General features: G+C 50.1%; 50 protein-coding genes and 3 tRNA genes (2 of these 53 running past the window's edge). 26 read left to right on the top strand and 27 right to left on the bottom strand.

Annotation, left to right across the window (positions count from 1 at the left end):
- Nucleotides 1-1,011: the 3' portion of a cell division protein FtsZ gene (gene ftsZ, locus T499_RS0109005; RefSeq protein WP_013063184.1), read on the top strand. Its footprint begins 330 nt before the window's first position; the window shows 1,011 of its 1,341 coding nt (coding positions 331-1,341); the start codon falls outside the window, past its left edge; its stop codon occupies nt 1,009-1,011.
- A 10-nt stretch (nt 1,012-1,021) separates the two neighbouring features.
- Here ftsZ and recO read toward each other — a convergent pair whose 3' ends face one another.
- Nucleotides 1,022-1,747 (bottom strand): DNA repair protein RecO, encoded by a 726-nt coding sequence (recO, locus tag T499_RS0109000; RefSeq protein ID WP_033150711.1) that lies wholly within the window; start codon nt 1,745-1,747, stop codon nt 1,022-1,024.
- 104 nt (nt 1,748-1,851) lie between these two features.
- On the opposite strand from recO, the gene T499_RS14685 reads away from it, so the two are divergent.
- The 5 genes from T499_RS14685 (at nt 1,852) to T499_RS0108980 (ending at nt 6,848) form a co-directional block, all read left to right on the top strand.
- Nucleotides 1,852-1,923 (top strand) — tRNA-Glu (locus T499_RS14685).
- A gap of 154 nt (nt 1,924-2,077) precedes the next feature.
- Nucleotides 2,078-2,332, top strand: coding sequence for a 30S ribosomal protein S20 (gene rpsT, locus T499_RS0108995; protein WP_013065333.1), 255 nt, complete (start codon nt 2,078-2,080; stop codon nt 2,330-2,332).
- A gap of 159 nt (nt 2,333-2,491) precedes the next feature.
- Entirely contained in the window at nt 2,492-4,468 is a 1,977-nt protein-coding gene (gene gyrB, locus T499_RS0108990; RefSeq protein WP_013063082.1) for a DNA topoisomerase (ATP-hydrolyzing) subunit B, read from the top strand.
- A gap of 86 nt (nt 4,469-4,554) precedes the next feature.
- Entirely contained in the window at nt 4,555-5,865 is a 1,311-nt protein-coding gene (locus tag T499_RS0108985) for a TlpA family protein disulfide reductase (protein ID WP_033150710.1), read from the top strand.
- Nucleotides 5,862-6,848, top strand: a complete 987-nt coding sequence (locus T499_RS0108980) for a tetratricopeptide repeat protein (protein WP_033150709.1) — start codon at nt 5,862-5,864, stop codon at nt 6,846-6,848. The genes T499_RS0108985 and T499_RS0108980 overlap by 4 nt, the downstream gene beginning before the upstream one ends.
- Nucleotides 6,849-7,323: 475 nt before the next feature.
- On the opposite strand, the gene T499_RS14220 is transcribed toward T499_RS0108980, so the two are convergent.
- From T499_RS14220 to T499_RS0108950, 6 genes are all read right to left on the bottom strand, one after another.
- On the bottom strand, nt 7,324-8,154 hold the full coding sequence (locus T499_RS14220; protein WP_052173584.1) for a GLPGLI family protein: 831 nt from the start codon (nt 8,152-8,154) through the stop codon (nt 7,324-7,326).
- A 94-nt stretch (nt 8,155-8,248) separates the two neighbouring features.
- Nucleotides 8,249-9,841, bottom strand: coding sequence for a hypothetical protein (locus T499_RS0108970; protein WP_157054575.1), 1,593 nt, complete (start codon nt 9,839-9,841; stop codon nt 8,249-8,251).
- Nucleotides 9,842-9,847: 6 nt separating this feature from the next.
- Nucleotides 9,848-11,752, bottom strand: coding sequence for a HAMP domain-containing sensor histidine kinase (locus tag T499_RS0108965; protein WP_033150707.1), 1,905 nt, complete (start codon nt 11,750-11,752; stop codon nt 9,848-9,850).
- Nucleotides 11,745-13,097 carry a PDC sensor domain-containing protein gene (locus T499_RS0108960; RefSeq protein WP_084163044.1) on the bottom strand — a complete coding sequence of 451 codons (1,353 nt, stop codon included), beginning with the start codon at nt 13,095-13,097 and terminating at the stop codon, nt 11,745-11,747. The genes T499_RS0108965 and T499_RS0108960 overlap by 8 nt, the downstream gene beginning before the upstream one ends.
- A gap of 18 nt (nt 13,098-13,115) precedes the next feature.
- The gene (gene buk, locus T499_RS0108955) at nt 13,116-14,186 is read right to left on the bottom strand and encodes a butyrate kinase (protein ID WP_013064720.1); all 1,071 of its coding nucleotides are present in this window, start codon (nt 14,184-14,186) and stop codon (nt 13,116-13,118) included.
- A complete protein-coding gene (locus T499_RS0108950) occupies nt 14,186-15,022 on the bottom strand; it encodes a phosphate acyltransferase (RefSeq protein WP_013063718.1) in 837 nt (278 codons plus the stop codon). The genes buk and T499_RS0108950 overlap by 1 nt, the downstream gene beginning before the upstream one ends.
- Before the next feature lie 88 nt (nt 15,023-15,110).
- Here T499_RS0108950 and T499_RS0108945 point away from each other — a divergent pair, with 88 nt between their 5' ends.
- The gene (locus T499_RS0108945; RefSeq protein ID WP_033150705.1) at nt 15,111-17,486 is read left to right on the top strand and encodes a glycoside hydrolase family 95 protein; all 2,376 of its coding nucleotides are present in this window, start codon (nt 15,111-15,113) and stop codon (nt 17,484-17,486) included.
- Nucleotides 17,480-18,367: an AraC family transcriptional regulator gene (locus tag T499_RS0108940; protein WP_033150704.1), complete on the top strand. Its 888-nt coding sequence runs from the start codon at nt 17,480-17,482 to the stop codon at nt 18,365-18,367. Before T499_RS0108945 ends, T499_RS0108940 begins: the two co-directional genes overlap by 7 nt.
- Here the strand turns inward: T499_RS0108940 and T499_RS0108935 are convergent.
- The 3 genes from T499_RS0108935 to gpmI form a co-directional block, all read right to left on the bottom strand.
- Complete coding sequence (locus tag T499_RS0108935; protein ID WP_084163042.1) at nt 18,362-18,994, bottom strand: DUF3109 family protein; 633 nt, start codon at nt 18,992-18,994, stop codon at nt 18,362-18,364. The two genes, T499_RS0108940 and T499_RS0108935, sit on opposite strands and share 6 nt — an antisense overlap.
- A 34-nt stretch (nt 18,995-19,028) precedes the next feature.
- Nucleotides 19,029-19,694 (bottom strand): uracil-DNA glycosylase, encoded by a 666-nt coding sequence (locus tag T499_RS0108930; RefSeq protein ID WP_033150703.1) that lies wholly within the window; start codon nt 19,692-19,694, stop codon nt 19,029-19,031.
- Between the two features lie 96 nt (nt 19,695-19,790).
- The gene (gpmI, locus tag T499_RS0108925) at nt 19,791-21,311 is read right to left on the bottom strand and encodes a 2,3-bisphosphoglycerate-independent phosphoglycerate mutase (protein WP_033150702.1); all 1,521 of its coding nucleotides are present in this window, start codon (nt 21,309-21,311) and stop codon (nt 19,791-19,793) included.
- A 189-nt stretch (nt 21,312-21,500) separates the two neighbouring features.
- On the opposite strand from gpmI, the gene T499_RS0108920 reads away from it, so the two are divergent.
- On the top strand, nt 21,501-22,670 hold the full coding sequence (locus T499_RS0108920) for an alpha/beta hydrolase-fold protein (protein ID WP_033150701.1): 1,170 nt from the start codon (nt 21,501-21,503) through the stop codon (nt 22,668-22,670).
- A 142-nt stretch (nt 22,671-22,812) separates the two neighbouring features.
- On the opposite strand, the gene T499_RS0108915 is transcribed toward T499_RS0108920, so the two are convergent.
- A complete protein-coding gene (locus tag T499_RS0108915) occupies nt 22,813-23,160 on the bottom strand; it encodes a D-Ala-D-Ala carboxypeptidase family metallohydrolase (RefSeq protein ID WP_143010907.1) in 348 nt (115 codons plus the stop codon).
- Nucleotides 23,161-24,155: 995 nt separating this feature from the next.
- Between T499_RS0108915 and T499_RS0108910 the strand changes: the two genes are divergently transcribed.
- Genes T499_RS0108910 through T499_RS0108895 form a run of 4 tightly spaced genes read left to right on the top strand, consistent with a single transcriptional unit; the run spans nt 24,156 to nt 30,623 of the window.
- Entirely contained in the window at nt 24,156-25,877 is a 1,722-nt protein-coding gene (locus T499_RS0108910; protein WP_033150700.1) for a class I mannose-6-phosphate isomerase, read from the top strand.
- 22 nt (nt 25,878-25,899) lie between these two features.
- On the top strand, nt 25,900-27,003 hold the full coding sequence (locus T499_RS0108905; RefSeq protein WP_033150699.1) for an ROK family protein: 1,104 nt from the start codon (nt 25,900-25,902) through the stop codon (nt 27,001-27,003).
- 20 nt (nt 27,004-27,023) lie between these two features.
- Entirely contained in the window at nt 27,024-29,411 is a 2,388-nt protein-coding gene (locus T499_RS0108900) for a GH92 family glycosyl hydrolase (RefSeq protein ID WP_033150698.1), read from the top strand.
- Between the two features lie 33 nt (nt 29,412-29,444).
- On the top strand, nt 29,445-30,623 hold the full coding sequence (locus tag T499_RS0108895) for an MFS transporter (RefSeq protein WP_033150697.1): 1,179 nt from the start codon (nt 29,445-29,447) through the stop codon (nt 30,621-30,623).
- A 62-nt stretch (nt 30,624-30,685) separates the two neighbouring features.
- On the opposite strand, the gene T499_RS0108890 is transcribed toward T499_RS0108895, so the two are convergent.
- Nucleotides 30,686-30,979 carry a hypothetical protein gene (locus T499_RS0108890; RefSeq protein ID WP_033150696.1) on the bottom strand — a complete coding sequence of 98 codons (294 nt, stop codon included), beginning with the start codon at nt 30,977-30,979 and terminating at the stop codon, nt 30,686-30,688.
- Between the two features lie 126 nt (nt 30,980-31,105).
- Nucleotides 31,106-31,179: transfer RNA gene (locus T499_RS0108885), tRNA-Asn, on the bottom strand.
- Between the two features lie 171 nt (nt 31,180-31,350).
- Here T499_RS0108885 and T499_RS0108880 point away from each other — a divergent pair.
- From T499_RS0108880 to T499_RS0108830, 11 genes are all read left to right on the top strand, one after another.
- A complete protein-coding gene (locus T499_RS0108880; protein WP_052173580.1) occupies nt 31,351-33,111 on the top strand; it encodes a S41 family peptidase in 1,761 nt (586 codons plus the stop codon).
- Nucleotides 33,112-33,221: 110 nt separating this feature from the next.
- Nucleotides 33,222-33,689, top strand: coding sequence for a ribosome assembly cofactor RimP (gene rimP / locus T499_RS0108875; protein WP_013065455.1), 468 nt, complete (start codon nt 33,222-33,224; stop codon nt 33,687-33,689).
- A gap of 77 nt (nt 33,690-33,766) precedes the next feature.
- Nucleotides 33,767-35,026: a transcription termination factor NusA gene (gene nusA, locus T499_RS0108870; protein WP_033150694.1), complete on the top strand. Its 1,260-nt coding sequence runs from the start codon at nt 33,767-33,769 to the stop codon at nt 35,024-35,026.
- Between the two features lie 121 nt (nt 35,027-35,147).
- Complete coding sequence (infB, locus tag T499_RS0108865; RefSeq protein ID WP_033150693.1) at nt 35,148-37,997, top strand: translation initiation factor IF-2; 2,850 nt, start codon at nt 35,148-35,150, stop codon at nt 37,995-37,997.
- 2 nt (nt 37,998-37,999) lie between these two features.
- Nucleotides 38,000-39,448, top strand: a complete 1,449-nt coding sequence (gene sufB / locus T499_RS0108860; protein ID WP_033150692.1) for a Fe-S cluster assembly protein SufB — start codon at nt 38,000-38,002, stop codon at nt 39,446-39,448.
- Between the two features lie 11 nt (nt 39,449-39,459).
- Nucleotides 39,460-40,767 (top strand): NCS2 family permease, encoded by a 1,308-nt coding sequence (locus tag T499_RS0108855; RefSeq protein ID WP_033150691.1) that lies wholly within the window; start codon nt 39,460-39,462, stop codon nt 40,765-40,767.
- A gap of 31 nt (nt 40,768-40,798) precedes the next feature.
- On the top strand, nt 40,799-41,554 hold the full coding sequence (gene sufC / locus T499_RS0108850) for a Fe-S cluster assembly ATPase SufC (RefSeq protein WP_013064590.1): 756 nt from the start codon (nt 40,799-40,801) through the stop codon (nt 41,552-41,554).
- Nucleotides 41,554-42,909, top strand: a complete 1,356-nt coding sequence (sufD, locus tag T499_RS0108845; protein ID WP_033150690.1) for a Fe-S cluster assembly protein SufD — start codon at nt 41,554-41,556, stop codon at nt 42,907-42,909. Before sufC ends, sufD begins: the two co-directional genes overlap by 1 nt.
- A gap of 30 nt (nt 42,910-42,939) precedes the next feature.
- Complete coding sequence (locus tag T499_RS0108840; protein ID WP_033150689.1) at nt 42,940-44,160, top strand: aminotransferase class V-fold PLP-dependent enzyme; 1,221 nt, start codon at nt 42,940-42,942, stop codon at nt 44,158-44,160.
- A 3-nt stretch (nt 44,161-44,163) separates the two neighbouring features.
- Nucleotides 44,164-44,793, top strand: coding sequence for a ribonuclease HII (locus T499_RS0108835; protein ID WP_033150688.1), 630 nt, complete (start codon nt 44,164-44,166; stop codon nt 44,791-44,793).
- 45 nt (nt 44,794-44,838) lie between these two features.
- Nucleotides 44,839-45,342: a DUF3237 domain-containing protein gene (locus tag T499_RS0108830; protein WP_028906559.1), complete on the top strand. Its 504-nt coding sequence runs from the start codon at nt 44,839-44,841 to the stop codon at nt 45,340-45,342.
- A 2-nt stretch (nt 45,343-45,344) separates the two neighbouring features.
- On the opposite strand, the gene T499_RS0108825 is transcribed toward T499_RS0108830, so the two are convergent.
- Nucleotides 45,345-46,268 (bottom strand): DMT family transporter, encoded by a 924-nt coding sequence (locus T499_RS0108825; RefSeq protein ID WP_033150687.1) that lies wholly within the window; start codon nt 46,266-46,268, stop codon nt 45,345-45,347.
- 148 nt (nt 46,269-46,416) lie between these two features.
- Here T499_RS0108825 and T499_RS0108820 point away from each other — a divergent pair, with 148 nt between their 5' ends.
- Entirely contained in the window at nt 46,417-46,899 is a 483-nt protein-coding gene (locus T499_RS0108820; protein WP_033150686.1) for a radical SAM-associated putative lipoprotein, read from the top strand.
- Nucleotides 46,899-47,984, top strand: coding sequence for a TIGR04133 family radical SAM/SPASM protein (locus T499_RS0108815; protein WP_033150685.1), 1,086 nt, complete (start codon nt 46,899-46,901; stop codon nt 47,982-47,984). Before T499_RS0108820 ends, T499_RS0108815 begins: the two co-directional genes overlap by 1 nt.
- On the opposite strand, the gene T499_RS14680 is transcribed toward T499_RS0108815, so the two are convergent.
- The 13 genes from T499_RS14680 to T499_RS0108755 all read right to left on the bottom strand — a co-directional run.
- The gene (locus T499_RS14680) at nt 47,929-48,150 is read right to left on the bottom strand and encodes a hypothetical protein (RefSeq protein WP_157054573.1); all 222 of its coding nucleotides are present in this window, start codon (nt 48,148-48,150) and stop codon (nt 47,929-47,931) included. The two genes, T499_RS0108815 and T499_RS14680, sit on opposite strands and share 56 nt — an antisense overlap.
- An 8-nt stretch (nt 48,151-48,158) precedes the next feature.
- The gene (gene murQ / locus T499_RS0108810) at nt 48,159-48,971 is read right to left on the bottom strand and encodes an N-acetylmuramic acid 6-phosphate etherase (RefSeq protein WP_033150684.1); all 813 of its coding nucleotides are present in this window, start codon (nt 48,969-48,971) and stop codon (nt 48,159-48,161) included.
- Between the two features lie 7 nt (nt 48,972-48,978).
- Nucleotides 48,979-49,773: a glycoside hydrolase family 16 protein gene (locus tag T499_RS0108805; RefSeq protein WP_033150683.1), complete on the bottom strand. Its 795-nt coding sequence runs from the start codon at nt 49,771-49,773 to the stop codon at nt 48,979-48,981.
- A gap of 4 nt (nt 49,774-49,777) precedes the next feature.
- Nucleotides 49,778-50,176 carry an acyl-CoA thioesterase gene (locus T499_RS0108800; protein WP_033150682.1) on the bottom strand — a complete coding sequence of 133 codons (399 nt, stop codon included), beginning with the start codon at nt 50,174-50,176 and terminating at the stop codon, nt 49,778-49,780.
- On the bottom strand, nt 50,173-50,865 hold the full coding sequence (locus T499_RS0108795; RefSeq protein WP_033150681.1) for an HAD family hydrolase: 693 nt from the start codon (nt 50,863-50,865) through the stop codon (nt 50,173-50,175). The genes T499_RS0108800 and T499_RS0108795 overlap by 4 nt, the downstream gene beginning before the upstream one ends.
- The gene (locus T499_RS0108790; protein WP_033150680.1) at nt 50,862-51,278 is read right to left on the bottom strand and encodes a Fur family transcriptional regulator; all 417 of its coding nucleotides are present in this window, start codon (nt 51,276-51,278) and stop codon (nt 50,862-50,864) included. The genes T499_RS0108795 and T499_RS0108790 overlap by 4 nt, the downstream gene beginning before the upstream one ends.
- A gap of 31 nt (nt 51,279-51,309) precedes the next feature.
- On the bottom strand, nt 51,310-52,851 hold the full coding sequence (locus T499_RS0108785; protein WP_033150679.1) for a YifB family Mg chelatase-like AAA ATPase: 1,542 nt from the start codon (nt 52,849-52,851) through the stop codon (nt 51,310-51,312).
- A 2-nt stretch (nt 52,852-52,853) separates the two neighbouring features.
- Nucleotides 52,854-53,855: a TlpA disulfide reductase family protein gene (locus T499_RS0108780; RefSeq protein WP_033150678.1), complete on the bottom strand. Its 1,002-nt coding sequence runs from the start codon at nt 53,853-53,855 to the stop codon at nt 52,854-52,856.
- Nucleotides 53,856-53,858: 3 nt separating this feature from the next.
- Nucleotides 53,859-55,520, bottom strand: a complete 1,662-nt coding sequence (locus T499_RS0108775; protein ID WP_033150677.1) for a tetratricopeptide repeat protein — start codon at nt 55,518-55,520, stop codon at nt 53,859-53,861.
- 25 nt (nt 55,521-55,545) lie between these two features.
- A tRNA-Leu gene (locus T499_RS0108770) sits at nt 55,546-55,631 on the bottom strand.
- A gap of 61 nt (nt 55,632-55,692) precedes the next feature.
- The gene (locus T499_RS14215; protein ID WP_052173578.1) at nt 55,693-56,241 is read right to left on the bottom strand and encodes a hypothetical protein; all 549 of its coding nucleotides are present in this window, start codon (nt 56,239-56,241) and stop codon (nt 55,693-55,695) included.
- Nucleotides 56,238-57,569, bottom strand: coding sequence for an argininosuccinate lyase (gene argH, locus T499_RS0108760; protein WP_013065001.1), 1,332 nt, complete (start codon nt 57,567-57,569; stop codon nt 56,238-56,240). The genes T499_RS14215 and argH overlap by 4 nt, the downstream gene beginning before the upstream one ends.
- Before the next feature lie 22 nt (nt 57,570-57,591).
- Nucleotides 57,592-57,671, bottom strand: the 3' end of a protein-coding gene (locus T499_RS0108755) for an SRPBCC family protein (protein ID WP_033150676.1). Its footprint extends 352 nt past the window's final position; the window shows 80 of its 432 coding nt (coding positions 353-432); its start codon lies off the right edge, out of view; it ends in the stop codon at nt 57,592-57,594.

The raw sequence follows: 57,671 nt of genomic DNA, 5'->3' as shown, positions 1-57,671 counted from the left end.
ATGGGTGGTGGTACCGGTACTGGTGCAGCCCCTGTTATCGCCCGCGTTTCTAAGGAGTTAGGTATCCTTACCGTAGGTATCGTTACTATCCCCTTCCGCTTTGAGGGCGACCGCAAGATCGACCAGGCTCTCGACGGTGTCGAGGAGATGTCGAAGCATGTCGACGCCCTGCTGGTTATCAACAACGAGCGCCTGCGTGAGATTTATCCAGAGCTGTCGGTTCTCGACGCCTTTGGTAAGGCCGACGACACACTGAGCGTTGCCGCCAAGTCAATCGCCGAGATTATCACTGTTCACGGACTCATCAACCTCGACTTCAACGATGTAAAGACCGTACTGAAGGATGGTGGTGTAGCTATCATGAGTACTGGTTATGGCGAGGGCGAAGGTCGTGTAAAGAAGGCTATCGAGGATGCCCTCAACTCACCGCTGCTTAACGATAACGACATCTTCAACTCTAAGAAGATTCTACTCTCTATCTCGTTTGCAGGTTCAAAGGATGGTCAGTCATCACTCATGATGGAGGAGATGAACGATGTTAACGACTTCATGGCTAAGTTCGGCAACGACTTTGAGATTAAGTGGGGATTGGCAACCGACCTTGAGCTGGGTAAGAAGGTTAAGGTAACTATCCTGGCCACCGGTTTCGGCATCGAGAATGTAGATGGTATGAACGGCCACCTGAAGAAGCACTCTCAGGAGGATATCAACCGTATTGCTGCCGAGCAGGAGAAAGCTGCCGAGCGTCAGGACCGTCGTAACCGCTACTATGGCGGTGAGGGTGCCACCAAGCGCTACAAGCGCCGTCCTAACATCTACCTGTTCCGTCCTGAGGATCTGGATAACGACGATGTGATCTCTGCTGTTGAGCAGACACCTACATACAAGCGTACCCGCGAGATTCTGGATAGCATCAACTCGCAGGCCAGCAACGTAGATGAGATTGTGAACATCGACGAGCCCAACCAGGAGCCACAGGAACCTATTCAGGGCACTATTAAGTTTATGTAAATCAGCTGCCTTACTGATATAAGGCTTGCAATACCTCTATCGACTTCATCTCTGGGAAATCCGGCAGATGGAGTCGATAATATTTTAGTGATACCTCCAGTAAGCGGTTGCGCTCCTGGTGTGACATGCGGAACAGATGCATGGTGGGAAAGTCCATACGCATCATCAGCTGTACTTTCTGTGCCTCTTCGGGATGCAGAAAGTCGCGATGCACAGGCGGCATTGGCATAAACACACTCTCACGCAAGTCAAAATAATCGCCATCCTTGTAATCGTCAAGATTCGGATAGAAGCCTAAAAAGCGTGTCAGCCTCAACAAAAACACCAAGTGGAAGTTAGCAAAACTCGACTGCTGACCGTCCAGCCATACAATACTATTCTCCAGATACTCGTACAGCAACTCGTTACGCTGTTCCGATCGCAACGCATAATACAGGAATTCGGCTACGAATAGCGAGATGGCCAACTTGTCGGGCTCGAACGGTATCGATGCAAAGGGGGCAGCCAACCGTACATCATGCAGTTTCTGCAGCTGCTGTCTTGGACGTATATCGGTTTCTATTTCCAAAATAGTCAATGGCTGGAAAAACTGCTTCTTTACCTTACCCTTGGGTGTTTTGGGTATGCTCACAATAAACGCCTGCCTACCAAACACTTTGGTAAACATATCTACTATCAGTCGGGTTTCGCCGTATTTGATAGCATGCAGCACAATAGCCTGAGTTTTCGTCAACATACGGTGCAAAGGTACGAAAATTATTCGTAAAATGTTATTTTTTACTAAAAAAATTTGGTAGAACCGAAAAATAGTAGTACCTTTGCACCCGCATTTTGCGCGATGGTCCCTTCGTCTATCGGTTAGGACGAGAGATTTTCATTCTCTAAAGAGGAGTTCGACTCTCCTAGGGACTACAAAATTTAAATCTGTCATCTGCACAGCCATGTGCTACCAGCCTTCAAGGATGGGATAAGGTGGCGGAGGGTTCGTAAGAACCCGCCCAGGGCAGCCTTAACGACGTAAGACCCATAAGCTTTATATTAACAATTTAAATTTCATTCAAAAAACATGGCAAATCACAAGTCATCAGTGAAGAGAATCCGTCAGGAGAAGAAAAGAGCACTTCACAATCACTACTACGCAAAGACAATGCGTAACGCAGTTCGCAAGCTCCGTGCTACAACAAACAAGGAAGAGGCTGTAGCTCTGTTCCCAAAGGTACAGAAGATGCTGGACAAGCTGGCTAAGACCAACGTAATACACAAGAACAAGGCCGCAAACCTGAAGTCAAGCCTTGCACTGCACGTTAACAAGCTGGGATAATATTTACCCAACAATAAGTACAAGCCGTAGCCCCAAGAGGGTTGCGGCTTTCTTTTTTCAGTTTTTTAGCAGATAAACTACGTTTATCTGAACTTTTTTTTGTACCTTTGCAACCAAAATGGTAAATTTCGAGAATCGAAAAATTGAAGAATTAAAATAATGACAGAAGAACAACTGAACCAAGAACAAAACTACTCCGCGAGTAACATTCAGGTACTCGAGGGTTTGGAAGCTGTACGTAAGCGTCCTGCTATGTACATTGGCGACATCAGTGAGAAGGGTCTCCACCATCTGGTAAACGAAACCGTTGATAACTCTATCGACGAGGCCATGGCTGGCTACTGTACCCACATCGAGGTAACCATCAACGAGGATAACTCAATCACCGTTCAGGACAACGGTCGTGGTATCCCAGTAGATGAGCACGAGAAGATGCACAAGAGCGCCCTCGAGGTGGTTATGACAGTACTCCACGCTGGTGGTAAGTTCGATAAGGGCTCATACAAGGTATCAGGTGGTCTGCATGGTGTAGGTGTAAGCTGTGTAAACGCGCTCTCTACCCACATGATGTCGCAGGTATTCCGTAACGGTCACATCTACCAGCAGGAGTACGAGAAGGGTAAGCCCCTCTACGACGTTAAGATTGTAGGCGACACCGATAAGACCGGTACCCGCCAGCAGTTCTGGCCCGACGGCAGCATTTTCACTACTACCGAATACAAGTACGACATCATCGCTAAGCGTATGCGCGAGCTGGCTTATCTTAATGCCGGTATCACCATCACACTTACCGACCTGCGTCCTGATGAGGAGGGCAATCTCCGTCAGCCCGAGGTATTCCATGCCAAGGAGGGACTCAAGGAGTTCGTTCGCTACGTCGATCGTCACCGCACCTCAATCATCGGCGATCCTATCTGCCTGAAGACTGAGAAGGATGGTGTACCCATCGAGGTAGCCCTGCTGTACAACAGCGATTATTCAGAGAATATCCACTCTTACGTTAACAATATCAACACCATCGAGGGTGGTACCCACCTTACTGGTTTCCGCATCGCCCTGGCCCGTACTCTTAAGAAGTATGCCGACGAGGACGATCAGCTGCGCAAGCAGATTGAGAAGGCCAAGATCGAGGTAGCCCAGGACGACTTCCGCGAGGGTCTTACCGCCATCATCTCTGTTAAGGTTGCCGAGCCTCAGTTCGAGGGTCAGACCAAGACCAAGCTGGGTAACAGCGAGGTGAACGGTGCCGTACAGAAGGCTGTAGGCGAGGCGATGACCAACTACCTGGAGGAGAACCCCAAAGAGGCTCATACCATCTGCGAGAAGGTTATTCTGGCCGCTACAGCACGTATTGCAGCCCGCAAGGCCCGCGAGAGTGTACAGCGTAAGAATCCTATGACTGGTGGTGGTCTGCCTGGTAAGCTGGCCGACTGCTCAAACAAGGATCCTAAGGAGTGTGAGATCTTCCTCGTCGAGGGTGACTCGGCCGGTGGATCTGCTAAGCAGGGTCGCGACCGTCACTTCCAGGCCATCCTGCCTCTGCGTGGTAAGATCCTGAATGTAGAAAAGGTACAGTGGCACCGTGTGTTCGAGGCCGAATCGGTTATGAACATCATCCAGAGTATCGGTGTACGCTTCGGCGTTGACGGCGAGGACTCTAAGGATGCCAATATCGATAAGCTGCGTTACGATAAGATTATCATCATGACCGACGCCGACGTCGATGGTTCTCACATCGACACACTGATCATGACACTCTTCTATCGCTTCATGCCACAGGTTATCCAGGGCGGTCACCTTTACATCGCCACCCCACCACTCTACAAGTGTACTTATAAGAAGACCTCTGAGTACTGCTACACCGAGCAGCAGCGCCAGGCATTCATCGATAAGTATGTAGCTGGTAACGGCGACGACAAGGGCTTGCACACCCAGCGTTACAAAGGTCTTGGTGAGATGAACCCAGAGCAGCTTTGGGAGACTACCATGAACCCAGAGAACCGCTTGCTCAAGCAGGTTACCATCGAGAACGCTGCCGAGGCCGACGAGATCTTCTCAATGCTGATGGGCGACGATGTAGAACCACGCCGCGAGTTCATCGAGAAGAACGCCACCTACGCCAATATCGACGCATAATAAATGCAAACTAATTGCAAACTCCGGTAGCATCAGGCTATCGGAGTTTTTTATACCTTTGCCACCGATAAACAATAATCACAATAATGAAAAAGATTGCATTAGTAACATTGATGGCAATTGAGGCCATAGACGTTTCGGCCCAGAAGTGGGTGGGAGTGCCAGAGAATAGGTTTGCGGTAACGGTGAAGATTGATTCGGCCATTGCCAGCGAACCGCAAAAGATGTATATGTACTCGATGATTGAACGCGAGATGCAACTGCACGACTCTATCAGTTTCGACTCGTTGCATCGCGAAGGCACCATGCATGGCTTTGTGCCTTACGAGTATAACGTTAACCTGCTGCTGCAGCGTCGTGGTCCACAGTGCGTGCCCATCGTAGTAAAGGGTGGCGACAGCTTAACGATTCATATCGGCGATGAAGACGACGGCTTTCGTTTGCGCTATATCGATAAGGTGCAGGGCTCACCATCAACACTCGAAATGGTGCATTATCAATGTAGGTACGATAGTCTTCGTCAGGTATATCTCAATCAGAATAACATGTCGCAGCTCTATAACCTTTCCGACGCCCAGTGTGATTCTATCCGCGCCATAGCCAAACAGGAGAAAGATAAGCTTGAACGCTATATCCTAGATTATGCCTGTACTGGTAAAAGTCCGTATAGTGTGATTGAGGCTGCAGGTGATGTATTCTACTCTTTCCGCAGGAATCCAACGCTTTATCCTTATACCGAGAAGGAGGTTGACGATATGATGAACTCGCTGTTAGTGCGATTCCCTGATTATCCACCTATGAAAGCCTTTGTAAACGATAGCACGATGGGGACATATATGTCGGCACAGAGTTTTGAGATATGGGCTGGTATGCAATTACGAACGTATAGTGAGCGATTCCAGAAAGAAGATAAAGTAAAAGTAAGGCCTTTGAAGGTAGGCGACTACATGAACTTGCGCCTTTATAACGGAGCGAAGCCTAACGTTAATGAATTTCGTGGGAAATACGTTTTGGTAGATTTCTGGGCATCGTGGTGCCAGCCTTGCATGGCTCAGATGCCCAATATCCGCTATGCTGCACAGGAGTTTAGCGATGACTTGGCTGTGTGTCTGATAGGTATAGACGAGAATCGCAAACAGTGGTGGAGCACCGTAAAGGAGAAAGATCTGCGCAACAAAGATGCCACCCAAACCGATCGCCCCTACAAGATTTACAATTATTATGCCTACGATGATAAGAAGAGAGTAATGTATCCCGAGTATCAAGCTCTCGATATCCAAACCATTCCCCATAACTATCTGGTTGACCGTTCTGGTCGTATCATCGCTAAGAATATCAGCATCACGTTAGCTATCGATAAACTTAAAATATTATTAGAAAAAGAGAAACAACAATGAAAAAGATATCACTCGTAATTCTTGCCGTATTCATTGGCCTGTCTGCCTTTGCACAAACGCCAACAACTCTTCGTGCTGATGCCATACGCTTGGCATCGCGTGGGTATTTTAACAAAAGTCTGGATTGTCTGCGACAGATAGCAGTTGATAGTCTTAACGCAGAGGATATGCACCTTTACTACAACAATTTTGCTCAGCTTGGCCAGAACGATTCCTTGGCCTATTGGGCTGATGAGATGTTGAAGAGCAATCCTTACGATGCACAGTTGATTGTAGATTATACGCCTCGACTGAACAACGGTTGGCAGGGTGATATGGGACGTAAGACTTTCCCAATGAAGGTTATCGACATCTGCAAGAAGTACGTTGAGCGCGATTCAACTCATATTCTGATTAACCGTCAACTGGCCGAGGCCTATTATAACATAGGTAATTACGACCTTGCCTTGCAGGAATTTAAGAAACTTGAGGCTGTTGGCGATACCTGTTTTGGTACGCTCTATACCTTAGGCTTAACTTATCAGCGTATGGGCGATAACTCTACTGCCTATGATTATCTGTATCGTGCCTATGATAAGAACGACCATCATCCCTATTGTCTGTTTATGTTGGGCATTGTCAGCAACAGAGTAGGCCTTGGTGCTGAGGCTTTGTCGTATCTCGATGAGGCTAAAAAACTATTAATGCCCGATCGTCAGACCCTATTCCGTTTGCATAAGGAACTGGCCGATGCCTTTAAACTAAAGTCAGAACCTGATTTCCGTTTGGAGGAACTGCAGGAATGTATGCGTTATGCTGAGGAGAAAGATGTAAACGAGTTAACGTTCCTGATGGGACAATGTTACTTCCAGCTAAAGCAACGCGACAAGGCCAAAGACTGTTTCAACCGATTCCTGGAGGCTACCGAGAACAAAGAGTACAACGATAAGATAAAGGGAATGCGTTCCGATGCCCAGCGCACCCTTCGCATGATGATGTGGTAATATGGTTTTTATCTGCATAGATTCCCAGCTTGGGAACGGTTTGTTCCCACGTTGGGGATGAATCGTTCCCACGTTGAGAACAAAATGTTCCACCGAAGGGAATACCCCCTAAGGAATCGGCCGAACACCTTGAAGACATAATTCGAATAACTCATAGACATAACCAGAACAAAATACCCGACTTTTTAGGTTTTTCACAAGAGTTTTTCAAAAAAACTCTCATCCCTCCCTTAGATTTCCTGAAACCCGCATAAACAGGGGATTTTAAAAAATTCAACTTTCCCTAATCCCTCCCTTCATCCCTCCCTAATCTCTCACTAAATCTCTCATACTTCACTATTCGATAATCTATAAAAGTGAGGGGTGAAGGGAGAGATCAGGGAGGGATTAGGGAGGGATAAAAATTATCTCTCACGTCCCGAAACACTTGTGTTTATACGGGTTTTGAAAGATTTTATGAGAGATGAGGGATTTTTTATTTCTTTTTACGTGAGCGGGGGTTAGTTTTATTTTTCTTTTTGTGGTTTTGATGAAATAGTTCGTAGGGGATGGCAGTTTTGGGAATCTGCTTGATGATACGCCCATTTTTATCAGTTACCCAAAAACGTGTCAACCCTGGCGATAATAACTTGTTGTTGCCTTCAATGTCAGCGGCCTCAAATAACAACAACTCTTCCGCTTTCTCTGGGGTTACTAATCGTATTCTTTTTGATGCAGGAAAAGAAAAAGTGTGTCCATCGCCTTTCTCGATGCTGGTGCAATCGAAAATAAACTGTCGTGTACTATCTTGGGCATGAAGTATCAGCCCAGGCAAACCGCATAATTTCCAAGGGCCATCGTTATATGCCAAATCAAGTGTATACCATGCAGTCCAGGTTCGACCGCGAAATGTGGTCTGAGCTTTGTGGCAAGGATATCCACAAACAATAGAATCGCCCTCGACCAACTGCCAATCAAACAGATGGTTGATAGAATCCTGAGTGGTTATCCAATACGGCCAATGCATGGCTGTGACAAGCCCTTTGTTAGGCATATTCTTGTAAACCTCTTCATTCTTAATCTTTGTTCCTGGATAGGGAGCTTTGCCTACGGGATTAAAATTATACCACTCTGATACCTTACTATAATAACGCGAAGTATTTGTGCCAATATCAAGCTGAGCGATGTCTCTTGACAGCGAATCATCTTCGGCATAGTTCAGATAATGCACCTCATAGGTAACCGACAGTTTGGTAACGTCTGACTGAGCATCAACACCAGCCACACGTGCAATCAACATCAATAATAATAGAAGTATCATTTTCATCCTGAATTTGATTTTGGTTTATCGGCGGCAAAGGTATATAAAAACTCCGATAGTCTGATGCTACCGGAGTTTGCAAATAGTTTGCATTTGGTGTTTAGAGGGTGCGGATCACCTCGTCCCAGTCTTTTGCGCTGGCTTTTTTGCCAAATGTCTTTTCGTACAGACGACTGCGAACGGTTGAGATGGCAGCCTTGCTACGGAGGGTGAGCGTAGCAATGCGAACAGGTTCGAAACCTGCTTTGAGTAGCATACTGACGTGCAACTCGTGAGTAGATGGGTGACACAGATGCATCAATCGGCCAGTGAAACCATCATATACCTCATCGATGGCCTCCGACAGATTTATCCAATCCTCATCTGTTGGGTGCTCACTATCAGGCAGCGTTGTCAGGCGTTGCCATATCTCTGTACTCTCTATCGTTTGTTCAGCTCGTTTTATCTCTTCAACGTCGGTCTTAGCATAGTTCTTTTTCAACTGTTGCAGGTGCTGGATACGCATCTCCATCAGTTCCTGGCGGCGGCGATGACGCTGGATATAGGTAGCAAAGAGCACTACGATAATCACCACCACAGCAATACCTATTATAATAATAGACTGCTTAAAGTTGTTGTCGGCTTTCAGCTGTACGTTTTCTTCGGCCTGTTTCTGATTGTTGTAGAAAGCGTCGGCCTGGGCGATGGCCTCGTTGTTGGCAATAAAGTTCAGCTCATCGTTCAAATCCTTGTAACGTGTGAAATGATCCTCGGCCTCGGCAGCTTTTCCTTGTTTAATGGCTATATGAGCCAGAATCTCATGCACATCACGCTTACTTACCGAGTTGCCCTCTTCCATCACTCGCTGGCCAAAATAGAGCGCAGAATCAATCCTGCCAGTGTGGTAATATACGCTTGCTAACAAGGCATCAACCTTATGACGCCCGCCTTGCATATGTTTATCCTTCAGGGGCAGAGCCAAGCCCTTGGCTGCACTATACCGCCCGCTTTCGCAGTAATAGGTAGCCATGTCGAGCCTCAGCTCGTCCTGCTCGTTAATCAGTCCTGCTTTTGTAGCCAACACGTAGGCATCGTACAGGTTCGACAGCATTCCTCGTGGCACACGCTGCATCTTGAACGACTGACTGATATAGCGCATAGCCTGTATCATGTTAAGTGTGTCGCCCTGATTTTCGGCATAGTGCAGAATGTAATTAGCATAGCGATTGGCCACATCGGGCATATTCTGGCGCAGCAGCAGTTTCACCATCCTTTCGTATAAATCGATATGCTGAGGCGTGATTTCGGTTGGCAACAGCTCTTCGGCCTTATGATAATAGGCGATGGCCTTAGGACCATCGCTGCAGTTGGCTGCTACCGAACCAGCTATGATATAACTGCGTATCAGTTTTTTCTTATCGCCTACCTCCTCGTAATAATCCACTATTTCGTCAGCAGCCTTAAAGTTGCGTTCGGGCGACAGCTCGTTGTTCATCTCAAGAGTCAACAGCATATAATAATGCTTCACATAGTCGGCACAATTATCCGCCTGCCCCTTAAGCTGGGCCAGTTCCTTTCGAGCTAAGTCACGATTATGTCGATGATCAATCTTGTCGAGCTCGTGGTAATAATACTTGTTGCCGCTATAATGGCAACCCGATAAGAGCGTGATGGCAAACATTACCATCAATCCTTGAAAACATATCTTTTTCACTGTTCTTTAATTTGTATTTGGGATGGTAAGGATGAAGCGACAGCCAGAGTGGTAGGTAGTGTCGAGAACTACATCGCCGCCTAGGTTCTGGGCGTGGCGCTTGGCAAGCGGCAGGCCCAAGCCGAGACCTTCGGAGAGGTCATCGACCTTGGTAAAGAACTTAAAGAGGTGTTCAACTTCGGCCTCAGGGATGCCGTTACCCTGATCCTGAACCGCAAAGCTAACCATAGCCTCATCGGCCGATACCTGCAACTCAACATGCTTTCCGTCGGAATACTTGGCGGCATTGTACATCAGCTCCAACAACGCATGCATAAAATAGGTGCGGTTGGTAAGCACACTGAAATCGTCGGCCAGTTGCGACTGGATGCTGATACTAACACCAGGATAGCGCTGGCGCACCACATCTGCAGCCTGATGGGCCTCTCGTACACACAGCAGCGTGTCGGTTTTATCGCAATTCATCTCCTCGTTCAATCCAGAATCAGAGCTGTCGAACAGCATCTGCACCATGCGGTTAAGCTGGGTGGCATTATGGTTCATGGTATCGGTAACATTCTTCAGATCGTCGTCCGACAGGTTACCGCTACCAGCATCGCTGAGCACCTGAGCAAAGCCCATAATGATATTCAGCGGCGTGCGTATCTGGTGGGTAACGTTCTGTATAAAAGTGGTCTTCTGGCGGTCGGCCTCCTGAGCCATACGGGTGGCCTGTAGCAGTTCCTCGTTGCGCTGGCGGGTCTGGTCGCTCACAAAGCGCACACTCTTCATGTGGTAGTTAAGCGATTCCAGCATCTGTGCAAAGCTGTTCTGCAAACGGCCTATCACATCGATACGTGTGGTGCGAGGGATAGTAACATCCATATTACCAGCTGTAATGCTCTGGGTTTTATACAGCAGCTCGTGCAGCGGACGGATGGTATGAGCCATAGCGCGATGACTCAACAGAATAATCACCAGCAAGCCGAGTACCAGCAGCGATACCACGATATAAATCAGTCGATGGTAACCTTCCATCACATCGCTATCAGGACACACAATAGCCAGGCTCCACTTGGTGCCAGGCACAGGCTGGTAGCACACTATACAATCGGCCCCATCCATGTTTACCATCATATTACCCCTTTTTCCGCTGGTCATCTCGTGTCCCAGCACTATCTGGTCGGCCTGTTTGCGGGTATCGGCGCCCGTAAAGATGGTTTGTTTAAACAGCAGCGTAGAATCGGGATGCACATAGTAGCGGCCATTCTCGCCTATCAGCATGAAATAAGAATGGGGATAGGGTTTCATAGCTGACATTTCGTGCGAGAGTCGCAACAGCGAGAGGTCGGTAGAAATCACACCCACAAACGCGCTATCGGCATTATAAAGCGGTTTGCAATACGATGCCAACATGCCAACGAGGGTGAGCTCCAACGAGTCAACCTCATCGTAATATGCCACCCAGCAGGCATCGCGCAACTGGTGGGGCGTTTTATACCATACCTTATTAAAATAGTCGTAGGGCTCTTCGATAACCGTGGTTACCGAGTCGGCCTTACGCACCGAGTAAGCCGAGAAATAACGTCCGTACTTGGGGAACATATCAGGCTGGGCACTGATAGAGCAGCCGTCGATATGGGGATTGAGACTCACGATACGATTGGCGAAATACAACAGCGAGTCGGGTGTAAACACCTGCTCTACCTGCCACAGGTTGGCATTGGTAGCCGTCTCGATAGTCAGGAAATGCCGGTTAAGCTGCTGCATGGTGGCATTCAGTACGCTGCTGGCATGCCCGATGGCCTCGTTACGAATCATTTTTCGCGACTGGGTGAACAGCACGCCCAGCGAGATGACAAAGATGGGGGCAGCCAGAATCAGGAGTGCCACGCTGAGTTTGGTTGAGAACGACTTACGGATATTAATCATGATCGGCCTCCTTTCTCATTTCATCATCCGACATCGATATCAGATTCTTCAGCAGCTCGGTGATGGCCTTACCCTTCTTCTGTACATCGCTCACCAACTGGGCTGTATCACGATCCGACTGACTGCAAAGCTGCTGCACATCCTGTTCGATGGCAACGGCAGGTTCCATCATCTGGTTGGTCATGTTATGTAGGAACGAGGTTTTCATACGGTCGGCCTTCTTAGCCTGATCGTAAGCCTTTCGCAATCCCTCGCAGCGCTGATACAGGGTATTCTTCAGACTCTCCAGCTCATCTATCTGGGTGGCCAGCGAGCGTTGCATCAGCTGGAAGTTGTCCTGCAAACGTCCCACCTCATCAATATGCTTGCTATCAGGGATGGGTTCGCTAAAGTTACCTGCGGCAATATGCTGCGCCTGGGATGTAAGCATGAGCAGAGGCTTCAAGCGGCTCTTGATAACCGCATGACTCAACAGGAACGTCAACAGCAGGCCTATAATACTGATAACCAGCACATAGTACTGCAAGTTGTTGTAATCGCCAAAGATATCACGCTCAGGATAGATGATACCTGCGCTCCAACCCAGATGGCCGATGGCGCGGCCACGCACACTGCTACGACTGAAGGGCTTGAAGTACACATAGAAATCGGTGCCCCACAAACAGAATGTGCGATAATCGGTCTGGCCGGCAATCATTGCCTGCACAGCCTCGCCAAGTTCAGCGTTGGCATTAGCCTTAGATATCTCGATGGCCGACTGCTGCATGAGCTGCTCAGCATCGGGATGCACAATAAAGTTGCCCATGCTGTCGAGTAGCACACAGAACGAGTTCTCGGATGGTTTGGTCTGAGCCACAATGCGCGAGAGCAAACCTATCGAAACATCGGTACTGACGTAACCCGCAAGCTGCCCTGCAGTATTATACAACGGCACACTGAAACTGATAAGCGGCTCCTTACCCTCCTGGACAGGTTTTACGGTCCACTTCGACTCTTTTATTGTAGTGTCGCCAAGGGCGATGGTGCAATCGGCCACGTAAGGGTTACTGTCTATGAGTTTGCGGCGATAGAGTTCCAATGCCTCAGGATTGTTGATATGGGGTGGCAGACTGTAATACACATTACCCGCCGTTTGCTCAACACTCAGCAGAATGTTATCAATATTCTGCACAGTGGCATCCAGCGTCTGGGTAACGCGGGCCATGGTTTCTTCCTTTACCTTTTTTCGCGAGTAAAGCAGCATGACTACCAACGAGGCTATGAGCAGAACGGCCATAGCCGAGACAGCCATCAGACTGATTTTGACTGATAGGCGGCCTTTGATAAAGTTAGTTAGTTTAGTCATACTTACCTACGTTTTTGTTTACTTGTACTCCTTAGCCTTCCGTTTGCCTTGCAGCACCGCCAGGGCGTTCAGGGCCAGGGCTTCCATCTCGTCTTCGCCTGGGAAACAGCGGATGGGTGCCAGAAAGCCCACTCGCTCACGGATACGACTCACGATATATTCACTCCTGGCAAGGCCACCTGTTAGCAGGATGGCATCTATCTGACCACAGAGCACAGCACTCTCGGAGGCGATGTTCTTGGCCACATGATATATCATCGCATCCAGGATTAGTTTGGCGTGCTGGTCGCCATAATCCTCGATGCGGCGCAACACCTCGCGCACATCGTTGGTACCCAGATGGGCATTCAGTCCAGCCTTGCCGGCAATGCGCTTCAACAGTTGCTTCTCGTTATATTTTCCACTAAAACAGAGTCGGATGAGATCCGATGCTGGCAGCGAACCGGCACGTTCGGGCGAGAACGGGCCCTCGCCATCCAGAGCGTTGTTGGCATCAACGGCACGGCCCTTTTCGTGGGCTGCGATAGAGATGCCGCCACCCATGTGGCAGATAATCAGATTCAAGTCTTCATACTCCTTACCTATCTCCGATGCATACCTGCGAGCTATGGCGCGCTGGTTAAGGGCATGCCAGATGCAGATACGGTTCATCAGCGGCGAACCTGAGATACGGGCATAGTCGTTCAACTCATCCACCACACCAGGATCGGCTATAAACGAGCGGCAATGAGGGATGGTAGCAGCTATCTCGTGGGCTATCAGGCAGCCTAAGTTACAGGCGTGGTTATGCAGGGCAATACCGCTGTGGGTATCCTGTATCATCAAGTCGTTAATCTCGTAAACACCACCTTCGAGCGGTTTCACCAGTCCACCTCGGCCTATCACAGCATCAAACTCCACGGGTATATCGGCCTGGCGCAACTCGTCGAGCACCAGCTGCTTACGAAAGTCCTGCTGTTCAATCACATCGTCGAAATGGGCCAGCTCGTCGGCACTATGGGCAATGGTGCGGACCAGCAGAGGCGATTCGTCGTCGAAAACGGCAATCTTCGTAGATGTTGAACCTGGGTTTATAACTAATATCTTCATTAAATTGCAGCTAAAGCCAAAGAGTAGTACTTTGAATCGGGGCTGTCGGCACGCGATGGCAGCACGCAGCAGCACTGGGTGCCCTGCAGCACACCAGCCGTCTTGGCATAACCAAACAGGGTGATGGTTTTGTAGAACACATTACCAGCTACGATATCGGGGAATATCAAGGCATCGGCCTGTCCGTCAATCACGCTGTGGATACCCTTTTCGCGCAGACTAACGGAGTCGAGCGATGTCTTGAGGTCGAGTGGACCATCGATGATGCAACGTCCGAACTTACCCGTCTGAGCCTCGGCTATAATCTCTAAGTAATCCACGGTATATGGGAATGTTTTGGCACTCACTTTCTCGGCACAGTGAATGAGCGAGATACGCGGCTCTTCGATACCCAAGGCGTGGCACACATAGTTTACATAGTGTATCTGCTGGCGGCGCTGGGCCTCGGTGGGTACAGGTATCACGGCTGCATCGGTAAAAAACAACAGCTTCTCGTACTTAGGTATCTCGGCCATCGCCACATGGGTTAACACATGGCCTGGGCGCAGTATGCCGTTCTCCTTATCCAGGATAGCCTTCAGCAGCACATCGGTATTCACAAGGCCCTTCATCAGGATATCGGCCTCGCCATTCTTACACAGGGCCACAGCACGGCGCGCGCACTCCTCCTTGTCGTCGCCATCCACGTAGATAGGCTCGATAAAACCCATCTCCTTACCCTTCTCAACTGCGTATCGGGTGCTGGCATCGTTGGCACAAACCACAGCCACGCGCTTCTTGTCGCCACGCTGCTGCAGAAAGACTATCATATCATTTAAAGTTCGTATCGACTGCATAGGTTTATTATTTTTATCGGTTTAATGGCGCAAATATACAAATATTTTTGTATCTTTGCAAGCAGAAACCGATAAAAACAAAAAAAAGATGAAGAATTACCTGCTTTTACTAACTATGACGTGCCTAACTGCTACGGCACAGCAGCAGGCTCCAATGGTATTGGAGTACAACAAACCAGCTACGTTTTTCGAAGAATCGCTACCTATTGGTAACGGTAAGATGGGTGCCCTGATTTATGGCGGCACCGACGACAACGTGATTTATCTGAACGACATTACGCTGTGGACAGGTAAACCTGTGGATCGCAACCTGGATGCCGATGCCCACAAGTGGATACCTGAGATTCGCAAGGCGCTTTTTAACGAGAACTATGCGCTGGCCGACTCGCTGCAGCTGCACGTGCAGGGTCCTAACTCGCAGCACTACCAGCCACTGGGCACACTGCATATCAAGGACTTAGGTCTGGGCGAGATTAAGCACTACCGCCGCACGCTGGATATCGACTCGGCGATTGTTCGCGACAGTTACGAACGCGACGGCCGCCGCATCACCCGCGAGTATTTTGCCTCTAATCCTGATAAGCTGATAGCTATCCGTCTGCGTGGCGACATCAACTGCCAGATAGCTCTTACAGCCCAGGTGCCCCACCAGGTAAAGAGCGGCTTAGGACAGCTTACTATGACGGGCCACGCCACAGGCGATGCACAGGAGAGTACACACTTCTGCACCATCCTGAGCGTAAAGACTGATGGCGAGATGGCTGCCAGCGACTCGTCGCTCACCATCACCAAGGCCAAGGAGGCTATCATCTACATTGTAAACGAAACCAGCTTTAACGGGTTCGATAAGCACCCTGTACGCGAGGGCGCCAACTACCTGGAGGCTGTAACCAACGACCTGTGGCACACACAGAACATGACGTTCGACGAGTTCTATGCCCGCCACCTGGCCGATTATAAGACTATCTACGACCGCGTAAAAATCTGTCTGAACAAGGGCGGTCGCAATCCTAAGGACCTGCCAGGTGCCAAGGATCGCCGTATGACCGACGAGATGCTGCTGGATTATACCAATGGCAACGACCAGACACCTTATCTGGAGGAGCTTTACTTCCAGTTCGGCCGCTATCTGCTTATCTCAGCCTCGCGCACCAAGAACGTGCCTGCCAACCTGCAGGGTTTGTGGGCACCCCAGTTGTGGTCGCCCTGGCGTGGCAACTATACGGTAAACATCAATTTGGAGGAGAACTACTGGCCTGCCTTTGTGGCTAACATGGCCGAGATGGCTGAGCCACTTGACGGTTTTATTGCCGGACTGGCTGCCAACGGTAAGTTCACCGCCAAGAACTACTATAACATCCACGAGGGCTGGTGCTCGAGTCACAACAGCGACATCTGGGCGATGACCAACCCTGTGGGCGAGAAGAACGAGAGTCCTGAGTGGAGTAACTGGAACCTAGGTGGTGCCTGGCTGGTAAACACCCTGTGGGAGCGCTACCAGTTTACACAGGACAAGGCTTACCTGAAGAACATTGCCTATCCGCTGATGAAGGGTGCTGCCCAGTTCTGCTTGCGTTGGCTCATCGACAACCCCAAGCAGCCAGGCGAGCTGATTACTGCCCCCAGCACATCGCCCGAAAACGAGTATAAGACCGATAAGGGCTATCACGGCACTACCTGCTACGGTGGTACAGCCGATCTGGCCATTATCCGCGAACTGTTTATCAACACCATTGCTGCAGGCAAGGTGCTTGGACTGAAGAATAAGGAGATGGAGCAGACCCTGGCTAAGCTGCACCCCTACACTATCGGCCACATGGGCGACCTGAACGAGTGGTACTACGACTGGGACGACTGGGATTTCCAGCATCGCCATCAGAGCCACCTCATCGGTCTCTACCCAGGCAATCATCTCACTGATGCCACCCTGCAGAAGGCAGCCGAGCGTTCGCTGGAGATTAAGGGCGACAAGACCACCGGTTGGAGCACAGGCTGGCGTATTAACCTGTGGGCCCGTCTGCACAACGCCAAGCAGGCTTATCACATCTATCAGAAGCTGCTTACACCTATTGCCCCACGCGGTGTGCGTAAGGAGGATTGGAAGGCCTGGCACAATGGCGGCGGTACCTACCCCAACCTGTTTGATGCGCATCCACCTTTCCAGATTGATGGTAACTTTGGCGGCACAGCCGGTGTGTGCGAGATGCTGATGCAAAGTTCAATAGTTAATGGTCAATGTTCAATCGAGTTACTGCCAGCATGCCCAGAGCAGTGGCAAGATGGCGCCATTAGCGGATTGTGCGCTCGTGGTGGCTACGAGGTAAGCTTCGAGTGGAAGGATGGCAAGGTGCGCGGTTGCAGCATCAAAGCCAAGAAAGCAGGAACACTTACGCTTATATATAACGGTCAGCAGAAGAAGGTAAAACTGAAGGCTGGCGAGACACAAAACATTAAAACATGGTAAAAGCTAAAAAGCAAATACTGATACAGGACACTGAGTTTAAAAAGGCAAAAAACTGGGAAGGATCGGTTTGTCTCGACGACGACCTGCTGTTGTCCGACCAGATTAACAAGGCCCCTATGCCCAGCGAGCCCAGAAAGATGAACTTCATTCTGATTGGTCTTTGCACCAAAGGAAAGATTAGCTACCGCATGGACACCGAAGAACTGGTGGTACATGCCGGTGAGATGCTTGTGGCTAGCGAACGCCACGTTATCGATGGTTACAAGTGCTCTGATGATATGGAGGGCTTGTGCATCATGATGAGTGTGGATTTCTTCCACGAGATCATCAAGAGCGTACACGATGTAAGCTCGCTGTTTGTGTTTGCCCGCATGCAGCCTGTGATGAAGCTCGAGGCCGACGAGATTGCAACGTTCACAGAATACTTCCAGTTTATCAAACAAAAAATCAGCGACAACCACAACCATTTCCGTAAGGACCTGATTCGCACGCTCATGCTGGCCATGTTCTACGATGTGGGTAATGTGATTTACAGGGTGAAGAATTTCGACGAGTCGCTGCTACGTTCCGAGAAGGTGTTTACACAATTCCTGAAGATGGTTGAGGAGAACTGCAAACGCGAACGCCGCGTCAGTTGGTATGCCCAGCAGCTCAACATCACCCCCAAATACCTTTCTACAGCCGTTAAGCGCATCAGCGGTCGCACAGCCGTAGAATGGATCGAGAGTTATGTAACCATGGAATTGCGCGTGCTTCTGAAAAACAGCACCAAATCCATCAAGGAGATAACCGAAGAGTTGAACTTCCCCAATCAGAGTTTCCTGGGTAAGTACTTTAAGGAACACGTAGGCATGACGCCCTCGGCCTATCGCAAATCATAGGTAGCCCTGCTCCTTCAGCTCGCTCACGGTATCAAGCAGCTCCTGATACCAAGCCTCGCCAAAGCGACGGATCAACGGATCGCGCAGGAACTGATACAGATACAGATGCACCTGAATGCCCTTGGCAATGGCCATCTTACAAACGCTCCAGCGGTTGTAGTTCAAGCCCGTCAAGCCGCCGCCAAGCTGCTTTTCGCGGATAGGATACAAAGCACAGCTAATAGGCTTGCAGAAGTGGGTACGCCCTGCTCTGTAAGCCTTTTCTAATGCACACAGGCAACAGTTCTTAATGGGCAGGTGGGTGTTCCAATCCTCAATGTCGCCGTAATAGGTAAACACACAATCCTTTCCCCCTACAATACTGGTTACCAGGTCGCCCTCCTGATCGGTATAGGCCACGCCCTGCTTGTCGATAACAGCCTGTGCCGATGCCGAGAGGTCGTCCCACACGTCATCCACGCATGCTTCGATGGCAGCTATTTCGTCCATCGTTACAGGGGCGCCTGCATCGCCTTCAACACAGCACTCGCCCTTGCAAACGCTCAGGTCGCAACAAAACTTCTCCGTCAGTATCTCCGACGAGAGCAACACATCACCTACTTGTATAATTGGGGGAATTGTATTCAATTGATAATTGATAATTGATAATTGATAATTTTGATTACCATTGTATGGGAGCCTGGCCGTTTTGTTCGAGATAGGCATTACAGCGCGAGAATTGGTGCTGACCGAACCAGCCGCCACGATTAGCACTCAGTGGCGATGGGTGTACGCTCTCAAGCACCAGGTTGTTCTGCTTGTCAATCATATACGCCTTCGAGCGGGCATAGCCGCCCCACAGCATATACACCAGGTGCTGGCGGTTTTGTGCCAATGCCTGTATAGCGGCATCGGTAAACTTCTGCCACCCCAGCTGCGAGTGACTGTTGGCCTGATGAGCGCGAACGGTAAGCGATGCATTAAGCAGCAGCACGCCCTGCTCGGCCCAACGGGTAAGATTGCCCGATGTGGGGATAGGCGTACCAAGGTCGGCCTGAATCTCCTTGAAGATATTCTGCAGCGAGGGCGGAAACTGGATACCGTCCTGAACCGAGAAACTCAGTCCGTGTGCCTGTCCTGGCTCGTGATAGGGGTCCTGACCGATAATCACTACCTTTACCTGGTCGAACGGACACAGGTTAAAGGCATTAAATATCAGTTTGCCTGGGGGATAGCACGTAGAAGTTTGATACTCCTTTCGCACAGCCTCAGCAAGCTGCGTAAAGTAAGGCTTTTCAAACTCGCCACTAAGGTGTCCCTTCCAAGATTCCTCTATCTGTACTGCCATATTCTTTTAAAATTTGGCACGGATTACGCAGATTAACACAGATTATTTTTTCGTTATCAAAAATCCGTGAAATCCGTGTAATCCGTGCCTAAAACATTAATCACAAATCAGGTTCTCACCAGTCATGTCGGCAGGCTGCTCCAGACCCATGATGTGCAGGATTGAAGGAGCCACGTCGGCCAGACGTCCGTCCTTAACTGTAGCCGAGTTGTTGTTGGTTACATAGATGAAAGGAACGGGGTTCAGTGAGTGAGCGGTATTTGGAGTACCATCGGCGTTGATAGCGTTGTCGGCATTACCGTGGTCGGCAATGATGATAGCCTCGTAGTCGTTGGCCTTAGCAGCCTCGATCACATCCTTCACGCAGTTGTCAACAGCCCAAACAGCCTTGGCAATAGCGTTGTAGATACCTGTGTGACCTACCATGTCGCCGTTAGCAAAGTTAACTACGATAAAGTCGTACTTAGCCTCGTTGATAGCAGCCACCAGCTTGTCCTTCACCTCGAAGGCGCTCATCTCAGGCTTCAGGTCGTAGGTAGCAACCTTTGGACTTGGAACCAGGATACGATCCTCGCCCTCGTATGGCTGCTCGCGACCACCGTTGAAGAAGAATGTTACGTGAGCATACTTCTCGGTCTCGGCAGTGTGCAACTGCTTCTTGCCCTGCTTGCTCAGATACTCGCCCAGTGTATTCTCAACGTTCTCTTTGGGGAAGAGGATGTTCACACCCTTGAAGTTAGCGTCGTATGGAGTCATGCAGTAGTACTGCAGACCAGGGATGGTCTTCATGCCCTGCTCTGGCATATCCTCCTGAGTCAGCGCGATAGTCATCTCCTTGGCACGGTCGTTACGGAAGTTGATGAAAATCACTACATCACCCTCTTCGATGCAACCGTTAACAGCGGCATTGTGGATTGGCTTAACAAACTCGTCGGTAACGCCCTCGTCGTAGCTCTCCTGCATAGCAGCAACCATATCGGTGCTCTGCTTACCAGTACCCTTCACAATCAGGTCGTAACCCTCTTTTACACGCTCCCAGCGCTTATCGCGGTCCATAGCGTAGAAACGACCTACGATTGATGCGATGGCAGCGTCGTTATCGGCACAAACCTTGCTAATCTGCTCGATAAAGCCCTTACCGCTCTTGGGGTCGGTATCACGACCATCCATGAAGCAGTGCACAAAAGTCTGGTTCTTCAGACCGTAAGCCTTACCAATCTCGATGAGCTTGAACAGGTGGTCGAGCGAAGAGTGTACACCTCCGTTAGATGTCAGTCCCATCAGGTGCAGCTTCTTGTTGTTCTCCTTGGCGTAGGTGTAAGCAGCCTTAACCTGTGGATTCTCCATGATAGAGCCGTCCTTGCAGGCGCGGTTAATCTTTACCAGGTCCTGATAAACGATGCGTCCGGCACCGATGTTCAGGTGACCTACCTCTGAGTTACCCATCTGTCCGTCGGGCAAACCTACATCCTCACCAGATGCCTGGAGCTGAGAGTGAGCCGAAGTAGCTGTTAACAGATCGAGGTAAGGAGTTGGCGTGTTGAAAATCACATCACCCTTACCATGCTTACCGATTCCCCATCCATCGAGAATCATCAAAAGTGCTTTCTTTGCCATAATCTTATTACTAATTTAAACGTACGTTCTTAAAATCGCGTGCAAAGTTACGAAAAAAAACTATCATAGCCGCATTACGCATCCATGTTTATTGATAAAAAAACAAAAAACTCTGTATATCAATACGTTCGGTTCGCAAAAAACAATTATCTTTGCAACATCAAGTTAACAATTTTTCTTTTTGTACATATGAGAACAAAAGTTTTGCTGGTCGCCCTGTTTGCGGCCGTTTGCTGCACCCAGATGGCAGCACAACCATTTGCCAAAGAGACCTTTCCCGAGGGATCGTACTCGCCAGTAACCAACGTAAACCGTAACGGCTATCCACGTGTACTTAAGGATGGTAGCGTGATGTTTCGCGTAAATGCCCCCGAGGCCCAGAAGGTACAGATTGACCTTTGCGGCACCAAGTACGATATGACCCGCGACGAGCGTGGTACGTGGCGTGTAACCACCCGCCCCCAAGTGCCCGGATTCCACTATTATTTCCTGCTGATTGATGGTGTTTCGGTAGCCGATCCTGCCAGCCAATCGTTCTACGGCTGCAGCCGCTGGTCGAGTGCCATCGAAATCAAAGAGGATGGCTGTGCCGACTTCGAGGTGCAGGATGTGCCACGCGGCGAGGTGCGCACCGTTTACTACTATTCAAAGGTCGACGAGGCCTATCGCCCCTTGATGATTTACACCCCAGCCGGCTATAACGAGAGCACCCAGCAATACCCCGTGGTTTACATTCAGCATGGTGGTGGCGAGGACCATCGCGGCTGGATGGAGCAAGGCCGCACCGCTCAGATTATGGACAATCTGATAGCTGCAGGCAAGGCCGTTCCTATGATTGTGGTGAGTGCCAACAGCAACGTGCAGGCACGCAGCGGCGGCTTTGGTGGCGGCTACAGCTGGCAGGGCATGCAGAACTTCCGTAACGAACTGATTGATAACGTGATACCTTTTATTGAGAAGAACTATCGTGTAAAAGCCGACCGCAAGTATCGCGCCATGTGCGGCCTGTCGATGGGTGGCGGCCAGTCGTTCTACATCGGCCTGCGTTCGCCCCAGGTATTTGCCAACGTAGGCGTGTTCTCAACAGGCATGTTCGGTGGCATCCAAGGCGCCTCAAACTTCGACTTAGAGAAAGAAGTACCAGGCATGCTATCCGATGTGCAGGGCTTTAACAAGAATCTGGATGTGTTCTTCATCACCTGCGGCGAGCAAGACCCACGCATCAGCCACACCCGCAACATCGTAAAAAAAATGCAGGATGCCGGCATCCAGGTACGCTTTGCCGCCTACCCTGGCGACCATGAGTGGCAGCCCTGGCGCAAATCCCTCCACCAGTTCGCCCAGTATCTGTTTAAGTAATCCCTATCATCATGGCAAGTAATGCAGATTTTGTACAGTACATCGCCGACCAGTGTAGCGGTGCGGGCGAGATTGTAGCCAAGAAGAAGAAATAAAAAAGCCGCCGACGCATCTTTCTCGAGATACATCGGCGGTTACTATTTTACGCCTGTATAAGCCTTACTTTTCGTCGATTCCCTTTTGCTTTTACGGCAAAGTGGAGCCAATAACCGCCTCTGGGCGAATACTCTAACAGCAGCTCGTCAAAGTCTTCTCTCGACTGATCGCTGACATCAAGCAGGATGGTGGCATATCGGATAAGTTGCTCCATGCCAGCCACGCGGATATCGGCTGCACAGCCAGTAAGATGGTTACTGGTAGCCACACCTCCAATCACATTATTAACCGCCTCCGAACGGAATCCACTGTTGATGATAATGGGGTCGTTACCCTCTCCATATCGTCGGTTCCACTCACTTCGCAGCATCTCCAGCCTACGCCAGAGCTGCACAAAGCAATCTTGATTATTTTCCCAACTTCCGATGGCGTCACGAATCGTTACCCCATCCTCTCGGTCCTCTTTATCTACATAGCAAGCACTGCCTTGCGGGTGTTGCCATCCCCCCCCTACGCTGGGGGTACGCGTAGGGGGTACGGATTAACAATAAAAAAAGTCTCGGGTTTCGTAGGCACCGTCGCGAATCACGACGGTGCCCTGAATCGGCCCCCCGCGACCGGTGGTCATAGTGGTCAAGGTCAAAATGGTCATTTTCGATTTCGGAAACGCGGTCATTGCTCACTATATATAAATAGAATATTTATATTATAGTGGGGAAATTTGACAGTTGATTTTCGATTTTGACCAAAATGACTTTGACCATCGCGACCGCGGCAGGAAAAATCCGAGAAAACGAAAAATAATGGGCCGAATCGTTCGTGAACCACAATCAAAATATCGTACCTTTGCATCGTCAAAATAAAGATAGAACGACGCTCCCGCACGCGGAAAAAGATTCTCCCACGTGCACTAAAAAAATCTCCCACACGTGAGCGCAAATCTACATCGGAGTTTAGACATTAAACATTAAAGATTAAACATTAAAAATTATTTTACAAACTAAAAATTAAAGATTATGGCATTGAAAGTAAAAGCAAAGGAACAGTTGCAGAACATCGGCAAGTATTGCGACAGCGGTGGCATCGACGACGGCCCCAACGGAGACTAAGTTTTAGGCACGGATAACACGGCCTTTTTTAAAAAAGGACACGGTTATAGCCAATACACAAAAGCTGTGTTTCTCTAAAAGAGAGCCGCGTCATCCGTGCCAAAATTAACCCGAAGTATGAACTAAATATGCCCTGCAGATGGGGGTGTTCATCTGAAAAAAATGCAAATTGAGAAAGTATCTTTTAAAAAATGCAAATTAATTTTGTTTATTCTTTATAGGGATATACTTTTGCAAACCGAAACAACATGTGCTGAACATACTGGACTTAAAATAAATAATGAGAAAATCAAATTATGACAAGTTTCCTTCGACCAAGTTTGAGGGGAATATCTTACAGGGATGGGATGCCATCATGGCCCAGCTGAAAGGGGCTATGATGGGCAACGCAATGTGTATCGACCTATATACGGGCGTGTATGAAAACGAGATCATCGAGGCTTTTTCGGGATGGGGAAAGATTATCAATACCCGCGACCTGATGAAGCCCGAAGAGGAAATCAGGAAGATGACCGAACCGTTTATGACCGACGATGTGCTGTTTGGCTACATCACCAACCTGAAAATGGTCGATTTCTTCAGCGAAGAGAAACTGCGCGCCGCCAGCAACGAACTGGCAACAGCCACAGTGCCTACAGTAGTGATTGGTATTGGCGCCTGCCTGGTGGCCCCTGCCAACGCATTGAAGGTGTATGTGGACATGGCCCGCTGGGAGATACAGCAGCGATTCCGTAGGCACGAGGTGATGGCGCTGGGCGTTGACAACCGCGAGGATGCCGTGTCGATCCAATACAAACGCGGATTGTTTATCGACTGGCGCGTACTCGACAAGTACAAAGACAAGCTCTTTACAAGCATCGACTGGTGGTTGGACACCCATATCGCAGGCGAACCCAAGATGATTGACAGCAGTACCTTTTTTCAGGGCATCGAGAAAACCTCGAAAACGCCCTTCCGCGTGGTACCTTTCTTCGACCCAGCTCCATGGGGCGGCCAGTGGATGAAAGAGGTGTGCGACCTGGACCGCTCGAAAACCAACTTCGGCTGGTGTTTCGACTGTGTGCCCGAGGAGAACAGTCTGCTGTTCGAGGTGAACGGCGTGCGTTTCGAGCTGCCCTCGGTCGATCTGGTGCTGCTGAAGAGCCGACCATTGCTCGGTGAGCCTGTAGAGGCCCGTTTTGGCAAGGATTTTCCGATTCGTTTCGACTTTCTCGACACCATGGGCGGTGGCAATCTGAGTTTGCAGGTGCATCCCACCACCCAGTTTATCCGCGAGAATTTCGGCATGTACTATACACAGGACGAGAGCTACTATCTGCTGGATGCCGGAGAGGATGCTGTGGTGTATCTGGGACTGAAAGAAGGTATCGACAAGGATGCGATGATCGACGACCTGCGTAAGGCTCAGAAAGGCGGTTTTGTGTTCGACACCGAGAAATATGTGAATAAGATTAAGGCCAAGAAGCACGACCACTTTCTGATTCCTGGCGGAACGGTGCATTGCTCGGGTGCTGAGAGCATGGTGCTGGAAATCAGTTCGACGCCAAACATTTTCACCTTTAAGCTGTGGGACTGGCAACGACTGGGGCTGGACGGCAAACCGCGCCCCATCAACGTGGAACGTGGAAAGGATGTGATCGACTGGGGCCGCGACACGCAGTATGTATATCAACATCTGCGCAATCAGTTTGAAACCCTTGCCGAGGGCGACGGATGGCAGGAGGAGCGCACGGGACTGCATCGCAATGAGTTTATCGAAACCCGTCGCCACACCTTCAGCAAGTCCGTGCATCATACCACCAACGGCAGTGTGAATGTATTCAACCTGCTGGAAGGCGATGAGGCCATCATCGAGAGTCCCACCCAAGCCTTCGAGCCATTCGTGGTGCACTATGCCGAAACATTTATCATCCCTGCCTGCGTAGGCGAATATACCATCCGTCCTTATGGCGCCTCGGAGGGTAAGACATGCGTCACCATCAAAGCATACGTACGTTGCTAATTTTTAAAACCACTATTATATTATGTACCAACACGACAAACGAATTGTATTAACACTGGATGCAGGAGGTACCAACTTCGTATTCTCGGCCATCCAGGGGTGTAAGGAACTGGTAGTGCCCATCCGACTGGCTGCTGTGACGGATGATACCGAGGCTTGTCTGCACGTTCTGGTTGAAGGATTTTCGCAGGTGATGCAGCAGCTGCCATCAAAGCCTGTGGCCATTAGTTTTGCTTTCCCAGGGCCTGCCGACTACGAACATGGCATCATTGGCGACCTGCCCAACTTCCCCTCGTTCAGGGGCGGTGTGGCCTTAGGTCCTTTCTTGGAAGAGAAGTTTGGCATCCCCGTTTTCATCAACAACGACGGCAACCTGTTTGCCTATGGCGAAGCACTGGCTGGTTCGCTGCCTGCCATCAACAATCTGCTGGCATCGCATGGTTGCAACAAGCGCTATCGCAACCTGATTGGCATCACCTTGGGAACAGGATTCGGCGCAGGTGTCGTCATCGATGGCCGACTGCTGACAGGCGATAACGGCTGTGGCGGTGATGTGTGGATTATGCGCAACAAGAAATATCCTGAGCTGATAGCCGAAGAGAGTGTGAGCATCAGGGCCGTGCGCAGGGTTTATGCCGAATTGTCGAAGACCGACGACGCCAACCTGACACCGAAGGATATCTTTGATATCGCCGAAGGCACCACACCAGGCAACCCTTCAGCTGCCATCGCTGCTTTCAGAGAGTTAGGTGTGATGGCGGGTGCCGCTATTGCCAACGCCCTCAACATCGTTGATGGCATGGTGGTGATAGGCGGCGGTTTGGCAGGTGCAGCCAAGTATATCCTGCCGGGCGTGATGAGCGAACTGAGATCGCAGGTTGAAACCTTTGCCGGCAACACATTCCATTGTCTGCAGATGGATGTTTACAACCTGAGCGATGCCCACGAGATGGCCCGATTTCTGGAAGAGAAGGACACGCTGGTAGAGGTGCCCCTGTCGGACAAGCGTGCCAGATATTCACGCGACACGAAGATTGGTGTGATGGTATCTGAACTGGGCGCCAGCCGCGCCATCGCACTGGGTGCCTACACATTTGCTTTAGCACAACTCGACAACAACAGATAACTTTAAACATAACACAGAAAATGAAAAAATCTAGATTTATCTTAGGAATGCTGTCCTTGCTTGGATTGGCAGCCTGTTCCACAACAACAAGTACCCCACTCGACGAAACGCTGATTGACTATGTGAAGCCCAATCTGGGCACCGTTCACAGTCGTTGGTTCTTCTACACGCCCGCTGCCGAACCTTTCGGCATGGCCAAACTGGGCGCCTCGACCAATGGCACCTATGGCAACAATCAGGGATGGGAAGCCATTGGCTACGAGGATGGTCACACCTCTATCGACGGATTCCCCTGTCTGCACGAGTTTCAGGTTGGCGGCATCTCGCTCATGCCTGTTACAGGCGAGGTGAAAACGGTGCCTGGCAAGCTGGAGAAACCCGACGAAGGTTTCCGCTCGCGCTTCGACAAGGATAGCGAAACAGCTCATCCCGGCTACTATTCGGTACTGCTGAAAGACTATCAGGTAAAAACCGAACTCACAGCCACAACACGCGTGGGTTTCCAACGCTACACGTTCCCAGCATCCAGGTCGTCGCACATTCTGCTCAACATCGGTAACCGCCAGGGTGAGAGTGGCGCTGTGAAGGATGCCTATATCCATCAGATCGACGGCAACACCATCGAGGGCTATGTGGTTACAGAGCCTGAATATGTGAAGAAATATCAGGCAGGCGCCACCGTATCGATGTATTTCTATGCTGTGCTCGACAAGGCACCTGCATCGGTAGATGTGTTTTATCAGGGCGACAGCCTGAAAGCCGGTACAGAGATTAAAGGTCCTGGTGCCATCATGAGTCTGAACTATACAACCCGTCAGAACGATCAGGTAAACGTAAAAATCGGTTTGTCGTACACCTCGATTGCCAATGCCAAGCTGAATCTGGAGACAGAGGCCAAGAACCTGACATTCGACGAGGCACTGGCTGCTACAACCCAGAAGTGGCACAAGGCCCTGAACCGCATCAAGGTATCAGGCGGCACGAACGACAACAAGATCAAGTTCTACACAGGTCTTTATCACGTGCTGCTGGGCAGAGGAATTGCCAGCGATGTGAATGGCGCCTATCCCAAGAACGACGGCACCGTGGGAGTAATCCCTGCGGGTAAAGACGGGAAACCTCTCCACAATCATTACAATACCGACGCCATCTGGGGCGCCTACTGGAACCTGACACCGCTATGGGCCATGGCTTATCCTGAGTATTATAACGAGTGGGTGAACAGTCAGCTGCTGGTTTACAAGGATGCCGGCTGGCTGGGTGATGGCATTGCCAACAGCAAGTACGTGTCGGGTGTAGGCACCAATATGGTGAGCATCGCTATTGCAGGCGCCTATAACAGCGGCATTCGCGATTTTGATATAGCCACTGCCTACGAGGCTGCGCTGAAGAACGAGCTCTGCTCTGACAACCGTATCGAGGGTGCAGGAAAGATGGATGTGGGCCAGTTTGTAGAGAAGGGTTATGTACCCTTCGACGACAGCATCTTCTATGGCACACATCGTGGCGGATCTCAATTCTCGGTTTCTCATACCGTAGAGTATAGTTTCAGCGCCTATGCGGTAGCACAGCTGGCCAAAGCCTTGGGCAAGGAGGCCGACTACAAGCAGCTGATGGCCCTCTCGAACGGTTGGACCAAGCTGTTCGACGACGATCTGAAGATGATTCGTCCGCGCGTGGCCAACGGCGATTTTATCGATCATTTCAACCCACTGGAGTCGTGGCGCGGTTTCCAGGAGGGTAACGCCTTCCAATACACTTTCTTTGTGCCACAGAATCCTGAGGCATTGGTGGCCCGCATGGGTCAGGAAGAGTTTAATCACCGCCTCGACTCGGTCTTCACCGAAGCCCGAAAAACCATCTTTGGTGGCGGCAAGGTGGTGAATGCCTTCTCGGGTGTGGCCAGTCCGTATAATCATGGCAACCAGCCAAGTCTGCACATTCCCTGGCTGTTCAACTTCTCAGGCAAGCCTTATCTCACCCAGAAGTGGACCCGCCTGATTTGCGAGGAGTTCTATGGCACAACTGGCGAGCATGGTTATGGCTACGGTCAGGACGAAGACCAGGGCCAGCTGGGTGCCTGGTTTGTGATGGCAGCGATGGGCTTGTTTGATGTGCAGGGCGGTGCCTGCGAGCATCCTACCTATCAGCTGGGCAGTCCGCTGTTCGACAGAATCGAGATTCAGTTGAGCGACAAATACGCATCGGGCAAGACGTTCGTTATCGAAACAGAAGGTAATGGCGCTGGTGCCAGCTATATCCAGTCGGCCGAACTGAACGGCAAAACCTGGAACAAGTGCTGGCTGTTCCGCGATGAGCTCTTCAAGGGTGGTGTACTCAAGCTCAAAATGGGCACTCAGCCCAATAACAACTGGGGACTGGAAGCACCCGTTCATTGTCCGCAGTAATCAGCAGTACACCAACTTCCAACAACTATCATCATGAAACAAAAACCGATTTTTTCTGCCCTCCCGATACTGTTCGGGTTCTTTATCATGGGCTTCTGCGATATCGTAGGCATCTCGTCCGACTATGTACAGCGCAGTTTCGGATGGTCGCCAGTAATGACAGGCTTCGTGCCTTCGCTGGTATTTATCTGGTTCCTGTTCCTCAGCATCCCTGTGGGCAATCAGATGAACAGATGGGGCCGCAAAAACACCGTTCTGCTGAGTATGGGTATCACCGTGGTGGGCATGCTCCTGCCGCTGGTGACCTATAACAGCACAACCTGCATGCTTGCCTATGCCCTGCTGGGCATTGGCAACGCCATTCTGCAAGTATCGCTGAATCCGCTGTTGAATAATGTGATAACCGATGATAAACTCCTGACCAGCAGTCTTACTGCCGGTCAGGTTATCAAGGCAATATCCTCACTGGTAGGTCCGGAAATCGTACTGCTGGCAGTAAACTATGGCGGCGAGGATAAGTGGTACTACTGTTTCCCGCTATTGGGTTTCACCACCCTACTGTCGGCGGTTTGGCTGATGCTCACCCCTATCAAGCGCGAACCAGCTGTTGCCGAGAGCCAGGTATCCCTTTCTTCTTCGTTCGCATTACTGAAGAATCAAACGATACTTCAGCTGTTTCTGGGCATTTTCTTTATCGTGGGTGTTGATGTGGGCACCAATTACATCAGTTCCAAACTGATGGCCATGCGGTTCGGATGGGATGAGGACGCAGTAAAGTTTGCACCTCAGGTTTATTTCTTCTGTCGAACCATAGGCGCCTTGATAGGTGTGTTTGCGCTGTCGCGCGTGGCAAGCATCAAGTATTTCAGAGTCAATATCCTGTGTTGCATCGCTGCGCTGCTGGTGATGCTGACAGTAGAGCACGATATGGTTAACCTGGCATGCATCGGGGCCGTGGGCTTTTTTGCCTCGTCGGTATTCTCTATCATCTATTCGAAGGCCATCCAGGCTCAACCCGACAAAGCCAATCAGATTTCAGGACTGATGATAACTGCCGTTGCAGGCGGCGGTGTGGTCACCCCTGTGATTGGTTTCGCCATTGGCGCCATAGGCATCATCGGCGGCATCCTTATAACGCTGTGCTGCGTGCTTTATCTCACCTATTGTGCTTTTGGTCACGCAGGTAGCTGCATGGGCCACGGACCATTCTAAGGATGGTTTAGCCCCAACCTCAAGAGGACCGACATTCACAACGAATGCCGGTCCTCTCGCTTCTAACTCATAATAACATATTTGGTAAATACCAGTATCAGCATCATGAAGGAAAAGGCGAAAGCCCAATATTTACTGGCGCACTTTAGCAATGCGGTCGAAAAATGCATCTGCTCGTTGGATGTGGCATACTTAATTAAGACAACTGCCATAGTGAACAACAATGCTACATAGAATGCGCTGCCTACCATATAGCCCCACCCCATAAACTGGAGGTTATTAAGCATATTGAGGAATGGCACACTAAGGAATACGCATGCAATAATAATCGATTGTTTATCCGTTGCTTTCATCATTTTATATCTCTTATTTATTAATTGACGGTGCAAAGATAACTACTTTCGATGGCAAAAAGGGTTAACCGAACGTTATTTTTTTGTTAAATCACAAAAAAAGTCCCAACCTTGCGATTGGGACTTAAGCGCTTCAGGATGGGCTTGAACCAACGACCCCCTGATTAACAGTCAGGTGCTCTAACCAACTGAGCTACTGAAGCAGGTATTGCTGTTAAGCGGGTGCAAAAGTACGAGGATTTTTTGAAACTACCAAACTTTTTTGGAAAAAAATGACTATAAACCTTAATTTTTTTCATTTTTCAGACAAAAATGCACGTTTTTCGCCGTAAATCTTGTAATTTTGCAGCCATAAACATTAATTATATAGGATGATGAAGAAACGATTAATGATAGCTCTTTGCGCGATGGCCCTATCCACCACCGCCACAATGGCCCAGAAAACCAGCGACCACAACTTTGAGGTGGCTAAGCAGCTGGATATACTGAACCACGTATATAAGAATCTGGACCTGCTGTATGTGGATACGCTGAACCCCAAGGAAACGGTGGGCACAGCCATTAACGCCATGTTGCGCAGTCTTGACCCCTATACCGAATACTACGCACAGGACGAAACCAAGAACCTGCGACAGATGCTTACAGGAAAGTATGCAGGTATAGGCGCCGTGGTGCGCAAACACCAGAAACTGGACCGTGTGGTGATTGACGAGCCATACGAGAACATGCCAGCCGCCGAGGCCGGACTGAAGAAGGGCGACATCATACTGAGTATCGACGACTCGATGATGATATCGAAAGAGGTGGGCTACGTGAGCAGTCATCTGCGTGGCGAGCCTGGCACTACCTTTGTACTGAAGGCCATGCGCCCCAGCACGGGTAAGCTGATGAACTTTAAGATTACACGTCGCAACATCAAACTTCCCGAACTGCCCTACTACGGTGTAAAGGATGGCGTGGGCTACATCGTTCTGAACCAGTTTACCGAAGGATGCGCCAAGGAGGTGCGTCGTGCATTTGTGGATTTGAAGAAACAGGGTGCCACATCGCTGATTTTCGACCTGCGCGGCAATGGCGGCGGATCGGAGCAGGAGGCTGTGGATATCTTGAACATCTGGCTGGCAAAAGGCGTAAAGGTGGTTGAGAACCGAGGCAAACTGCGCCAGGCCAGCAAGGGATACGAAACCCGCGTAGAGCCCGTTGACACCGTGATGCCCATGGTGGTGCTGGTGAACAGCGAGACGGCATCGGCCAGCGAGATTACCAGCGGCGCGCTGCAGGATTTGGATCGCGCCATTATATTAGGTACGCGTACGTATGGTAAGGGATTGGTACAGATTCCTATCGACCTGCCTTACAATACCAACATGAAGGTAACCACCTCGAAATACTACATCCCCAGCGGGCGCTGCATTCAGGCTTATAACTACAAGCGCGGCATGGGCTATCAGGAGCATATACCCGACTCGCTCACCAAGGTGTTCTACACCCGCAACGGTCGCGAGGTGCGCGATGGCGGTGGCATTATGCCCGATGTAGAGCTGAAGGGCGACACCATACCTAACATTGCCTTCTACCTGAGCGCCAGCGGACAGGACTCAACCGAGGTGATGTTCGACTACGTGGTGGATTACATTGCCAAGCACCCGCAGATAGCACCAGCTACCGAGTTCCACATCAGCGATGCCGACTGGCAGGAGTTTAAGGCCCGCGTAATAAAGAGCGGTTTTACTTACGACCCAGTGAGCAAGAAGCAGTTGGCCGAACTGGTGAGGACAGCTAAGTTTGAGGGCTACTACGATGATGCCAAGCAGACTTTTGACGAGCTGGAGAAGCAGCTGAACCACAACGTGGCTACCGACCTGGACAAGCACGAGAAGGTGCTGCGACAGGTGCTTGAGACTGATATCATTGCCGCCTACTACTACCAGCGCGGCACCATCGAGGCTGCCTTGGCTTACGACAAACAGGTGAAAGAGGCTATACGCCTGCTGAAGAATCAGGAGGAGTACAAGAAAATACTGCAGCCCAAGAAGCCCAAGCAGACTGCCCAGCTGATACAGCTGCAGAAGAAAACGCCCGTAAATATCACCAAAAACGCCCCTAAACGAATGATTTTTAGTGATTTAGCATAAAAAAGTGAAGAAAAATTTGGAGGATTGCAGAATTATTCGTAATTTTGCACCCGTTCAGCGGAATGAGAGGCTCGAAAGAGTCTCTCATTTCACATTTTAATAACTGATAGATGATAAATAAAGAGATTATTCAGACATTAACGGAAGAGTGGTTGCAGGGCAACGAGTACTTCCTGGTAGACGTGAACTTTGCGGCTGATGACCGCATCGTGATTGAGATTGACCATGCCGATGGTGTATGGATCGAGGATTGTGCAGCATTGAGCCGATTCCTGCAGGAGCGCCTGGGCGAGGAACTCGGAGAATACGAACTGGAAGTGGGCAGCGCCGGCTTAGGTCAGCCATTTAAGGTAGCCCAGCAATACATGAACCACATTGGCGACACCCTTGAGGTGCTGCAGGCCGATGGTAAGAAGGTACAGGGCACGCTGAAGGCTGTAGATGCCCCAAGCTTTACCATTACCGTACAGGAAAAGCAGAAGATTGAAGGCAAGAAGCGCCCCGTGCTGGTAGATGTAGATAAGACCTACCAGATGGACGAGGTGAAGTACGCCAAGTACGTGCTGGCCTTTAAATAAAATGTAAAAATTAAAAAATTCAAGAATGTAATAATTCAAGGATTGTAGTTTGGTAAAAATTAAAAAACAATATAAGAATGGCAGTAAAAAAAGAAGAGAAGGGCCCCTCAATGATTGAGACCTTCCAGGAATTCAAGGAAACCAAGAACATCGATCGTACCACACTGGTGAGCGTACTGGAGGAAAGCTTCCGTAACGTTATCGCTAAGATTTTTGGTTCGGACGAGAATTTTGACGTGATCGTAAACCCCGACAAGGGCGACTTTGAGATTCACCGTAACCGCGTGGTAGTACCCGACGGCGAGGTGATGGATGAGAACAAGGAGATTGAGCTGAGCGTGGCTCAGAAGATTGAGCCCGACTACGAGGTTGGCGAGGAAGTATCAGAGGAGGTACAGTTCGCTAAGTTTGGTCGCCGTGCCATTCTGAACCTGCGTCAGACTCTGGCTTCGAAGATTCTGGAGCTGGAGCACGACTCACTCTACCAGAAGTACAAGGATAAGGTTCACCAGGTAGTTAGCGGTGAAGTTTACCAGATTTGGAAGCGCGAGGTACTGCTGATTGACGATGAGGGTAACGAGCTGCACTTGCCAAAGCAGGAGCAGATTCCTGGCGACAACTACCACAAGGGCGAGACCGTACGTGCCGTAGTAAAGGAGGTACAGAACGAGAACAACAACCCTCGTATCATCCTCTCTCGTACAAGCCCTGTATTCCTGGAGCGTTTGCTCGAGGCTGAGGTACCTGAGATTCAGGACGGACTGATTACCATCAAGCGCGTGGCCCGTATCCCTGGCGACCGTGCCAAGGTGGCTGTTGAGAGCTACGACGACCGTATCGATCCAGTAGGAGCCTGCGTAGGTGTTAAGGGTAGCCGTGTGCACGGTATCGTTCGCGAGCTGTGCAACGAGAATATCGACGTGATCAACTACTCGGCTAACACCCAGCTGTTTATCCAGCGCGCACTTAGCCCAGCTAAGATTTCGAGCATCAACCTGGATCAGGAGAACCACAAGGCCGAGGTTTATCTGCAGCCCGAGGAGGTATCGCTGGCCATCGGTCGTGGCGGTATGAACATCAAGCTGGCCTCTATGCTTACCGAATATACCATCGACGTATTCCGTGTGCTTAACGAAGGCGAGGCCGATGAGGATATCTACCTGGATGAGTTCTCTGACGAGATCGACCAGTGGGTTATCGATGCCATCAAGGCTATCGGACTGGATACAGCTAAGGCTGTGCTCAATGCTCCACGTGAAATGTTGATTGAGAAGGCCGACCTGGAGGAAGAGACCGTCGACCAGCTGCTGGATGTACTCCGCGCGGAGTTTGAATAACAATTTAAAAATGATAAAATGTAAAAATGTAAAAATTGGCAACGCTGATATTGCATTAATTACATTGAGCATTTTAATTGTTACATTTTTAAATTATTAAATTTTATAATTTTCGAATTAGATGGGTGTAAGATTAAATAAAGTATTAACAGAATTGAATATCGGACTTCAGACGGCCGTTGACTATCTGAAGAAGAAGAACCTGGGCGAGATCAACGACGCCACTATGAACACCAAGATTAGCGACGAGCAGTACAACGCGCTGGTTAAGGAGTTTAAGGGCGACAAGGATGTGAAGAACCAGGCCGCTATGATATTCCCCAAAAAGGAGAAGAAAGCTAAACCCGACTTTAAATCTGAAACCGTTGAGGTAAAGGATGAAATCAAGCAGACTTTCACTCCATTAGGAAAGATTGACCTGAGCAGCGTGGGCAAGCCCGCCAAGCATCAGGAGGAGAAGCCACAGGCAGCAGCACCCGCTGAGCCTAAGGCCGAGCCCAAACCCGAGCCAAAGCCAGAGCCAAAACCTGAGGTTAAGCCTGAGCCAAAGCCCGAGGTGAAAGCCGAAGTAAAACTCGAACCCAAGCCCGAGCCAAAGCCTGAGGTGAAGCCTGAGCCAAAACCAGAGCCCAAAGCCGAGGTTAAGCCAGAGCCCGAGGTAAAAGCTGAGCCCAAGCAGGAGGAAAAGCCTGCCGCTACCGAGCAGAAGAGCATCTTTACGCTGAAGAGCGAGAAGAAGATGGCTCCTAACTTTAACGTGGTAGGTAAGATCGACCTCGACTCGCTGAACCAGAGCACTCGTCCGAAGAAGAAGTCGAAGGAGGAGCGCCGCAAGGAGCGCGAGGAGAAGCAGGCCCAGATGCACGGCGAGAAGAAAAAGCGCGAGCGCATTCACGGCGGCAAGGAGCGTGTTGACATCGAGGCTGCAGCCAGTCAGGACAACCGTAATGGCGGCAACCAGAACAACAATAAGAAGAACAAGGGTGGCAACCAGAACTTCCAGGATGGAAACAACGGTGGCGGCAAGAAGAACAAGAAGAACCGCCCCATCCAGAAGCCACTGGAGGTTGACGACGAGGCAGTAGCCCGCCAGGTAAAGGAAACACTGGCCCGCCTTACCTCGAAGAACCAGAATAAGAAGGGTGCCAAGTACCGTCGTGAGAAGCGTGATGCCGTAGCAGAGCGCATGAACGAGGAGATGGCAGCCGAGGCAGCACAGAGCAAGATTCTGAAGCTTACCGAGTTTGTAACCGTATCAGAGCTGGCCACCATGATGAACGTAGGTGTGAACCAGGTTATCGGTACCTGTATGAGCATCGGTATCATGGTATCTATCAACCAGCGTCTGGATGCTGAGACCATCAACATCGTAGCCGAGGAGTTCGGATTCACCACCGAATATGTATCAGCCGAAGTACAGAACGCCATTACTGAGGAGGAGGATGACGAGAACGATCTGATCAGCCGCGCTCCTATCGTAACTGTGATGGGACACGTTGACCACGGTAAGACATCGCTGCTCGACCACATCCGCAACACCAACGTGATTGCCGGTGAGGCCGGTGGTATTACACAGCACATCGGTGCTTACAACGTGAAGCTGAAGGATGGCCGACAGATTACCTTCCTGGATACCCCAGGACACGAGGCATTTACCGCCATGCGTGCTCGTGGTGCCCAGGTAACCGATATCGCCATCATCATCGTAGCAGCCGACGACTCAGTGATGCCTACCACCAAGGAGGCCATCGCCCACGCACAGGCTGCCAACGTACCAATGGTATTCGCTATTAACAAGATTGATAAACCAGGTGCTAACCCCGATAAGATTCGTGAGGACCTGGCCAACATGAACCTGCTGGTTGAGGAATGGGGCGGTAAGTACCAGTGCCAGGAGATCAGCGCCAAGAAGGGTATCGGCGTTGACGAGCTGCTGGAAAAGGTACTGCTCGAGGCCGAGATGCTCGACCTGAAGGCTAATCCTAACCGTAAGGCTACCGGTAGCATTATCGAGAGTTCGCTCGACAAGGGTCGTGGTTACGTTTCAACCGTACTAGTATCAAACGGTACACTGAAGGTAGGCGACGTAGTGATTGCAGGTACTGCCTGGGGTAAGGTAAAGGCTATGTTCAATGAGCGTAACCAGCGCATTGAAAAGGCCGGTCCTGCCGAGCCAGCTATCATTCTTGGTTTGAACGGTGCTCCTACTGCTGGTGACTCGTTCCACGTGATGGAGAGTGAGCAGGAGGCCCGCGAGATTGCCAACAAGCGTATCCAGCTGCAGCGCGAGCAGAGCCTGCGTACCACCACCAAGCTTGGACTGGACGAGCTGTCGCACCGTATCGCTCTGGGTGAGTTCCACGAGTTGAACATCATCGTTAAGGGTGACACCGACGGTAGTATCGAGGCCCTCTCTGATTCGTTCATCAAGCTCTCTACCGAGAAGGTTCAGGTGAACGTGATCAACAAGGCTGTGGGTCAGATTTCAGAGAACGATGTGATGCTGGCATCAGCTTCTGAGGCTATCATCATCGGATTCCAGGTACGTCCTTCGGCCGATGCCCGTAAGGCTGCCGACCGCGAGGGTGTAGAAATCAATACCTACTCTATCATCTACGACGCTATCGACGATGTGAAGCAGACCATGCAGGGTATGCTTGATAAGGTTAAGAAGGAGATTCTGGCTGGTGAGATCGAGGTTAAGCAGGTATTCAAGATCTCGAAGGTTGGTACTGTTGCCGGTGGTTTGGTTACCAGCGGTAAGGTACACAACAAGGACAAGGCCCGCGTTATCCGCGATGGTATCGTGATCCACACCGCTCCTATCGACGCCCTGAAGCGTTACAAGGACGATGCCAAGGAGGTTGCAAGCGGACTGGAGTGTGGTATCTCACTGGTTAACTTCAACGATATCCAGGTAGGTGATATCATCGAGACCTTCACAGAGATTGAGGTAGAACAGAAACTGTAATAATGTCAGATAATAAGAATGAATTTGTACGTCAGGTAGCTGAACAAAAATACGAGTTTGGTTTCACTACCGACGTACATACTGAAATAATCGAGAAAGGGCTGAACGAGGATATCGTTCGGCTCATCTCTGCTAAGAAAGGGGAGCCCGAGTGGATGCTTGAGTTCCGCCTGAAGGCGTTCCGCTACTGGAAAGAGCAGCAGGAACCTAAGTGGGGCCATGTGCATGTGCCAGAGATTGACTATCAGGCCATTAGCTACTATGCCGACCCACTGGCTAAGAAGCCCGAAGGCGATGGTAAGATCGACCCAGAGCTGGAGAAAACCTTTGATAAGTTAGGTATCCCCCTTGAAGAGCGCCTGGCCCTGAGTGGTAACACAGCCGTTGATGCTATCATGGATAGCGTATCGGTAAAGACCACCTTTAAGGAGAAGCTGCGCGAAAAGGGTGTTATCTTCTGCTCGATTGGCGAGGCCATCAAGGAGCACGGCGACCTGGTGCGTCAGTACCTGGGAACAGTAGTGCCTTACAAAGATAATTTCTTTGCAGCACTCAACTCGGCTGTGTTCAGCGATGGTTCGTTTGTTTATATCCCCAAGGGTGTAAGATGCCCTATGGAGCTGAGCTCTTACTTCCGCATCAATGCCCGTAACACAGGTCAGTTTGAGCGTACACTGATTATTGCCGACGACGATGCCTACGTATCGTATCTGGAGGGATGTACAGCCCCTATGCGCGACGAGAACCAGTTGCATGCCGCCATCGTTGAGATTATCGTGATGAACCGTGCCGAGGTGAAATACTCTACCGTTCAGAACTGGTATCCTGGCGACGAGAACGGTAAGGGCGGTGTGCTGAACCTGGTAACCAAGCGTGGCGATCTGCGTGGCATTGACTCGAAGTTGTCGTGGACGCAGGTTGAAACGGGTAGTGCCATCACCTGGAAGTACCCATCGTGCATTCTGCGCGGCGATAACTCGCAGGCCGAATTCTACTCGGTAGCTGTTACCAACAACTACCAGGAGGCCGATACAGGTACCAAGATGATACACATTGGTAAGAACACCAAGAGTACCATCATCTCGAAGGGTATCTCGGCTGGTCACTCGCAGAACTCGTATCGCGGACTGGTGCGTGCAGCATCAACTGCCGACAATGCCCGTAACTACTCAAGCTGCGACTCGCTGCTGTTAGGTTCGGATTGTGGCGCACATACCTTCCCCTATATGGATGTGCACAACGATACAGCCGTGTTTGAGCACGAGGCTACCACCTCGAAGATTTCGGAAGACCAGCTCTTCTATTGCAACCAGCGCGGTATCCCCACCGAGCAGGCCGTTGGACTGATTGTGAACGGTTATGCCAAGGAGGTGCTACAGAAGTTGCCTATGGAGTTTGCCGTTGAGGCACAGAAACTATTATCAGTATCATTAGAAGGAACTGTTGGATAAATAAAAACGATATGCTTCAGAAATTATTTGGATTTGATGCCTCCACAATGACTTTGCGCAAGGAGGTTATTGGTGGTATTACCACCTTCTTAACAATGGCTTACATCTTAGCCGTAAACCCAAGCATCCTCTCGGCAACCGGTATGGATGCAGGGGCAGTGTTTACCACCACATGTATCGCAGCTGTTGTAGGTACGTTGGTTATGGCCATCTATGCCAAATTGCCATTTGCCTTGGCACCTGGTATGGGTCTGAATGCATTCTTTGCGTTCACCGTAGTGCTTACCATGGGCTACACCTGGCAGTTTGCACTTACGGCTGTGTTGATCGAGGGATTGATTTTCATCCTGCTCACGGTTACAGGCCTGCGCAAACATATTGTTAACGCTATACCACTGGTATTGCGCCGAGCCATCAGTCCAGGTATCGGATTGTTTATCGCTTTTGTAGGTCTGAAGGGCGCTGGTATCGTAGCCTCATCAGAATCTACATTCATCACCTTAGGAAACCTGCACGATCCTGCTGTGCTGCTGGCTATCTTCGGCATTCTGCTTACTGCCGCCCTGCTGGTACGCAAGGTAACAGGCTCGCTGCTGATTGGTATTCTGATAACCACCATCGTAGGTATCCCTCTGGGTGTTACCAACTACACAGGTGTGATGTCGGTTCCACCATCAATCAGCCCCATCTTCTGGCAGTTTGAGTGGCACAACATCCTGACCGTAGATATGGTGGTAGTGGTACTCACCTTCCTGTTTATCGATATGTTCGACACCATCGGTACCCTGATTGGTGTATCAAACCGTGCCGGCATGGTTGATGATAACGGTAACGTGAAGAACCTGAACCAGGCCTTTATGGCTGATGCCATCGGTACCACCGTTGGTGCTATGCTGGGTACTTCAACAGTAACTACTTATGTTGAGAGTGCTTCGGGTGTAAACGTAGGCGGCCGCTCTGGTCTTACCAGCTTTACTACCGCCATCTGCTTTGCAGTAGCATTGCTCTTTGCGCCCCTATTCCTGGCCATCCCAGCACAGGCCACAGCCGCCGCACTGATTCTGGTTGGTGTGATGATGATGCACGACATCCGCAAGGTTGACTTCAGCGATTATGTTACAGCCATCCCTTGCTTTGTATGTATCGTGATGATGCCACTTACTTACAGTATCTCTGATGGTATCCTGATGGGTGTTATCTCGTATGTACTCATCCATCTGCTGTCGGGCACACTCAAAGATAAGGACGAGCGTAACAACATTAACTGGGCCACTATCCTGCTGGCCGCACTGTTTATCATGCGCTACGCATTCCTTTAATTGTAAAATAGTAAAATAACAAAATATATTAATGTTAGAGGTTAAGAACTTACACGCCAAGATTGGCGATAAAGAGATATTAAAAGGCATCGACCTCGTGATTAACGATGGCGAGACACATGCCATCATGGGCCCTAACGGTTCAGGAAAATCTACCCTGAGCGCCGTACTGGTGGGTAACCCACTTTACGAGGTGACCGAGGGCGAGGCTTTCTTCAACGGTAAGAACCTGCTGGAGATGAAGCCTGAGGACCGTGCCCACGAGGGTTTGTTCCTCTCGTTCCAGTATCCCGTTGAGATTCCAGGTGTATCGATGACCAACTTTATGAAGGCTGCCATCAACGAGAAGCGCAAGTATCAGGGACTGGAGCCCATGAACGCTGCCGAATTCCTGAAGCTGCAGCGCGAGAAACGTAAGATTGTTGAGCTCGACTCGAAGCTGGCTAACCGCTCGGTTAACGAGGGTTTCAGCGGTGGTGAGAAGAAGCGCAACGAGATTTTCCAGATGGCTATGCTGGAGCCCAAACTGAGTATCCTCGACGAGACCGACTCTGGTCTTGACGTAGATGCTATGCGTATTGTAGCCGAGGGTGTTAACAAACTGCAGACACCTGAGACTTCGTGCATCGTCATCACCCACTACGACCGTCTGCTCGAAATGATTAAGCCCCAGTTTGTACACGTGCTGTACAAGGGTAGAATCGTGAAGACTGGCGGCCCAGAGCTGGCTGTACAGATTCAGGAGCACGGCTACGATTGGATTAAGGAAGAAATAGGCGAGGAATAATGAATAGCGAACAACAATATATTGACCTCTATCAGCAGGCACGCGAGATGATTATCAAGCATGCCCCAGAGTCGATGAACGTGGTGCGCGATCAGGCCTTTGAGGACTTCCGCAAACAGGGCTTCCCAACAAAGAAGGTAGAGCGATACAAGTACACCGATATGCAGAAGCTGTTTGAGCCCGACTACGGTGTGAACCTGAATCGCCTGCAGATACCTGTGGATCCCTACGAGGCTTTCCATTGCGACGTGCCCAACCTGAGCACAAGCCTGTACTTTGTGGTTAACGATATGTTCTACCACGACGACAAGCAGAAGGGTCACTTACCTGAAGGCGTTGTGATCGGCTCTATGCGCGATTACCCTGAGCTGGTGAGCAAGTACTACACCAAGCTAGCTAAGACTGGTGAGGATGCCGTTACAGCACTCAACACCATGCTGGCACAGGACGGACTGCTGGTTTACGTGCCCAAGAACGTGAAGGTGGATCGCGCCATTCAGGTGATTAACATCCTGAAGGCCACCCCACAGAACGCGCAGCATGTAGTGACCGACCTGATGGTGAACCGTCGCGTGCTGATTGTACTCGAAGAGAGTGCCGAAATTAAAATGCTGTTCTGCGATCATGCTGCCGACGACCGTAACTTCCTGGCCACACAGGTTATCGAGGCTTACGTAGGCGAGAATGCATCGTTAGACCTCTATTGCATGGAGGAGACGCATCATAAGAATGTACGCGTAAGCAACGTGTATATCGACCAGCAGACCAACAGTCGTGTAAACCACAACGTCATCACCCTGCACAACGGTATTACCCGTAACAAGCTTGACCTGACCTTCAGTGGCGAGGGTGCCGAGTGCCAATGCTACGGATGTGTGATTGCCGACAAGCAGCAGCACGTAGATAACAACACACTGATAGTTCACAAGGTGCCTCACTGCAACTCGCAGGAGCTGTACAAATATGTACTCGACGAGAAGGCTACAGGTGCTTTTGCCGGTCGTGTGCTGGTTGAGCATGGTGCTCAGAAAACCACCTCGCAGATGACTAATCAGAACCTCACTGCCACCAAGGAGGCACGCATGTACACCCAGCCCATGCTGGAGATCTATGCCGACGACGTGAAGTGTGCCCACGGTTCGACCGTTGGACAGCTGAACGATGCCGCCCTGTTCTACATGCGCCAGCGAGGCATTTCATTGCAGGAGGCTAAGGTACTGCTGCAGAATGCCTTTATCAACGAGGTTATCGACCACATGCAGTTAGAGCCACTGCGCGATCGCCTGCACTACCTGGTAGAGAAGCGATTCCGTGGCGAGCTGAACAAATGCTCAGGCTGCAAACTCTGCAAGTAAAGGGTATTAATGTTTAATCTTTCATGTTTAATGTATAATCTAAATAAGGTACGCGAAGATTTCCCTATCCTGGGTCGCGAGGTATATAAAAAGCCGCTGGTTTATCTGGACAACGCGGCTACCACACAGAAGCCACTGATGGTGCTCGACGCTATGCGCGACGAATATCTCAACGTAAATGCCAACGTGCATCGTGGTGTACACTACCTGTCGCAGCAGGCTACCGACCTGCACGAGGCGGCTCGCGAGGCAGTTCGTGGATTCATCAACGCCCGCAAGATAGAGGAGATTATTTTTACGCGTGGTACTACCGAGGCCATTAACCTGGTGGCCAGCTCGTTCTGCGAAAGTCAGATGCAGGCCGGCGACGAGGTGATTGTAACCGAGATGGAGCACCACTCTAACATCGTATCATGGCAGTTACAGGCCATGAAGCGTGGCATTGTGGTAAAGCACATCCCCATTACCGACGATGGTATCTTGTGTATCGACCAGCTAGAACAACTCATCACTCCCAAGACCAAGATCGTGAGCGTGGCCCACGTAAGCAACGTGCTGGGCACCGTTAATCCTGTTGAACAGATAATCAAGATAGCCCACGCCCACAACATCCCCGTGCTGGTAGATGGTGCCCAGAGTGCGCCCCACTTCAAGGTAGATGTTCAGGCGATGGATTGCGACTTCTTTGCTTTCAGCGGACATAAGATGTACGGACCAACCGGCATCGGTGTGCTGTATGGAAAGGAAGAGTGGCTGGAGAAGTTGCCTCCCTATCAGGGTGGCGGCGAGATGATTGACAAGGTGACTTGGGAGAAGACCACTTTTGAGCGCCTGCCATTCAAGTTCGAGGCTGGCACACCCGACTATGTGGCTACCCACGGACTGGCTAAGGCCATCGAATATATCGAAGCCATCGGTTTTGATGCCATCCAGCAGCACGAGCAGGAACTCACCCGTTACTGCATGGAGCAGCTGATGACCATCGACGGCATGAAGATCTACGGTCCGATGGATGCATCGAAGAAGGATGCTGTGGTATCGTTCAACGTTGGCGATATCCACCACCTGGATATGGGTACCCTACTCGACCGTCTGGGTATTGCTGTGCGTACTGGTCACCATTGTGCACAGCCACTGATGGATCGTTTGGGCATCTCAGGCACCGTTCGCGCCTCGTTCGCACTCTACAACACCAAGGAAGAGATCGACGCTCTCGTGGCTGGTATCCGTCGTGTATCGCAAATGTTTTAAGCTATGCTACTCAACAAATATTACGAAGGTAAGATAGAGGCAGGTTGCGACGAGGCTGGGCGTGGCTGTCTGGCAGGTAGTGTGTATGCTGCAGCTGTCATACTGCCAGAAGGTTATCAGAACGAGTTGCTCAACGACTCCAAACAACTGTCGGAGAAGAAGCGCTATCAGCTGCGAGAGATGATTGAGCGCGATGCCGTGGCCTGGGCAGTAGGTATCGTTACACCAGAGGAGATAGATAAAATCAACATTCTGAATGCCTCGATCTTAGCTATGCATCGTGCCTTAGACCAACTGAAAGTGCGCCCTGAGGCAGTGATTGTGGATGGTAATAAGTTCAAGCCATATAAGGATCCTGCCGATGGCAAGCAGCTGCCTCATACCACCATCGTAAAGGGCGATGGCAAGTACTTAGCTATTGCCGCTGCATCTATCCTGGCCAAGACCTATCGTGACGACTATATGAACCAGTTGGCCGAGGAATACCCTCAGTACGACTGGCGCTCGAACAAGGGCTACCCCACCAAGAAGCATCGCGAGGCCATCAAGCAGCACGGCATTACGCCCTATCATCGCAAAAGCTACAACCTGCTGGGCGATGGACAGCTGAGCATCGACTTTGGTGAGTTCTAACGCTCACCACCAAGTACAGAACATATCAACTATAAAAATACTACAATGAGAAAACTGTTTATGGCTTTGCTGGCCGCCATTTCTATCAGTGCCAGCGCACAGATTCAGGAGCCCGAGGCTCCACAGTTAGAGTTTGCTTTGCAGCTGAAGGTGACCCTTGGCGAAGCTTATGGTATCGACAACACGCAGCACGGACGCCGCACCGTTATCCCCATCACAGGTGGTACCTTTGAGGGTAAGGGTCTGAAGGGAACCATTGTGAACGGTGGTGCCGACTACCAGCTGAATGCCGAAGGACGTACAGAGCTGGAGGCTATCTACTGTATCAAGACCGATGATGGTATCTACATCCACGTTCGTAACCGTGGTATCATTGCCAACGGCAAGGATGCCGATGGCAAGCCCAGCTTCTATTTCCGCGCAGCACCCCAATTCGAGGCGCCTGCCGACAGCAAATACGGCTGGCTGAACAATTCGCTGTTTGTTTGCGCACCTTCGTTCTCAAGCGATTTCAAGGGCATTGTGCTCAACGTGTGGCGCATTAAATAGGGTTAGCCTAAGAAGAACAGGCTAACACCTACCACCGAGATAACCGCACCCACTACGGCGCGCCAGGTTATCTTCTGCTTAAACAACCAATACGACGGCAGCAATATAATAATAGGTGTCATCGCCATCAGTGTGCTGGCGATGCCTGCTGCTGTGTATTGTACAGCCATCAGCGAAAAGCCTACACCTACAAACGGACCGAACACGGTGGTAGCTGTAGCAACAGCCAATCCCTTACGATCGTGCATAGCTTCGCGTAGAGGCTCTAAACCCTTGCGGAAGTACAATAACAGCGAGAAGCCTATGATACCCGCTACACAGCGATAGAAATTAGCGCTGAAGGGCACCAGCCATTCGGGTGTGCCTGTGAGCGAAGCCTCGTAGTGGTCCATACCAATCTTGCTCAGCACCAAACCAATACCCTGGCACATAGCTGCACCAATGGCAAACAGCACACCGTTAAGAGGAAGTTTCAGTCCTAACTTGTGGTGCTCGCCACGACCTAATACCGAGATGCTGATACCACCCAGTGTAATCAGCATGGCCAGAATGCTCATAGCATTCATCTGCTGCCCCAGGGTTATCCATGCCATCAGGGCGGCTGAGAGCGGTGCTAAGGTCATAAACAACTGTCCGTAGCGCGAACCAATGATGATATAGCACTGAAACAGGCAGAAATCGCCTATCACGTAACCAACCACACCCGATAGCAGCATCCAACCAGCAGCCTCGACTGAAGCGCCTGGAGGCATCATGCTACCTGTTACAACAAAAAACAGCACAAATGAAAACACTAAGGCCAACCCCATACGCAGCACATTCAGCGTAAGGTTACCCAGTCGTTTACTACCAAATTCACTCAAAAGCGCCGTAGCTGTCCATGAAAAGGCTACGCCAATCGATATCAATTCACCTATATAAGTCATTGCTTAGTATAAATACGTTAAAACTTCAGGTTGCAAAATTATACAAAAAATCGTTAATTCTACGCTTCTGGATGCAAGATTTGCCGTTTGTTCAAGTTATTTAAGAAAAAACTCATACTTTTGTATCCACTTTAAACAAAATCGAACAATGAAAGTAAGATTCAATCGCTGGTACAACACCATCCTCACAGCCCTGCTGTCGCTGTTGGGCTATGGTTGCTCATCAGAGAATTCGATGGAGATGTACGGTTCGCCTATACTCATGTATGGCGTTCCCTCGGCCGAGTATAAGATATCGGGCACTGTTACCGACGAGGGCAGCAAGTCCGTAGAAGGCATCAAGACATCAGTGAAACAAGTAACAAACTATGAGGGCAAGCCCATAACGTTTGCCATCGACTCTGTACTGACTGATGCCAACGGCCACTACGATATGACATCAACCCACTTCCCCCAAAGTCCGGAAATCAAGTTGATTGTTGAGGATGTGGATGGCGATACCAATGGTGCCTACCAGAACGATACCATCGACATTAACTACAACAACGCCCAGAAGGTAAAAGATGGCGAAGGCACTTGGAACAACGGCACTTTTACGATTAAACAGGATATTAAACTGAAGAAGAAATAATGAAGCCAACTCCCCTTACCCTTCGCAAAAAGTTAGCTTTAGAACTCTGGCGACAGAAGGAAGAAATGGTACGCAAGGAACATCCCCTGAAACAACTGTTCTGGGAGTGTACGCTGCGTTGCGACCTGAAGTGCCGCCACTGTGGCAGCGACTGCAAGATGAAGTCGGAAAGCAAGGATATGCCCAAGGACGACTTTTTGCGTGTACTCGATAGCATCGCCCAGAAAACCGATCCACATCAGGTGTTTGTCATCATATCGGGTGGCGAACCGCTGATGCGTCAAGATATTGAGGAGTGCGGCCGTGCGATATACGACAAGGGATTCCCCTGGGGAATGGTTACCAATGCGCTGCATCTTACACCCCAGCGCTGGCAGAATCTGCAACGTGCCGGTATCCATTCGATGGCCATCAGTCTGGATGGCTTAGAGGATAACCACAACTGGATGCGCGGCAACACACACAGCTTTCAGATGGTGAGCAATGCCATCGATATGCTGGTAGCCACCAAAGGGTTTGTGTTCGATATCGTGACCTGCGTAAACCGGCGTAACTATACGCAGCTGAACGACATTAAGGATTTCCTGATTTCAAAAGGTGTACAGCGCTGGCGATTGTTTACTGTTTTTCCAGTAGGTCGTGCGGCTCTCGATCCTGATATGCACCTAACCAACGAGCAGTTTCGCGGGGTGTTTGATTTTATTCGTGAAACAAGAAAAGAAGGACGCATCCGTGCCGATTATGGTTGCGAGGGATTTCTAGGCAACTACGAAGGCGAGGCCCGCAGCAGGTTCTTTAGCTGTCAGGCCGGCATTACGGTAGGCTCAGTGATGGCCGATGGCTCGATAGCTGCTTGTGCCAGCATACGTGCCGACTATCATCAGGGCAACATCTACGAGGATGACTTTATGGAGGTTTGGGAGAACCGCTATGCCCCCTATCGCAATCGCGAATGGATGCGCAATGGCGAGTGTAAAAGCTGTAAATACTTCCGCTATTGCCAGGGCAACGGCATGCACCTACGCGATGCTAACGGCGAACTTCTGCTGTGCCATCTGAAGCGCTTACAGCAGGCTGCTGAGTAACTCCTATAGAATCGCTCGCAGCATTTCTGAAAGCTACACTTAGACTATCTGCCATCTCCTCACGATAGTCGCAAGGTTTTGTACCATAACAAGCAGTAAACACAAATGCCACAGAACTGAAACCCAGCAGCGTCAGCATCTTGTTAATGGCCTTAAGTTTAAACATCTTTATATTCATAGTTTCTGTTTTAGTACAACATCAACGCTCCCTGCAGCTAATAATCTCTGACGGGCTTCGTCGTAACTGATACCGAGTTCGTCGGCAATCATGCGGGTACCTCGGTCTATCAATTTCTCGTTAGTAAGCTGCATCTTTACCATACGATTACCCTCTACACGCCCCATGCGAATCATCAAGGCAGTAGAAATCATATTCAGAACCATCTTCTGGGCAGTACCGCTCTTCATACGGCTGGAACCAGTTACAAACTCTGGGCCGACAATCGTCTCTATGGCATACTCAGCGGCAGCAGCCAAAGGCGTATGAGGATTGCTGGTAATACAACCTGTAAGCAAACCCTGCTTACGAGCTCCCTCGATGGCACCAATCACGTAAGGTGTGGTACCAGAGGCTGCAATACCTATCACCGTATCATCGGCGGTAGGCTGATAGCGCATCAGGTCGTTCCAACCCTGCTCCTTATCGTCCTCGGCACGCTCTACAGCGCGTCGTAAGGCCTCGTCGCCACCAGCAATCAAGCCTATCACCCAATCGGGCTGTACACCAAAAGTTGGTGGCAGCTCGCTGGCATCAAGCACGCCTAAACGACCGCTGGTGCCCGCACCCACATAGAACAGTCGGCCACCGCGTTTCATTCTTGGTTCGATGGCCAGCACCAGTGTCTCTATCTGCGGCAGCACGCGCCCCACAGCCTCGGCCACCAACCTATCCTCCTGGTTGATGCTCCTCAGCACCTCGCTTACCTCCATCTGCTCCAGATGGTCGTAATGCGAAGCCTGCTCTGTGATCTTATCTTCAATCCTCATGTGCGTATTATTTTTTCTGGTACACACGTACATAATCAATCTCGTAACGCATAGGGAAGGCAGCGTTATCGATGGTACCACCATTATCGCCACCTAAGGCCAGGTTCAGAAGGATATACTGCGGACGGTTAAAGGGATTGGTATATTGCCCAATCTTACCGTTCTGCGTGGTGCTGAGAGGTATCTCGTTCAGCAGCTCATCATCCAGATAAAGTCGGATAGCCGTTTCGTCCCAGTCCATACGCCATATATGAAAATGCTGGGCCCATGCAGGGTCTTTCTCTGTAAAATGGGTAAACGGTGTTTTCTTGCTATTCCACACAGCCTTGTAGGGCTGGTCGTTACCCCAACAGGCATTGGCTAAGATATGAGGCACTCCATTGATACGGTAATACTCCATCAAATCAATCTCGCCACACGAGGGCCAAGGCATGTCGTTGCCTAACGTCCAGATGGCAGGCCAGGCACCACCAGCGGTTGGGATGCGGGCGCAAACCTCCAGTCGTCCGTACAGGAAACTGTACTTACCTTTGGTATTTAAACTGGCCGAGGTATAGGGAATACCCTCACGACCAGTTTCCTGGCGAGCCTCAATCACCAGCATACCATTGTGCAGGTAGGCATTATCTGCCTGATACCACTGAGCTTCGTGGTTACGCACAAATCCCTGCTCATAGCCCCAGATGGTGCTATCAGGGCGCCCGTTACCATCAAACTCATCGGCAAAAACCAGCTGAAACTCCTGTGCCACAAGGGGCACAGCAAGCATACCAAGCAGCAACGACAGTAAAACCTTTCTCATACCATTAAATAAAGTCTTTGAAAGCCTCGTCGTACTCAGGACTATTGGCCAGGCGACCGTTTACCAGGCATACAAGCTCGATATCGCCTTTCCACGACAGCTTCTCATCGCTGGCACGATAGATGGCCTGATGGAACACGTATTTGATGCCCGCCTTGGTGAGCGAGAGACGTGAGATAAACTCATCGTCGCAACGAAGTGGCGTTTTATACTGCAGGTTCATACGAGCCACAACGGCATCGATACCCTGCTCGTGCAACGCAGCAAAGCTAACGCCCAGACTGCGAAGAAACAGGTGACGGGTGTGCTCAGCATAGTGCAGATAGTTGGCATTGTTTACGATGCCCTCGATATCGCACTCGTAATCGCGCACCTCCATGCGGGTTTCGAAAATATAGTTCATAATAGCTTCAATATTTCGTTGAAATGGGTAATCTTTGTCAGTCGTGGATGCTCGATATCCTCAGAGTGCTCCAACTGCCAGGTAACATGGAAGGGGATATGAATGGCCCAGGCACCGATATTAAGTGCTGGAGCGATGTCGCTCTTCAGCGAGTTACCCACCATGAGGAACTGCGAGGGCTGAACCTCCAGACGCTCACAGAGCTGCGAGAACTCTGTTTCGGTTTTATTACTAGTGATTTCTACATGTGAGAAATACTTATCCAGATGGCTGCGATACAGTTTATTCTCCTGATCCTGCAACTCGCCTTTGGTAAACACCACAAGACGATAGGGATAGGCCTGCAAACGCTGCAATGTTTCCTCTACCTCAGGCAACGGTGTGGCAGGCAGATGCAACAGCTGCTTGCTGTGCGCCAGCAACTCAGCCAGTTGGGTATGTGATAAATGTGCGCCACCAACACGGAGCGCTGTTTCTATAATCGAAATAGTGAAAGCCTTGCAGCCATAGCCCAAATCGACCATATTTCCCGATTCGGTAACAAACAACTCGTGGGCAGGGTCGTCGCAATAAGGCGCAATCAGGTCGTAGAGATGTTTCTCTACTTCCTCGAAATGACTCTGACAATCCCACAAGGTATCATCGGCGTCGAAAGCTATCACACGGAGATTTCTAACGTCTATCTTCATTTCTTACAATGTGGACAAGTTCCTTTAATAATATAATTAGATGTATGGGCCTCAAAACCCTCGGGCAGTTCTACCTTAGGCATCATAACGCCATCCAGACAGTAGGTCTGCTGGCACTGCTCACAGTAGAAGTGGGGATGCACATCATCATCGTGATCGTCGTGATGACTATGGCAGAGCTCAAAACGCTGACCATCCACAGCACCATCAATCACATGTACCAAATGGTGCTCACGGAAAAGCTGCAGCGTACGGAAAATGCCCGATTTATCGATTGTATCGATTCTATTCTGCAGCTCAGCCATGGATTGCGGTAGCATAGAAGCTTCGAGCGCCTTTACCACCGTAATACGGTTGGCAGTGGGCTTGATGTCATGCTCTAAAAGCAGTTGTTCGTAATTCTTAGTGTCCATAAGCTATACTTGTATGATAAAAATATCGATTTCATCGTTCACTCCAATCACCACGATCCAGATTGCGATAGCCGATGGCCTCGGCAATATGGTGACTCTGAACACGCTCTGTACCTTCGATATCGGCAATGGTACGTGCCACCTTCAGTATACGGTTGTAGGCGCGTGCACTAAGGTGCAGTTTCTCCATAGCCATGCGAAGCATGTTCAGACTGGCCTCATCGGGCTCACAGAACTGGTGAATCATACGCTCCGACATCTGCGCATTACAATATACACCCTTGAACGCCTTAAATCGCTCTTCCTGACGCTTACGGGCGGCAATCACACGGGCACGGATCACCTCGCTGGGCTCGCCCTGCTGCATCTGCGACAGCTGGTTGAAGGGAACTACCGGCACTTCGATATGCAAATCCATTCTGTCGAGAAGCGGACCGGAAATGCGGTTCATATAACGTTGTATCTGTCCTGGCGTACATACACAATGGTGCGTTGGGTCGCCATAATAGCCACAAGGGCAGGGATTCATCGAGGCCACAAACATAAACGAGCAGGGGTACTCGATGGTATATTTAGCACGACTAATGGTAATCTTTCTATCCTCCAAAGGCTGGCGCAGCACCTCGAGCGTAGCACGCGAGAATTCAGGTAGCTCATCACAAAAGAGCACCCCGTTATGGGCCAGACTCACCTCACCAGGCTGCGCTTTCTGCGTACCCCCCGTCATGGCCACCTGCGAAATAGTGTGGTGCGGACTGCGGAAAGGGCGCTGCGAAATCAACGAGGTTCCACTGGGCAGGATGCCTGCTACAGAGTGTATCTGAGTAGTTTCCAAACTCTCGGCCAGCGACAATGGGGGCAGGATACTTGGCAAACGTTTAGCCATCATCGACTTACCGCTTCCTGGGGGACCAATCAGTATCACATTGTGTCCACCAGCAGCAGCCACCTCCAAAGCACGCTTTACGCTTTCCTGACCACGCACATCGGCAAAGTCGAGATCAAAGGCGTACTGGTGGTCGTAAAACTCCTTACGTGTATCAATAATGGTAGGTTCGCAATTCTCGGCACCATTCAAAAAGGCAATCACATCAGCGATATTCTCCATGCCGTACACCTCAAGCTGGTTTACCACAGCCGCTTCGCGCACATTCTCCTTGGGAACTATCAAGCCCTTAAACTTCTCTTTGCGTGCACGGATGGCTACCGACAGCACTCCGCTTACGGGTTTCAGTTTGCCATCCAGGCCCAACTCGCCTACCATCATATAATCCTTCAGTGCATCTTCTGCTACCTTGCTGTAGGCAGCCAATATACCAATAGCCAATGGCAAATCGTAGCCACTACCCTCTTTACGGATATCGGCAGGACTCATATTAATTGTCAAATCGGCTGTTGGGGCTTTATAACCAATATTCTCGATAGCTGCGCGAATACGGTCGTAACTCTCTTTTACTGCGGTGTCGGCCAAGCCAGACAAGTGGAACGAAGTGCCTCTTGCCAGATTAACCTCGATGGTTATGGTGGTTGCTTCGAGTGCGGTAACGGCTGCACTATAGGTTTTAACAAGCATTGCTATTCGATTAATTCCTTGATTTTATCGTTAAGTTTTTGATAATCCAACGTACGGCCTACTATCTTTCCTTGACCGTCTATCACAATGTTGTCAGGCAGATAAGTCATACCCAACTGTTGCAGGATTGGCGATTCCCACATGCGCCCATCGCAAACGGTGCTCCATCTAACGGAGTCGCGATTCACAATTTGCTGACAATCCTTTACACTGCCATCCACGCTGATGCTCACTACCTTCAGCTTGCCTGGGTTTTCGCGCTGTAGGCGTGCCAACAGTCCCTGAATGCTCATACTCTCGTAGTTCCACGAGGCCCAGAGACTGATTACATTTACCTTGGCATTCAAGTCGGCCGACGATACTGTCTCGCCTTTCAATCCTTTGGCCGAGAACGAAGGCAGATGTGCGCCCTGCTTCACGGCGCGTAAGGCACCTAACTTCTTCAAGAGGGCAGCCACCTCCTTATTATCGGGCTGGGCCTTCATAATCATATTACCCAACTTCTGAATATTATCATAGTCGGGGTTAGGTACCATTACAAAAAATTTGGTAAGCAGATAGGTGCAGATAGGCGACTCAGGACGCTCGTAAATGTACTGCGTGGCCGTGCCTTTTACACCTGGTGGCATCATCGCACTGGTTTTCAGGCGGAATGCCGTCATTTCTTTGTTGATATTGGTGCCCTTAACTTCGGTTTCCTTCAGGTGCACAGCGTCGCCTTCCATAGTGATGGTAACGCCAGGCTCAGCAAACACAGGAATCTCAGAGAAGTTAGGGAACACCACGATGAGTGTAGTAGGTTCGGTGATGTCGGCCTTGTAGGTAAACTCACCCCTACTCACTCCGATGGTATCCAGTTTTTGGGCGCCATTAAGCCCATAGACGTAGAGTTCTCCTTGATTGAAGCCCTTAAAACTGCCCTCTATCTTAAACTTCTTCTGGCCATCGCCACAAGAACACAGTAAGAATGCTGCAAGAAGAGCAAGGAGACACGTCTGTTTCATTATTTATTTCTCAATATTCTTCAGTTCGATATCGTTAGCTGCATACTTGGCAAAAGCAGGATCCTTCTTGATAGCCTCCTTCAGTGCCTCGGCAGCATCGGCATTGTTACCCATACGGGCACTCATCAGCGCCTTCAGATACTCTGACACAGCATCAGGGTTCTTGATGTACTTCAGTGTAACAGCAGCCGATACGTAATCGTGGTTCAGGATCTGAGCCAGTACAGCGCTGTTTGAGTAAACCTCAGAGAAGTTCTCCTCAGCCTGAGCGTAGTTGCCCTTAGCCAGGTTCAGGTTACCCATAATCTCAGCCAGTCCGTTAGCATCAGTAGCAGCAGCGATATAACGCTCAGCAGTAGCTACGTCGCCATCCTTCAGAGCCAGAAGTCCAAGGTTTGCATTAGCCTCAGGAACGTTTGTTGCCTTCTGCAGATACTGCTTGGCAGCCTCGTAGTTACCCTGCTGGTACTCGATGGTAGCCAGGTTGTTGTAAGCACGATAGTCGTTAGGATAAACCTTAGCGGCAGTCATGTAAACCTGTTTCTTCTCATCGGCATTAGTCTTCAGAGTAGCACCATACAGAATCTCCTCGATGCTCAGCTTGGTAGCATCGTCCTGGAGCTGCTCAAGAATTTGCTCGTCGCTACGTCCGATAGTCTCGTAGTTGATAGTGAGACGGGCACGACGCAGTTCTGGCAGAACGCCATCAGCCAACTCGCGGAAAGCAGTTGAGATATTCTTGATCTGCTGCTCACGCTCCTGTGGATCCTTATACATAGAGAGCACGCGCAGGATAACCTCCTTATCCTGAATGTTGCTAGCCTTTACCAACTCCTGGAATCCCTCCCAGTCCTGAGCGGTGTACTTAGCATCAACAGGAGCATCGAGCTTAATCTTCTTGAGCTCCTGGTTTACGTACTTCTCAGAAACCTTCTGACGCTCGCCAGCCAGCTTATCGTTAATGCTGAAACCACCATCAGGTGAAGCATAGGCCGATACCTCGATGTTGTCGAGATTCAGTTTCTCGCGATCGTTGTTAATCTGCTTGAGCATACGAACAAACTCCTTAACCGAGTTATTCTTGAGCTCGCTCTTGCGCAACTTAGCCTGCTGGATGAGGAACTTAATGTTAGCATCCAACTTTTTCTTGGTGATACGCTGATAAGCATCGGGAGCCACAGCAGCCTGAGTGGTCAGGATAGTCTGCTTGTAGAGCTCAGAGGTAGCGATAACGCCATCGGCCACCTTAACGGCAGGAACCTCCATCTTCTTGTTACCAATGCGGGCATCGAATGTAAGGAACATCTCAGCCTTGTTGTCGCCAGCGTAAGCAAAGCTGGTCTTCATGGTGTAGTTACCACCCATCTTGTAGTTGATGGTCTGGTCGTTACCACGCACGCTCTCGCCCTGGAAAGTGGCGGTGGTACCCTTCTCAACCACACCATTTGAATAGCGCAGTTCGGGCACGACTGTAACTACAGCCTTCTTTTTCATATACTTCTCGGGGAAATGGCCGTTGATAGTTGCAGGAACGGCACCTTTTTGAGTCTCGAGTGGATTTGGTGTTACGGTGAAGTTATCTGCTGATAATTCGCCAAGTTTTGAACACGATGTAAACATCATCAGCGTAGCTGCTGACAGTAATAGAATTTCTTTTTTTTGCATAAAATAAAGTCTCAGTATTGTTGTGTGCCGCGAGCGGGACTCGAACCCGCACAGCCGTTTAATGGCCAAGGGATTTTAAGTCCCTCGTGTCTACCATTTCACCATCGCGGCGCCTTTTTTGCGGTGCAAAGGTAAGTTTAATTATTGGAATCACCAAACTTTTTATCTTTTTTTAATTCCAAACCCTCAGAATACCGCCATCTAAGCTCACTTTATACCTGTAAAGTGCTATTCCAGCGTTACCTTCGGCCAATACACCGTTGTTCACATTGTATGTTCGGTTGCATTTGCTACAATGCAGATACAGACCACTATTCTGCCATGTCAGCGGATAATTTCGTCCACCCAGTTCCTTCAAACAGTTGGCACACTGCCCCTCGTAAGCCACCAGTATATTATCATAGCTGCTCACCCCCACAATAATGCAGTTGTTGGCGCCTAACGCATAAGTCTGTCGCGATTCGCGCTCAGTATTCAGACGAATATCTTCGGTGGCGCCATCAAAATTACGTGTCGTCTTCAGGTGGCGCACGCCTTGCTGCACACTCGTCTCAATCTTCATAAACTGCCCAGGGGTTGAGAGCATAGCCGTTAGCTGGCAAGGCAGGGGATGCAACGTAGGATCGAACACAAACCTACACTCGTACTCGCGATAGATATTCTCATCGCCCACACAAGCCATCAGCAAGGTGCAGAGTAAGAGTGTCAGACTGCGTTTCATGCCAACAGTTTCTTTTCGGCCTCGGTCATACGCTCAAAGTTAAAGCCCTTCAGCGTCTGCTCCATCAAAGCCTGAATCTGGTCGTTGCACAGATTGCCGATGCTACCCTCGTGGGTGTGGTGGATATCATGACTGGCCTTAAACTGGCCTGCCTCGATATCAAGACCAACCTTTTTATAGGCATCGCGGAATGGCATGCCATTAGCAGCCAAGCGGTTCACCTCCTCAACCGAGAACATCGGATCGTACATGGGGTTATCAAGAATATGCTCGTTAACCTCAATCTTATTAATAATGTATGCGCACATCTGCAGACAGTCCTTCAGTTCGCCAAAGGCAGGCAGGAACACCTCCTTGATAATCTGCAGATCGCGGAAGTAACCTACAGGCAGGTTGTTCATCATCAGCATAATCTGCTGGGGCAGCGACTGCAGCTTGTTCGACTTGGCACGAATCAGCTCAAACACATCAGGATTCTTCTTGTGCGGCATGATGCTCGAACCTGTGGTACACTCCTTGGGCAACTTAACGAACGAGAAGTTCTGCGAGTTGAACAAGCAGGCATCGAACGCCATCTTTGCGATAGTTCCTGCAATAGTAGCGATGGCAAAACCTACGTTACGCTCCATCTTTCCGCGTCCCATCTGGGCATATACCACATTATAATCCATCGAGTCGAAGCCCAACAGATTGGTGGTCATCGTACGGTTCAAGGGGAACGAACTGCCATAGCCAGCAGCACTACCCAAGGGATTGCGGTTGGTCATCTTATAGGCAGCCTGCAGGAACAGCATATCATCGGCCAAACTCTCGGCATAAGCACCAAACCACAAGCCAAAGCTTGATGGCATGGCAATCTGCAGATGGGTATAGCCAGGCATCAGCACATCCTTGTACTGATTACTCTTTTGGATGAGCTCATCGAAAAGACTTTTCACCTCGTCGGCAATCTCCATCAACTCATGACGTGTAAACAACTTCAGATCTACCAACACCTGATCGTTACGCGAGCGACCTGAGTGAATCTTCTTACCCATATCGCCCAACTTACGTGTCAGCAGCATCTCAACCTGCGAGTGTACATCCTCCACATCGTCTTCAATCACAAACTCACCACGCTCAGCCAGGTGGTAGATGTTCTTCAGCTCGGCCAGCAGCTGGGTCAGTTCGTCCTTCTCCAGCAGTCCGATGCTTTCCAACATGGTGATGTGGGCCATAGAGCCCAGCACGTCGTACTTAGCCAGATAGAGGTCCATCTCGCGGTCGCGACCAACGGTAAAGCGCTCTATCTCCTTGTTGACTTCAAAATTCTTTTCCCAGAGTTTCATCTCTTAATTCTCAATTTTCAATTTATTCGTAGTGTACCATTGCAAGGGCCTCGGCAATCTTCTCAACGCCTTCCTGCAAAGGTTTCTCTACCATGCTTTTGA

Source organism: Prevotella sp. RM4, from assembly GCF_000701965.1.
GTDB lineage: Bacteria > Bacteroidota > Bacteroidia > Bacteroidales > Bacteroidaceae > Prevotella > Prevotella ruminicola.
Note: the sequence above shows the minus strand (reverse complement) of the source record. Positions and strands in the feature narration are given on the sequence as shown.

Coding starts and splice junctions, on each gene's coding strand:
- recO (WP_033150711.1), bottom strand. CDS start 1,747: ATGTTGACGAAAACTCAGGCTATTGTGCTGCATGCTATCAAATACGGC.
- rpsT (WP_013065333.1), top strand. CDS start 2,078: ATGGCAAATCACAAGTCATCAGTGAAGAGAATCCGTCAGGAGAAGAAA.
- gyrB (WP_013063082.1), top strand. CDS start 2,492: ATGACAGAAGAACAACTGAACCAAGAACAAAACTACTCCGCGAGTAAC.
- T499_RS0108985 (WP_033150710.1), top strand. CDS start 4,555: ATGAAAAAGATTGCATTAGTAACATTGATGGCAATTGAGGCCATAGAC.
- T499_RS0108980 (WP_033150709.1), top strand. CDS start 5,862: ATGAAAAAGATATCACTCGTAATTCTTGCCGTATTCATTGGCCTGTCT.
- T499_RS14220 (WP_052173584.1), bottom strand. CDS start 8,154: ATGAAAATGATACTTCTATTATTATTGATGTTGATTGCACGTGTGGCT.
- T499_RS0108965 (WP_033150707.1), bottom strand. CDS start 11,752: ATGATTAATATCCGTAAGTCGTTCTCAACCAAACTCAGCGTGGCACTC.
- T499_RS0108960 (WP_084163044.1), bottom strand. CDS start 13,097: ATGACTAAACTAACTAACTTTATCAAAGGCCGCCTATCAGTCAAAATC.
- buk (WP_013064720.1), bottom strand. CDS start 14,186: ATGAAGATATTAGTTATAAACCCAGGTTCAACATCTACGAAGATTGCC.
- T499_RS0108950 (WP_013063718.1), bottom strand. CDS start 15,022: ATGCAGTCGATACGAACTTTAAATGATATGATAGTCTTTCTGCAGCAG.
- T499_RS0108945 (WP_033150705.1), top strand. CDS start 15,111: ATGAAGAATTACCTGCTTTTACTAACTATGACGTGCCTAACTGCTACG.
- T499_RS0108940 (WP_033150704.1), top strand. CDS start 17,480: ATGGTAAAAGCTAAAAAGCAAATACTGATACAGGACACTGAGTTTAAA.
- T499_RS0108930 (WP_033150703.1), bottom strand. CDS start 19,694: ATGGCAGTACAGATAGAGGAATCTTGGAAGGGACACCTTAGTGGCGAG.
- gpmI (WP_033150702.1), bottom strand. CDS start 21,311: ATGGCAAAGAAAGCACTTTTGATGATTCTCGATGGATGGGGAATCGGT.
- T499_RS0108920 (WP_033150701.1), top strand. CDS start 21,501: ATGAGAACAAAAGTTTTGCTGGTCGCCCTGTTTGCGGCCGTTTGCTGC.
- T499_RS0108910 (WP_033150700.1), top strand. CDS start 24,156: ATGAGAAAATCAAATTATGACAAGTTTCCTTCGACCAAGTTTGAGGGG.
- T499_RS0108905 (WP_033150699.1), top strand. CDS start 25,900: ATGTACCAACACGACAAACGAATTGTATTAACACTGGATGCAGGAGGT.
- T499_RS0108900 (WP_033150698.1), top strand. CDS start 27,024: ATGAAAAAATCTAGATTTATCTTAGGAATGCTGTCCTTGCTTGGATTG.
- T499_RS0108895 (WP_033150697.1), top strand. CDS start 29,445: ATGAAACAAAAACCGATTTTTTCTGCCCTCCCGATACTGTTCGGGTTC.
- T499_RS0108890 (WP_033150696.1), bottom strand. CDS start 30,979: ATGATGAAAGCAACGGATAAACAATCGATTATTATTGCATGCGTATTC.
- T499_RS0108880 (WP_052173580.1), top strand. CDS start 31,351: ATGAAGAAACGATTAATGATAGCTCTTTGCGCGATGGCCCTATCCACC.
- rimP (WP_013065455.1), top strand. CDS start 33,222: ATGATAAATAAAGAGATTATTCAGACATTAACGGAAGAGTGGTTGCAG.
- nusA (WP_033150694.1), top strand. CDS start 33,767: ATGGCAGTAAAAAAAGAAGAGAAGGGCCCCTCAATGATTGAGACCTTC.
- infB (WP_033150693.1), top strand. CDS start 35,148: ATGGGTGTAAGATTAAATAAAGTATTAACAGAATTGAATATCGGACTT.
- sufB (WP_033150692.1), top strand. CDS start 38,000: ATGTCAGATAATAAGAATGAATTTGTACGTCAGGTAGCTGAACAAAAA.
- T499_RS0108855 (WP_033150691.1), top strand. CDS start 39,460: ATGCTTCAGAAATTATTTGGATTTGATGCCTCCACAATGACTTTGCGC.
- sufC (WP_013064590.1), top strand. CDS start 40,799: ATGTTAGAGGTTAAGAACTTACACGCCAAGATTGGCGATAAAGAGATA.
- sufD (WP_033150690.1), top strand. CDS start 41,554: ATGAATAGCGAACAACAATATATTGACCTCTATCAGCAGGCACGCGAG.
- T499_RS0108840 (WP_033150689.1), top strand. CDS start 42,940: ATGTATAATCTAAATAAGGTACGCGAAGATTTCCCTATCCTGGGTCGC.
- T499_RS0108835 (WP_033150688.1), top strand. CDS start 44,164: ATGCTACTCAACAAATATTACGAAGGTAAGATAGAGGCAGGTTGCGAC.
- T499_RS0108830 (WP_028906559.1), top strand. CDS start 44,839: ATGAGAAAACTGTTTATGGCTTTGCTGGCCGCCATTTCTATCAGTGCC.
- T499_RS0108825 (WP_033150687.1), bottom strand. CDS start 46,268: ATGACTTATATAGGTGAATTGATATCGATTGGCGTAGCCTTTTCATGG.
- T499_RS0108820 (WP_033150686.1), top strand. CDS start 46,417: ATGAAAGTAAGATTCAATCGCTGGTACAACACCATCCTCACAGCCCTG.
- T499_RS0108815 (WP_033150685.1), top strand. CDS start 46,899: ATGAAGCCAACTCCCCTTACCCTTCGCAAAAAGTTAGCTTTAGAACTC.
- T499_RS14680 (WP_157054573.1), bottom strand. CDS start 48,150: ATGTTTAAACTTAAGGCCATTAACAAGATGCTGACGCTGCTGGGTTTC.
- murQ (WP_033150684.1), bottom strand. CDS start 48,971: ATGAGGATTGAAGATAAGATCACAGAGCAGGCTTCGCATTACGACCAT.
- T499_RS0108805 (WP_033150683.1), bottom strand. CDS start 49,773: ATGAGAAAGGTTTTACTGTCGTTGCTGCTTGGTATGCTTGCTGTGCCC.
- T499_RS0108800 (WP_033150682.1), bottom strand. CDS start 50,176: ATGAACTATATTTTCGAAACCCGCATGGAGGTGCGCGATTACGAGTGC.
- T499_RS0108795 (WP_033150681.1), bottom strand. CDS start 50,865: ATGAAGATAGACGTTAGAAATCTCCGTGTGATAGCTTTCGACGCCGAT.
- T499_RS0108790 (WP_033150680.1), bottom strand. CDS start 51,278: ATGGACACTAAGAATTACGAACAACTGCTTTTAGAGCATGACATCAAG.
- T499_RS0108785 (WP_033150679.1), bottom strand. CDS start 52,851: ATGCTTGTTAAAACCTATAGTGCAGCCGTTACCGCACTCGAAGCAACC.
- T499_RS0108780 (WP_033150678.1), bottom strand. CDS start 53,855: ATGAAACAGACGTGTCTCCTTGCTCTTCTTGCAGCATTCTTACTGTGT.
- T499_RS0108775 (WP_033150677.1), bottom strand. CDS start 55,520: ATGCAAAAAAAAGAAATTCTATTACTGTCAGCAGCTACGCTGATGATG.
- T499_RS14215 (WP_052173578.1), bottom strand. CDS start 56,241: ATGAAACGCAGTCTGACACTCTTACTCTGCACCTTGCTGATGGCTTGT.
- argH (WP_013065001.1), bottom strand. CDS start 57,569: ATGAAACTCTGGGAAAAGAATTTTGAAGTCAACAAGGAGATAGAGCGC.